Source organism: Trinickia sp. Z7 (assembly GCF_056498045.1).
This window is the reverse complement of sequence record NZ_JAUEQW010000017.1, coordinates 57672-102312: the sequence shown is the minus strand read 5'-3', so window position 1 is coordinate 102312 and position 44641 is coordinate 57672. Positions and strand designations below refer to the sequence as shown.

The 44641-nt window shown below is 64.8% G+C and carries 44 protein-coding genes and 1 pseudogene (1 of these 45 running past the window's edge); 18 read left to right on the top strand and 27 right to left on the bottom strand.

Annotated features, from left to right (window positions below; genetic code table 11):
• The 7 genes and pseudogenes from QQS38_RS22710 to QQS38_RS22680 form a co-directional block, all read right to left on the bottom strand.
• A pseudogene (locus tag QQS38_RS22710) lies at positions 1 to 181 on the bottom strand (sulfate adenylyltransferase subunit CysD); the annotation flags it as partial.
• 70 nt (positions 182 to 251) lie between these two features.
• On the bottom strand, positions 252 to 1028 hold the full coding sequence (locus QQS38_RS22705) for a sulfite exporter TauE/SafE family protein (protein ID WP_479647599.1): 777 nt from the start codon (positions 1026 to 1028) through the stop codon (positions 252 to 254).
• Positions 1029 to 1147: 119 nt separating this feature from the next.
• The gene (locus QQS38_RS22700; protein ID WP_479647598.1) at positions 1148 to 2275 is read right to left on the bottom strand and encodes a sulfotransferase family protein; all 1128 of its coding nucleotides are present in this window, start codon (positions 2273 to 2275) and stop codon (positions 1148 to 1150) included.
• A gap of 18 nt (positions 2276 to 2293) precedes the next feature.
• The gene (locus QQS38_RS22695; protein ID WP_479647597.1) at positions 2294 to 3319 is read right to left on the bottom strand and encodes a hypothetical protein; all 1026 of its coding nucleotides are present in this window, start codon (positions 3317 to 3319) and stop codon (positions 2294 to 2296) included.
• Positions 3303 to 4010, bottom strand: a complete 708-nt coding sequence (gene cysC, locus QQS38_RS22690) for an adenylyl-sulfate kinase (protein ID WP_479647596.1) — start codon at positions 4008 to 4010, stop codon at positions 3303 to 3305. The genes QQS38_RS22695 and cysC overlap by 17 nt, the downstream gene beginning before the upstream one ends.
• 166 nt (positions 4011 to 4176) lie before the next feature.
• Entirely contained in the window at positions 4177 to 5850 is a 1674-nt protein-coding gene (locus QQS38_RS22685; protein ID WP_479647595.1) for a methyl-accepting chemotaxis protein, read from the bottom strand.
• Between the two features lie 463 nt (positions 5851 to 6313).
• On the bottom strand, positions 6314 to 6481 hold the full coding sequence (locus QQS38_RS22680; protein WP_479647594.1) for a hypothetical protein: 168 nt from the start codon (positions 6479 to 6481) through the stop codon (positions 6314 to 6316).
• 517 nt (positions 6482 to 6998) lie between these two features.
• On the opposite strand from QQS38_RS22680, the gene sap1 reads away from it, so the two are divergent.
• Positions 6999 to 7343, top strand: a complete 345-nt coding sequence (gene sap1, locus QQS38_RS22675) for a surface attachment protein Sap1 (RefSeq protein ID WP_479647593.1) — start codon at positions 6999 to 7001, stop codon at positions 7341 to 7343.
• Here the strand turns inward: sap1 and QQS38_RS22670 are convergent.
• Positions 7333 to 7506 (bottom strand): hypothetical protein, encoded by a 174-nt coding sequence (locus tag QQS38_RS22670; RefSeq protein ID WP_479647592.1) that lies wholly within the window; start codon positions 7504 to 7506, stop codon positions 7333 to 7335. The two genes, sap1 and QQS38_RS22670, sit on opposite strands and share 11 nt — an antisense overlap.
• Before the next feature lie 108 nt (positions 7507 to 7614).
• Between QQS38_RS22670 and QQS38_RS22665 the strand changes: the two genes are divergently transcribed.
• Complete coding sequence (locus tag QQS38_RS22665; protein ID WP_479647591.1) at positions 7615 to 8169, top strand: YaeQ family protein; 555 nt, start codon at positions 7615 to 7617, stop codon at positions 8167 to 8169.
• 134 nt (positions 8170 to 8303) lie between these two features.
• Here the strand turns inward: QQS38_RS22665 and QQS38_RS22660 are convergent, their stop codons facing one another.
• On the bottom strand, positions 8304 to 8729 hold the full coding sequence (locus QQS38_RS22660) for a VOC family protein (protein ID WP_479647590.1): 426 nt from the start codon (positions 8727 to 8729) through the stop codon (positions 8304 to 8306).
• A gap of 438 nt (positions 8730 to 9167) precedes the next feature.
• Here QQS38_RS22660 and ada point away from each other — a divergent pair, with 438 nt between their 5' ends.
• From ada to QQS38_RS22640, 4 genes are all read left to right on the top strand, one after another.
• Positions 9168 to 10265 (top strand): bifunctional DNA-binding transcriptional regulator/O6-methylguanine-DNA methyltransferase Ada, encoded by a 1098-nt coding sequence (gene ada, locus QQS38_RS22655; RefSeq protein WP_479647589.1) that lies wholly within the window; start codon positions 9168 to 9170, stop codon positions 10263 to 10265.
• A complete protein-coding gene (locus QQS38_RS22650) occupies positions 10262 to 11194 on the top strand; it encodes a DNA-3-methyladenine glycosylase family protein (RefSeq protein ID WP_479647588.1) in 933 nt (310 codons plus the stop codon). The genes ada and QQS38_RS22650 overlap by 4 nt, the downstream gene beginning before the upstream one ends.
• 201 nt (positions 11195 to 11395) lie before the next feature.
• On the top strand, positions 11396 to 13012 hold the full coding sequence (gshA, locus tag QQS38_RS22645) for a glutamate--cysteine ligase (protein WP_479647587.1): 1617 nt from the start codon (positions 11396 to 11398) through the stop codon (positions 13010 to 13012).
• A gap of 98 nt (positions 13013 to 13110) precedes the next feature.
• Entirely contained in the window at positions 13111 to 13557 is a 447-nt protein-coding gene (locus QQS38_RS22640; protein ID WP_479647586.1) for a hypothetical protein, read from the top strand.
• 20 nt (positions 13558 to 13577) lie between these two features.
• Here the strand turns inward: QQS38_RS22640 and QQS38_RS22635 are convergent, their stop codons facing one another.
• Positions 13578 to 15140, bottom strand: coding sequence for a DHA2 family efflux MFS transporter permease subunit (locus QQS38_RS22635; RefSeq protein WP_479647585.1), 1563 nt, complete (start codon positions 15138 to 15140; stop codon positions 13578 to 13580).
• A 276-nt stretch (positions 15141 to 15416) separates the two neighbouring features.
• On the opposite strand from QQS38_RS22635, the gene QQS38_RS22630 reads away from it, so the two are divergent.
• Complete coding sequence (locus QQS38_RS22630) at positions 15417 to 16970, top strand: efflux transporter outer membrane subunit (protein ID WP_479647605.1); 1554 nt, start codon at positions 15417 to 15419, stop codon at positions 16968 to 16970.
• Positions 16971 to 16974: 4 nt separating this feature from the next.
• Here QQS38_RS22630 and QQS38_RS22625 read toward each other — a convergent pair whose 3' ends face one another.
• From QQS38_RS22625 to gspG, 8 genes are all read right to left on the bottom strand, one after another.
• Positions 16975 to 17754 (bottom strand): type II secretion system protein N, encoded by a 780-nt coding sequence (locus tag QQS38_RS22625; protein WP_479647584.1) that lies wholly within the window; start codon positions 17752 to 17754, stop codon positions 16975 to 16977.
• 52 nt (positions 17755 to 17806) lie between these two features.
• A complete protein-coding gene (gene gspM, locus QQS38_RS22620) occupies positions 17807 to 18328 on the bottom strand; it encodes a type II secretion system protein GspM (protein WP_479647583.1) in 522 nt (173 codons plus the stop codon).
• A complete protein-coding gene (gspL, locus tag QQS38_RS22615; RefSeq protein WP_479647582.1) occupies positions 18325 to 19743 on the bottom strand; it encodes a type II secretion system protein GspL in 1419 nt (472 codons plus the stop codon). The genes gspM and gspL overlap by 4 nt, the downstream gene beginning before the upstream one ends.
• A gap of 29 nt (positions 19744 to 19772) precedes the next feature.
• Entirely contained in the window at positions 19773 to 20933 is a 1161-nt protein-coding gene (gene gspK / locus QQS38_RS22610) for a type II secretion system minor pseudopilin GspK (protein ID WP_479647581.1), read from the bottom strand.
• Between the two features lie 2 nt (positions 20934 to 20935).
• Positions 20936 to 21619 (bottom strand): PulJ/GspJ family protein, encoded by a 684-nt coding sequence (locus tag QQS38_RS22605; RefSeq protein WP_479647580.1) that lies wholly within the window; start codon positions 21617 to 21619, stop codon positions 20936 to 20938.
• On the bottom strand, positions 21597 to 22010 hold the full coding sequence (gene gspI / locus QQS38_RS22600) for a type II secretion system minor pseudopilin GspI (RefSeq protein ID WP_479647579.1): 414 nt from the start codon (positions 22008 to 22010) through the stop codon (positions 21597 to 21599). The genes QQS38_RS22605 and gspI overlap by 23 nt, the downstream gene beginning before the upstream one ends.
• Position 22011: 1 nt before the next feature.
• Positions 22012 to 22530: a GspH/FimT family pseudopilin gene (locus QQS38_RS22595; RefSeq protein WP_479647578.1), complete on the bottom strand. Its 519-nt coding sequence runs from the start codon at positions 22528 to 22530 to the stop codon at positions 22012 to 22014.
• A gap of 69 nt (positions 22531 to 22599) precedes the next feature.
• The gene (gene gspG / locus QQS38_RS22590; RefSeq protein WP_479647604.1) at positions 22600 to 23064 is read right to left on the bottom strand and encodes a type II secretion system major pseudopilin GspG; all 465 of its coding nucleotides are present in this window, start codon (positions 23062 to 23064) and stop codon (positions 22600 to 22602) included.
• Positions 23065 to 23200: 136 nt separating this feature from the next.
• Between gspG and QQS38_RS22585 the strand changes: the two genes are divergently transcribed.
• Positions 23201 to 23614, top strand: a complete 414-nt coding sequence (locus QQS38_RS22585; RefSeq protein WP_479647577.1) for a hypothetical protein — start codon at positions 23201 to 23203, stop codon at positions 23612 to 23614.
• A gap of 98 nt (positions 23615 to 23712) precedes the next feature.
• Here QQS38_RS22585 and gspF read toward each other — a convergent pair whose 3' ends face one another.
• The 3 genes from gspF to gspD are packed head-to-tail and all read right to left on the bottom strand — an operon-like array spanning position 23713 to position 28805.
• Positions 23713 to 24930 (bottom strand): type II secretion system inner membrane protein GspF, encoded by a 1218-nt coding sequence (gene gspF, locus QQS38_RS22580; protein WP_479647576.1) that lies wholly within the window; start codon positions 24928 to 24930, stop codon positions 23713 to 23715.
• Positions 24931 to 24933: 3 nt separating this feature from the next.
• Positions 24934 to 26430, bottom strand: a complete 1497-nt coding sequence (gspE, locus tag QQS38_RS22575) for a type II secretion system ATPase GspE (protein ID WP_479647575.1) — start codon at positions 26428 to 26430, stop codon at positions 24934 to 24936.
• Positions 26427 to 28805, bottom strand: a complete 2379-nt coding sequence (gene gspD / locus QQS38_RS22570; protein ID WP_479647574.1) for a type II secretion system secretin GspD — start codon at positions 28803 to 28805, stop codon at positions 26427 to 26429. The genes gspE and gspD overlap by 4 nt, the downstream gene beginning before the upstream one ends.
• Before the next feature lie 443 nt (positions 28806 to 29248).
• Here gspD and QQS38_RS22565 point away from each other — a divergent pair, with 443 nt between their 5' ends.
• Both QQS38_RS22565 and QQS38_RS22560 read left to right on the top strand, forming a co-directional pair.
• Positions 29249 to 29692 carry a lytic transglycosylase domain-containing protein gene (locus QQS38_RS22565; protein ID WP_479647573.1) on the top strand — a complete coding sequence of 148 codons (444 nt, stop codon included), beginning with the start codon at positions 29249 to 29251 and terminating at the stop codon, positions 29690 to 29692.
• A 158-nt stretch (positions 29693 to 29850) separates the two neighbouring features.
• Entirely contained in the window at positions 29851 to 31179 is a 1329-nt protein-coding gene (locus QQS38_RS22560) for a GTP-binding protein (protein WP_479647572.1), read from the top strand.
• A 137-nt stretch (positions 31180 to 31316) separates the two neighbouring features.
• Here the strand turns inward: QQS38_RS22560 and QQS38_RS22555 are convergent, their stop codons facing one another.
• Positions 31317 to 31595: an HU family DNA-binding protein gene (locus tag QQS38_RS22555; protein WP_074262967.1), complete on the bottom strand. Its 279-nt coding sequence runs from the start codon at positions 31593 to 31595 to the stop codon at positions 31317 to 31319.
• A gap of 424 nt (positions 31596 to 32019) precedes the next feature.
• On the opposite strand from QQS38_RS22555, the gene mnmC reads away from it, so the two are divergent.
• The 6 genes from mnmC (at position 32020) to QQS38_RS22525 (ending at position 39818) form a co-directional block, all read left to right on the top strand.
• Entirely contained in the window at positions 32020 to 34002 is a 1983-nt protein-coding gene (gene mnmC / locus QQS38_RS22550; protein ID WP_479647571.1) for a bifunctional tRNA (5-methylaminomethyl-2-thiouridine)(34)-methyltransferase MnmC2/FAD-dependent 5-carboxymethylaminomethyl-2-thiouridine(34) oxidoreductase MnmC1, read from the top strand.
• A gap of 852 nt (positions 34003 to 34854) precedes the next feature.
• Entirely contained in the window at positions 34855 to 36057 is a 1203-nt protein-coding gene (locus tag QQS38_RS22545) for a cation:proton antiporter (protein WP_479647570.1), read from the top strand.
• Between the two features lie 28 nt (positions 36058 to 36085).
• Positions 36086 to 37204 carry a YbdK family carboxylate-amine ligase gene (locus QQS38_RS22540; RefSeq protein ID WP_479647569.1) on the top strand — a complete coding sequence of 373 codons (1119 nt, stop codon included), beginning with the start codon at positions 36086 to 36088 and terminating at the stop codon, positions 37202 to 37204.
• 533 nt (positions 37205 to 37737) lie between these two features.
• On the top strand, positions 37738 to 38385 hold the full coding sequence (locus QQS38_RS22535) for a MarR family winged helix-turn-helix transcriptional regulator (RefSeq protein WP_479647568.1): 648 nt from the start codon (positions 37738 to 37740) through the stop codon (positions 38383 to 38385).
• Between the two features lie 166 nt (positions 38386 to 38551).
• The gene (locus QQS38_RS22530; RefSeq protein ID WP_479647567.1) at positions 38552 to 39271 is read left to right on the top strand and encodes a glutamine amidotransferase; all 720 of its coding nucleotides are present in this window, start codon (positions 38552 to 38554) and stop codon (positions 39269 to 39271) included.
• Positions 39272 to 39335: 64 nt separating this feature from the next.
• Positions 39336 to 39818: an SET domain-containing protein gene (locus QQS38_RS22525; protein ID WP_479647566.1), complete on the top strand. Its 483-nt coding sequence runs from the start codon at positions 39336 to 39338 to the stop codon at positions 39816 to 39818.
• On the opposite strand, the gene QQS38_RS22520 is transcribed toward QQS38_RS22525, so the two are convergent.
• Positions 39811 to 41295 (bottom strand): sensor histidine kinase, encoded by a 1485-nt coding sequence (locus QQS38_RS22520; protein ID WP_479647565.1) that lies wholly within the window; start codon positions 41293 to 41295, stop codon positions 39811 to 39813. The two genes, QQS38_RS22525 and QQS38_RS22520, sit on opposite strands and share 8 nt — an antisense overlap.
• A 114-nt stretch (positions 41296 to 41409) precedes the next feature.
• Complete coding sequence (locus tag QQS38_RS22515) at positions 41410 to 42096, bottom strand: response regulator transcription factor (RefSeq protein WP_479647564.1); 687 nt, start codon at positions 42094 to 42096, stop codon at positions 41410 to 41412.
• 130 nt (positions 42097 to 42226) lie between these two features.
• Between QQS38_RS22515 and QQS38_RS22510 the strand changes: the two genes are divergently transcribed.
• Positions 42227 to 42448, top strand: a complete 222-nt coding sequence (locus QQS38_RS22510; protein ID WP_479647563.1) for a DUF3717 domain-containing protein — start codon at positions 42227 to 42229, stop codon at positions 42446 to 42448.
• A 27-nt stretch (positions 42449 to 42475) separates the two neighbouring features.
• Here the strand turns inward: QQS38_RS22510 and QQS38_RS22505 are convergent, their stop codons facing one another.
• The gene (locus tag QQS38_RS22505) at positions 42476 to 42799 is read right to left on the bottom strand and encodes a 4a-hydroxytetrahydrobiopterin dehydratase (RefSeq protein WP_479647562.1); all 324 of its coding nucleotides are present in this window, start codon (positions 42797 to 42799) and stop codon (positions 42476 to 42478) included.
• A 203-nt stretch (positions 42800 to 43002) separates the two neighbouring features.
• Between QQS38_RS22505 and QQS38_RS22500 the strand changes: the two genes are divergently transcribed.
• A complete protein-coding gene (locus QQS38_RS22500) occupies positions 43003 to 43494 on the top strand; it encodes an Lrp/AsnC family transcriptional regulator (protein WP_479647561.1) in 492 nt (163 codons plus the stop codon).
• A gap of 55 nt (positions 43495 to 43549) precedes the next feature.
• Here the strand turns inward: QQS38_RS22500 and QQS38_RS22495 are convergent, their stop codons facing one another.
• Positions 43550 to 44080 (bottom strand): class IV adenylate cyclase, encoded by a 531-nt coding sequence (locus tag QQS38_RS22495; RefSeq protein ID WP_479647560.1) that lies wholly within the window; start codon positions 44078 to 44080, stop codon positions 43550 to 43552.
• A 250-nt stretch (positions 44081 to 44330) separates the two neighbouring features.
• On the bottom strand, positions 44331 to 44641 hold the final stretch of the coding sequence (locus QQS38_RS22490; protein WP_479647559.1) for a LysR family transcriptional regulator. Its footprint extends 586 nt past the window's final position; the window shows 311 of its 897 coding nt (coding positions 587–897); the start codon falls outside the window, past its right edge — the gene reads right to left on this strand; the stop codon is at positions 44331 to 44333.

The following is a 44641-nucleotide window of genomic DNA, read 5'->3' as shown; positions in this document are numbered from 1 at the left end:
CCAGATGCAGCACCACCACCGAATCCTTGCCGCCCGAGAACAGCAACGCCGGCTTGCTGCATTCGGCCACGAGCTCGCGCAGGATGTGGATCGATTCCGCCTCGAGCCAGTCGAGGTGGTCCATGCGCCGATGAGCGAGCAAGCGGGCGTTCGCATCGGCAGGATCGAGAAGAAGGCACATGATGTTCCCTTCGGTTTTCGTTGATGGCTGGAAAAGGAGCGCGGCGTTCGCGGCCGCTAAATCGGCACGCCTAACTCAAGCTCCGGTATGCGATGTACGCCGCGGTGAGCAGCAGCAATGCCGCCGAAAAGCGCCGCAGCGCGTGACGTTTGACGGAAATCGTTTTGGCGGCGCGCCTGCCCGCGCAGCCGCCCACCACCCCGCCCGCGACCAAGGCAAGGGCGAGCGGCGCGTTGACCTTACCGGCCAGCGCATAGTTGGCCGCCGTCATGGAGCCGAATGCGACTACCGACACGAGCGAGGAAGCCACCGCTTCGAGCATCGGCACGCGCGCGATGAAGTGCAGCGCCGGCACCGAGAGAAAGCCGCCGCTGATGCCGAAAAAGCCTGCCACGCCGCCGACGGCCACCCCCGCTCCCGCGGTGGCGAAGCCCCGGCCCGGCGTCACGCATGCCGGGGCAACGTGGCCGCTCGAGCGCACCGGCGAAAACATCAGCAGCGAGACGAGGGCGACGATCGCGGCGAGCAGCAGCATCAACGCGCCGCCGTCGACATGCAGCGACCAGCGCGAACCGCCGAACGCCCCGGCCATGCCGGCGGCGGCGAACACCGCCCCCGTGCGCCACCGCACGAGCCCGGCCCGCGCATATGAAACGAGGTTGACGAGCGCCGTCGCGGCAACGGCGGCGGCGGTCGTGCCGATGGCGACGTGCGCATCGCCGACCTTCACGAAGTAGAGCAACAGCGGCACCGAAAGCGAGCCGGCGCCGCCGCCGACAAACCCAAGCGTGAAGCCGATCGACAAGCCCGACAGGCAGGCGAGCGCGATTTGCGTCTGCAAAGTCATCGCGACCGACATGGTTGAAGTTCTCTCAGGTTGCAGGGCCGACCGATCGGCGCCGCGCGTACATTGCGCACGGCGTCCGATGCGGTGGCTTTGGGTGTAATGGAAGGGCCGACGCCAGGTCAGTCCGTGACCTCGAACTGCTCGGTCAATTCATCGAGCTTGGCGGGCGCCGCGGCGCCGCGGAGCGCGCGCTCGGCCGCACATCGCTCCATCCGCGCACGCACCGACGCCAAATACTCGGCGCGATGCCGCCGCAAAGCGAAGTCGCGAAAGTTGGTGCGCTCGAGTTCGCGCCAGGCCTCGTCTCGGCCGATGTCCGACGCAGCGCGGGCCTCGTCCAACGCTTTTGCGTCGAGCGGCGTGCCGGCATCGGTCAGGCGCTCGTAGCCGTAACGTTGCATGTATTCGTGCGTCAGCGTTTCGATCGTAGCGATTTCGTCCATCGACAAAACCTTCTTGTATTTGTCGACGTTGGCCGCGATCGGCGCGAAGCAATTGGACGACCACAGCGCGGACATGCGCGAGATCTGGCGCGCCTCCGCCGAGTGGGCGACATCGAGCATCTGCGGCAGGAATTCGATGTCGAAGAACGCGCAAATGCGCTTGAGCACGGCTTCTTCGTCGGCCAGGAAATCCTCGTAGCGGATCGTCAGCGTGCGCTGCGGGTACTGCGTTTGCACGCGATCGGCGGCGCGGTGAGCTTCGAGCCACGTCCGTGCATTGAGCCGCGTGTCGAAATCGTGAATGATCGCTTTGTTCATCGAGGCGATTTGCGCGCGCGGATCGCGTACGACGTTCAGAAACAGCATGTCGGGAAACAATCGCATCAGTTCGTCGGCGTAATGCACGCTATCGAGCGACTTGTCCATGACCACCCGCGCGCCGCGCTGCTCGCCCGCGCGCAGCAGCAATTCCCAGACGATCCGGTGCACGCTGCGCGGCGCGCTGCGGATCGCTTCGAACACATCCACCGGGTCGAACACGAGCCCGGGCCACTTCACCATGCTCGCCGCCTGCAAGCCGATCACATCGCTCACGAGACGAAAATACGCGCGATCGTCGTCGAGATCGCCGTATAGCGGAACGATCGGCATGAAGTCGACGATATGCAGCGGGTAGGGGGAATAGAAAGCGGGATTGAAGTTCAATCGGAGCCGCAGCGCATGACTGCCGCAACGGCGCAGCGGGATCATCAACACCGGCTGCGGCCGGCCGCCGCTTGCGGGGGAAAGGGTCTCTCGGTTCATATTGGTCTTCCTCGGTTTTTATTTGAAATCGACGGGACACAGGAAGGTCGCCGCGAAATAGTTCGAAAACGCGTCGACGAAAACGTCGATCGCGGTGCTCGGCAAGGCGTTGATCCCGGCGGCAGCGCGCCGGCCCCCGCCGCTTTCGAAGCGCTCGCACAGCGCGTGCGCCGGCAGCAAGTCGGGCTTGGCCGAGCGCACGCTGACGCAGCACGAGCCGTCGGCGCGCTCGTTTAGGACTGCGAACGATTGGTCGCGCGCCTGCGCGGCCAGCAAGTTGGCGAAGGTGCCAGAAATGCGCCGAGCCCACGGGGCGTTGGGCAAGACGTACACCGCGCACCCATCGCCGCTCCAATAAGGCGTCAGCGCATCCGCGTGGGAAAGGTCCTGCCAGTATCCATGCTCGAGCTGCGCAAAGCATCCGGCGCTCGCCACGAACTCGAGCGGGTCGTCAAATTGATGCAACGCGCGATAAAGCGCCTGCGGCGGCATATGCAAGTCGTCGAGCGATTCGCCATATGCGTTGTAGTTGAGCAAACGACCGAGCGTGGCGAGCGCCGCGATCTCGTGTTCGGCCAGACCTTGGGCGGCCGCAAGCCTGCGAGCCGTCGCATCGAGGTTGTCGCCGAACGCGGCGGCGATCGCCCACGGCCGATAGCGGCCGCCGAGCATGCGATCGACGATCACGCTCGTGCAGACATGTGCCGACTCGTCCCACGAGAAGGTCAAACCCGCATGCGCGAATGCGCGCTTGGCTCCGTGATGATCGTAATACGCCACGCGCGCCCCCGCTTCGAGCAAGCGCGTCAAAGCATCGAAATTCGCGTCGAGCGAAATGTCGAGCACGGTCACGTCCAAGCCCGCTTCGCACGGCACGTGCCGCAAGAGCGCGACGTCGCGCTTGACGCCCGTGATACAGATCGCATCGCGAGGCTGGGCGAGTCGCAGCTGATGCAGTGCGCACAGACCATCGGCGTCGCCGTTGAAGACGTCGTACGCCAGCACCGGCGCTGCGCTCGATACGGGTTCAGCGCTTCGGGCCATCATCGCGCTCCCGATCCCGCTGCAGCAGGTAGTCCAGCAACAGGGCCGCGGCGCCGCCTTCGGGCAACTTCGCCGTATCGAGCGCGCAGGCCGGCGCGAGCGGCGGCTCGTAAGGCGCGTTCACGCCCGTGAAATCCGCGAGTTCGCCGCGACGCGCCTTGCGATAGAGCCCTTTCGGATCGCGCGATTCGCACACTTGAAGCGGCGTGCTCACGTGCACTTCGACGAAGCGGGCCGCGCCCACGATCTCGCGCGCGGCAGCGCGATCTTGGCGCAGCGGCGAAACGAAGGACGTGACGACGATGAGGCCGACGTCGTTCATGAGGCGGGACACCTCGGCCGCACGCCGCACGTTCTCGCGGCGATCCGCTTCGGAAAAGCCGAGGTCCCGGTTCAAGCCGCAACGCATGTTGTCGCCGTCCAGCACCGCGCAAGGGCGCCCTTCGCGCCGAAGCAAGCGCTCGAGGTCGAAGGCGATGGTCGACTTGCCGGCCCCGCTCAGTCCCGTCAGCCAGAAGGTCAGGGGGGAATGGCCGAATTGCAGCTCGCGTGCATGCTCGGCTACGCCGCCCGCATGCCAGAAAATGTTGGCGCCTGGGCGGCGCTCGCTCGCTTGCCCCGCGTTTGCCGATTCCGTGTCGCAGGCAGGCAGATGAGACCGCGCGGCACGGGCCAGTCCGTTACCGTTCATGGAAGCATCCTTATTCTCGTTTCCATCGCAATGTCGGCGTCACGCGCAAGCGATCGACGCTCGCGCGGCCGTAGGCATATGTCGGATTCTCGATAGCTGTCCATCGATTCGACTTCGGCTGGGCGGCTGAAACGCTCGCGCCGACGATCGGATGGAAGCGCCGCGCTCAGGCCGGCTCGTAAGCCAGCATCGCGCGGCTCGAGGGCGGGGCGAGCCGCGGCGACGCGTGCTGCGCACCCGCGCGGGTCGACACGCCCGAGGGCGCGCCGTGGCGCAGCTTGAACACACTAACGGCGGTCACGAGCGTCTCGGCCTGCTCGCGCATCGATTCGGCCGCGGCAGCCGCTTCCTCGACGAGCGCTGCGTTTTGCTGCGTCACCTGATCCATCTGCGTGAGTGCGAGATTGATTTGCTCGATGCCGGTCGCTTGCTCTTCGCTGGCGCTCATGATTTCGCCCATGATCAGCGTCACGCGCTTGACGCTATCGAGCACGTCCTTCATCGTCGTGCCCGCCTCGTCGACGAGCCGGTTGCCCAGCTCGACCTGCTCGACCGAGCCGCCGATCAATGCCTTGATCTCTTTTGCCGCGGTGGCCGAGCGCTGTGCGAGCGAACGCACTTCGGAGGCGACGACGGCGAAGCCGCGTCCTTGCTCGCCGGCGCGGGCCGCTTCGACGGCGGCGTTCAGCGCGAGAATGTTGGTTTGGAATGCAATGCCGTCGATCACACCGATGATCTCGACGATCTTTTGCGAGGCTTGATTGATCGAGCCCATGGTCTGCACGACTTGCGAAACGACGTTGCCAGCCCGCTCGGAGACCGTCGAGGCCGACGCCGCGAGTTCGTTTGCCTGGCGCGCGTGCTCCGAGTTGCGTTTGACCGTGGCCGTCAACTCTTCCATGGAAGCGGCGGTCTGCTCGAGCGAGGCGGCTTGCTCTTCGGTGCGCGAGGATAGGTCGAGATTGCCGCTCGCGATTTGCCCGGCCGCCGAGGCAATCGCCCCCGTGCTGACGTGGACTTGGCTCACGATGCCAACGAGGCTTTCGCGCATCGTCTTCATCGAATGCATGAGGCTCGCGTCGTCACCGCTCTTGACGATGACGTCCGTGGTCAAATCGCCCGACGCGACGCGGTCGGCGGCGTCGGCAGCATCGGCGGGCTCGCCGCCGAGCTGCTTGAGGATGCCGCGGGTGATCGCCAACGAAGCGATGACACTCACGATGAGCGCGCACAGCGCGAGCGCCATGATGCCGAGCCGGCTCGCCGCATACGATTCCTTCGCACTGGCGGTCAGTTCGTCGTTCTGTTTATGCTCGAGCGTACGCAACTTGCGTACATAGCCCCACCATTTCGCTTGGATCGGCCGCAACTCGAACCGCAGCAGGTGATAAGCGGCGTCGCGCTGGCCCTGCATCGCCAGCTCGCGGGCCTTGCGCATCATCGGCAAGGCCAGGTCGCCCTGCTCGCGCATTCCCGCCAGCAACGTTTTCTCCTCCTCGCTCGTACCCGGCAGCGCGAACATCGTCGTGAGCTTGGCGCTGCTTTCAGCGTAGGCCGCAGTTTCTTCGTCGAAGCGCTTCGTTTCGATTTCGATTTGGTCTTGCTGGTCCGCCTGCAGCAAGAGCAGGTTGCGCAAGGCCAGCGCGCGATTGGAGATGGTTTCGTCAAGCCGGTTCGCCAAGTTCGCTTCCACCGAGTTCACGTCGGTGATATCGACCATCGCCCCTTCCAGCGAGGCCATGCGCATCAGCGCGAATACGGTGACCAAAGCAAGCAAGGCCGAAACCAGCGCAAAGCCGATTGCAAGGCGGCTCGCCACTTTCATGTGGGATAAGTTCATTTCGCTACCTTTGATAAGGGACGTCTCTCACCGTCCATTAACTCCATCGGGGAAACCCGACGGTCACAGGGGGCGTGAACGGCACATGCGGGATAGACCTTAAGTGTTTTATCGGATGAAAACGTTTTTAATGACGAGATAGTTTGTTCGCGCCGGTCGCGGCAAACTTTTTAATATGACAAATGAAAATGGGGAACCGAGCACCGTAACCGGACGTTGAAAAGAGAGATTTGACCGGCGTCAATGTCCCCGTTTTTCGGGGAAATCGGGTAAAGCCATGTCATCGGTTCCCGTGGTGGGAACGATCGATTTCGGGGTTTTTTGGGGCCCGGGAATGCAGCGCAGCGCGCGACCTCGCGCAGACAGCGTTGTGCCGCGTGGCCCAATTGCGTCGTCCCGCATGCACCGTTCACACGGCGCAGGTGCGACACGTCGAGCGCAACGCCCTTAGCCGTGCGGCCCATCAATGCCGATGCAGCAAACTGCGTAGCGGATGACGCCAATCGAGGCGACGGGGTGAGGCGTCGCGCGTCTGCCGCAGGTGGTCCTGCCACAGTTCATCGGAAAAAAGAAACGCCACGATCAACAGCGGCAGCACGAGAAACGCGCCCAAAATTACTCGCTCGATCACGATGAGCCTCCGGTGCCGAAAGCGTGAAATCCATTCTATGCGCATGACGCGCGCCTCGTGCAGGGCTCGCGAGATGGACGTGGCCTAGCGCGCATCGTCGTACCTGTGCTCGTCGCGCGTCACAGGCCCGGCATCGTTTTTGTCCCTTAACTAATCCCTTATTCCGCATTTCTCGCATGCCGGTTTGCAGATCTTTATGTGCAGCGCCGCAAAAGTCCTTTTAGTTTTATTAAGCGGCTTAATTGTTTAGGGCGCGACAGCGACGCTTCATGCAGCGCCTTATTCGGTGCGCTTCTCGAGACGACGCATCGGCCCGCATTGCCTGTGCACCGAGCTCCCGGGCAAGCCATGGCGCATGAAAAGGGGCTGCGGCACCGGTGCGACAATCCGTCGCTTTTGCAAACGCACACGAAATGTGCTTGTGCTTTGGCACGGATCATCTACGCTGAAATGCGCGGGTTTTGGATTGCCTTTAAATACATAGCTAACCACAGTGAAAACCCGCATGGAGGCGTATATGAAGAAACAAGCCGGCATGCTTTTTATGCTCATTGGATTGGCCGCAGCGGCCACCGTCGCTCAAGCGCAGGACAACGTCCTGAAGCCTCAGCAGACCTTCCAATTCAGGCAAGGCGCCTACGGATGCTTATCGAAGGATAAGCTCGATTCGGCTTACCAGCACGCCCAGGCGGGCGAACAGCAGAAAATGCAGGAGTTTTTCTCCGGTTTCCAATGCTTATCGGCGCCTGAGAATGCGGACTTTCGCATCGTGCGCGTGGTCGGGCGGGACGTGGAATTCGTCAACGCCGGCAATCAGGATACGGAAGGACTCTGGACTCACGCGGAATTCATCAAGCAATAGCGTAGCGCTGCCGATTCAGCGGGGCTGAACCCAGCGCGGCGCGCGGCACGAATGTGCCGCAACGCGCCTGCGCGTTCGGCTTGCCCGCGCTCACGGCGAGCGCGCCCAGCGCTTGCATGTCGATTCTGGATTTCGGCCCGGCCACAACCGGGCCGTTCGTCATTGCGGCACTCGTTTTCGCTATCATGCCCGCCTGGGGTCGGTGCGCGCTCGAACGCGCCCCGCGCCCGATCCGCGACCGATTCGCGCAAACGAGTTCTTCCGACGCTGCATGGCCCTCAAATCGACGATCTACAAAGCCGAGCTTCAAATTGCCGACATGGATCGGCATTACTACGGCGACCACGCCTTGACCATCGCTCGTCACCCGTCCGAAACCGACGAGCGGATGATGGTTCGGCTCGCCGCCTTCGCCTTCTTTGCGAGCGAGCGGCTCGAATTGGCCAAGGGCTTGTCCGACACCGACGAACCCGATCTATGGGAAAAAGACCTGACGGGTGCGATTCAAACCTGGATCGAAGTGGGGCAGCCCGACGAGCGTCGACTGGCAAAGGCCAGCGGACGTGCACAGCAGGTCTATGTCATTGCCTATGGCGGGCGCACCTCGCAGCTCTGGTGGGACGGATTGCGCGGCAAGGTCGAACGGCTGCGCAACGTCGAGGTCTGGTCGCTCGCGGAAGGCGCGGGCGAGGCGCTTGCACGGTTAGCCGAAAGAACCATGCGGCTGCAGTTGACGGTGCAAGATGGCGCAGCCTGGTTGACGACCGCCGACGCCGACCCCGTCGAGCTGCAGTGGACCGTGCTCAAGGCGCGCAGCGCGGCCTAGGGCCTGTTCGCGCTCGTTCCCGGCTTGCGCTCGCCTTCGCCCGGTCGGCGGCGGCGCCGGCTGAAGCCGCCCCGGCTCGCGCGCGACGAAAGAGCGCGCCGCATCGCCTTTCGTTTGGCTTCGTAGCCGACCGGTCAGAGCGAAGTCGCGCGCACCGCTTCCGGCGGCCCTTTGAGTTCCACCATGTTGCCCTCGGGATCGAACAGATAGAGCGACGGCCCGAAACCGTCAGCGCCGTAGCGGCGCCCCTGCGAGCCCAGCCGAGCCCCGTGGGCGGTCAAATGGGCGGCGAGCCGCTGCGCGTCGAAATGTTCGACCCGCAGGCACAGATGGTCCATATTTCGCCCTTGACCAGGTATGCCGCTGTCGCTGCGATCGATCGTCGAGCCGGGCGCAAGCAAATCGATCATCGAGCGTCCCGCGCGCAGCTGGGTCAGTCCGATTTCGGGCTGCTCTTTTTCGATCGTGCAGCCGAGCGCCTCGCAGTAGAAGCGCGCCATCGCAGCGGGGTCGGCGGCTCGAATCACGACGTGGTCGATTTCGCGAATGATCGGTTTCATCGACGTTTCCCTCACAATGGAGGCAGGGGAGCGGAGCGGCCAGCGGCAGGCCGCGGATTCGACCAGTGTACGGCAAGCGAGGGATCCAACGCAGGCGGGCGAGCCGAGGCGCGAAAGGCGCACCCTGGCCGGAGCCGCTCTGGGCGGGGCTCCTGCGGCGCAAAGGCAAAAAAAAACCCGCTCACAGGGAGCGGGTGAATCCATATCAGGAGGAGACATGGAGGAGACAGTTCCTACTATACACACGTCGATGGTGCGATGCAATATCTTTTTTAGCTAGGAAAATGACGAAAGATTCTATGGGGGATTTCACTGGCTTCCGCCAGAAATAGGGGCCCGAAGAAATCCACCCGAACGACACCGCAAGATTCGGCGCGCGCAGCTTGGCACTGACGCATAGAGTGGGCATCGTCTACTTCGCCAACCTCGGGAAACATCATGGATACCGCCTACCAAACGGATCACGAGCGCTGGGATGCGGTCGTCGCGCGCGACGCGCAAGCCGACGGCGCTTTCTTCTACGCCGTCGCCACGACGGGCGTGTTCTGCCGGCCCTCGTGCGCCTCGCGCCTGCCCCGGCGCGAAAACGTCGCGTTCTTCGGCACGGCCGACGAGGCCCAGGCGGCCGGCTTTCGCCCCTGCAAGCGGTGCCGTCCCGACGGCTTGCCGCGCGACATGGCGATCGTCGAGCGCGCCTGTGCTGCGCTCGATGCCGATCCGCAAGCGCGCATGACGCTCGCACAGCTCTCCGCGGCCGTCCACCTCAGCCCGTTTCATCTGCAGCGGCTGTTCAAACGCATCGTCGGCGTCTCGCCGCGCGAATATCAGGCCGCCCGCCGCGGCGCCGCGCTGCGCGAAGCGCTGCAACGCGGGCAGGGCGTTACGCGCGCCGCGCTCGATGCGGGCTTCAATTCGCCGTCGCGGCTCTACGACAGCATCCCCGGCGAATTGGGGATGGCGCCGTCCGCCTACCGGAAAAAGGGCGCGGGCCTCACCGTCCACTACGCCAGTGCAGCCACGGCGCTAGGCCACGTGCTGGTCGCGGCGACGGACAAGGGGATTTGCCGCATCGCATTCGGCGATGACCCGGTCCAGCTAAGCCAGGCGTTGCGGCACGCGTTCGCCAACGCCAAGCTCGTCGAAGATCGCACGCGCATCGCACCCTTCATCGAACAGATCGATGCGTATCTGCGCGGACAGCGCGAAACGTTCGACCTGCCGCTCGATGTCAGTACGACGGCCTTTCGCCAGCGCGTCTGGGATGCGCTGCGGCGCATCCCCTACGGCCAGACGCGCAGCTACACCGAGGTCGCGGCCGAGCTGGGCGTGCCCAATGCGGTGCGCGCCGTCGCGAGCGCATGCGCATCGAACGAACTCGCCCTCGCCATCCCGTGCCATCGCGTCCTGCAAAAGGGCGGGGCGCTGGCCGGCTATCGTTGGGGGCTCGCGCGCAAAGCCGCCCTGCTGGAAGCCGAAGCGGCGCACTCCGGCGTGGCGCCTGGCTCCGCCTCGCGCGATTTGGACGACGCAGCTTGAGCACCGCGCCCGCCGTCAGCTTCGAGCTTGCGTTCAAAGCACCTTATGACTGGGCGCGCGTCCTACGCTTTTTCGCGGGGCGCGCAACGCCGGGCGTCGAAGCCGTGGAGGAGGGCGCCTATCGCCGCACGATCGCTTGGGACGGCGCGAGCGGCACCCTCGTCGTCGCACGCCATCCGCGCAAGCGTCGCCTCGTTGCGACCGTGGAAGGACCGGCCAGCCGCCACGCGCAAGCGCTTGCGCCGCATGTTGCGACCATGTTCGACGTCGATGCGGATCCCGCCGCCATCGGCGCCCATCTGGGCCGCGACCCGTGGCTTGCGCCGCTCGTCGCGGCCGCGCCGGGGCTGCGCCTGCCCGGCGCATGGTCCGCGTTCGAGCTCGTCGTGCGCGCGATCGTCGGCCAGCAGGTCAGCGTCAAAGCCGCAACGACGCTGATCGGCCGCATCGTCGCACGCGCGGGCGAGCGCATCGAGGACCATCCGCATCCGAGCACCGCGTGGCGCTTCCCGACTCCTGCCGCGCTCGCCGATGCCGATCTCGCGCAAATCGGCATGCCCGGCAAGCGCGTGGCGGCGCTGCAGGGTCTTGCACGGGCCGTGGCGAGCGGCGACGCGCCCATCGATGCGATTCACGCGCAACGCGTATCCGCTGCCACGCTGGCCGATGCGCGCGCGACGCTGCTCGCACTGCCCGGCATCGGCCCTTGGACCGTCGAATACATCGCGATGCGCGCCTGGCGCGACGTCGACGCATTTCCCGCCACCGATCTCGTGCTGATGCAGGCGATCGCGGCGCGCGATCCCGCGCTCTCGCGCGCCCCGCTTCAACGCGCGCGCACCGAAGCTTGGCGCCCTTGGCGCGCTTACGCCGCAATGCATCTTTGGAACGAAATCGCCGATCGCGCAGGGGCGAACCGGGGCGGTTAGCCAAGGCGGTTCGTCGCGTGCCGAGCCGTTGCGGGCCGCGCCGATCCGGCAACGCGCCAACCGCCCTCTCCGCGGTCCGAGGCCTTGCTGGGCTTGGCTTCAAGCGAGGTTCGCGGCACGGTGTTAAAGTGCCCGCTACTCAAAAATGATTGCATCGCGGCGCCGCGCGAGAGTAGATGCGCGCCCGCCCGATCGGCTTCGATGTCAGATATCCAAACGCCACTTCAGTCCGATGCATTCGCCCAGCGCCTATCGGTGTTGACGTCGCCGGCCGCGCGGGACGTGCTCGCCCGCAGCCTGCGCGGAATCGAAAAGGAAAGCTTGCGCGTCATGCGCGACGGTGCGCTCGCGATGACCGCGCATCCCCGCGCGCTGGGCTCGGCGCTGACTCACCCTTCGCTGACCACGGACTACTCCGAAGCGCTGCTCGAGCTCATCACGCCGGCCGAGGCCAATCCCGAACACGTGATTGCGCGGCTCGACGAACTGCACCGCTATGTCTACGCGCAGCTTCACGACGAGCTGCTCTGGAACGACTCGATGCCGGGCCGGCTGCCCGCCGACGACGAAATCCCGATCGCGCAATACGGCGTCTCGAACATCGGCCGGCTCAAGCACGTCTATCGCCACGGTCTCGCGCTGCGCTACGGCCGCACGATGCAATGCATCGCCGGCATCCACTACAACTACTCGCTGAGCGAAGAGGCTTGGCGGCTGCTGCACGCGCAGCGCCCGAGCGCCGCCAGCGCCGTCGACTATCAATCCGCGTGCTACCTCGCACTGATCCGCAATTTCCGGCGGACGAGCTGGCTGCTGATGTACCTGTTCGGCGCCTCGCCCGCGCTCGATCGAGCGTTCTTGCGAGGCCGGCCGCACTCGCTCGAAACCTTCGACGAAACGACGCTCTATCGCCCCTATGCCACGAGCCTGCGCATGAGCGATCTCGGGTACTCGAACACGACCGCCCAAGCCGCGTTGCAACCGAACTACGATTCGCTCTCGGGGTATTTGGAAGCGCTCGCGCGCGCCGTGAGCGAACCGTATCCGCCCTACGAGGCGCTCGGGACCCACCGCGACGGCCACTGGGTGCAGATCAACACGAACGTCCTGCAAATCGAGAACGAGTTCTATTCGACGATTCGCCCCAAGCGCGTGACCGAGCCGGGCGAGCGTCCGTTGCATGCGCTGGCCTCGCGGGGCATCCAGTACGTGGAAGCGCGCTGCCTCGATATCGATCCGTTCGAGCCGTGCGGCATCAGCGTGGAGACGGCTCGCTTTCTCGATGCTTATCTGCTCGTCTGCGCGCTCGATGAAAGCCCCGCGTTGCCGCCGCCCGCCCAGGCCGAAGCGAATGCCAATTTCGGCAGCGTCACGCTGGAAGGGCGCAAGCCCGGCCTCGCGCTCATGCGCGATGGGCGCGCCGTGTCGCTGCGCGATTGGGCCGGCGAGCTGATGGATCGAATCGAAACGGCCGCGCTCGCGCTCGATGCGGCGCGCGGCGGCAACGACTATGCCGCTGCCGTCGCCGCGCAGCGCGTGAAGTTGGCGGATCCGGACGCGACGCCATCGGCACGCGTGCTGCGCACGATGCGCGAGCGCAAACAAAGCTTCCTCGCGTTCGGACTTGCGCAAAGCGAAGCGCACGCCGAGTATTTTCGGGCGCGGCCGCTTGAGCGCGAAGCCGTGGCCGCATTCGACCGGCTGGCCGAGCGCTCGCTCGCCGAGCAAGCCGAGCTCGAGCGGCGCGACGCGGGCGCGTCGTTCGACGATTTCGTCCACGACTATCGCAGCTACACCCTGGAGCGCTTCAGCGTCTGACCTTCGCACGACGAACGACGCTCGCCGAACGTCGGGCGAACGAGTGCACGCGATCGGCGTCGAACCTGCAACGCCATGACGCAGACAGAGGGGGTGGGATGAGGATCATAGGATCGGCAATCGCTTGCATGCTCGTCGCCGGGTGCGCGGCAACGAACCAGGTCAAGCCGGAAACGATGCAGATCGCAACCGCACCGCTCGTGTGCCGAGTCGATCAATGCCCGCTCTGGTGGCAGCGGGCGCGGCAATGGATCGCACGGAACGCGCAATATCCTTTGCAAACCGACAGCTCGGACGTGATCCAAACCGCCGGTCCGGCCGGGGGCAGCGGCGCACCGGCTTACCAAGTCACGCTCTCGCGCAACGCGGACGGCACCTCGACGATCGGCTTTGCCGCCCACTGCGATCGCCCGCTCGCGGGCTGCAAGCCCGACCCTTGGCAGGCGGCCGCGAGCTTCAAGCAATTCGTGAGATCGGGAGCGGATCTCGCGCAGCACCCGCTACCGGCAGCGCCGCAAAATCCGAATCCGCAAAATTCGCAGTAACGCGCGACGCCGGCGCCGCGTCAGTGCGCCATCGCCGGGCCGCCGCCGCGCTTGGGCTTGGTGATCCACACGAGCATGGCCAACAGCACGAACGCAGCGCATGAAATGCGGAAGAAGTCGTTCGTCGCCATCATGTAGCCCTGCTGGGTGACGAGCTCGTTCAATTGCGCGCTGACACTGTCGCCCGTCAGGCCGAGCGTGCCGAGCGCGCTTTGATAGGCGGTCGTGCTCGCCGAATAGCGGCTGACCGATTCGGCCAGCACCGCGTGATGGTAGATCGCATCGTTTTCCCAGTAGGTGGTGCTGATCGCGGTGCCGATCGCGCCCGCAAGGGTGCGTAAAAAATTGGAGAGCCCCGAGGCGCTGGCGAGGCGCTCGTCGGGGATGCTCGATAGCGTGATGGTCGTCATCGGCACGAAGAAGCACGCCACGCCGATGCCCTGCACGATCCGCGGCAAGATGACGTGATTGAACGGCACATCGAGCGTAAACGTTCCATTCCACACGGACACGATGGCAAATACGGTGAAGGCGAAGCTCGCGACCATGCGCAGATCGAGCCGATGCAGGTTGCGCCCGATGATGGGCGACAGAACGAGCGCCAACAGACCGACGGGCGCCGTCGCCAATCCGGCCAGGCCCGCCGTGTAGCCCATCACCGTCTGCAACCAGAGCGGAAAGATGACGACCGATCCGAAGAAAGTCATGTAGCCCAGAAAAATGATCAGCGCGCCCAAGGCGAAATTGCGGTCCTTGAACAGCGTCAGATCGACGACGGGCGTCTTCTCCGTGATCTCCCAAGCCAGCAGGAAGGCCAACGCCACCACGGCGATCAACGCGAGGGTGACGATGAAGGTGGAGTTGAACCAATCCCGGTCCTTGCCCAAATCGAGCATCATCTGCAGGCACGAGACGCCGATCACGAGCAAGCCGAGTCCGACGGCATCGATCCGTTGCTTGGTCGTCTGCGTTTCGCGCCCGCGCAACAGGAAATAAGCGGACGAAGCCGAAATGAGGCCGATCGGCAAGTTGATGTAGAAGATCCACGGCCATGCGTAGTTGTCCGTAATCCAGCCGCCCATCACCGGACCGAAGATAGGCGCAACGATGACCGTCATCGCCCACAGCCCGAGCGCCAACCCGCGCTTTTGCGCCGGGTAGCTGCGCATGAGGATGGTTTGCGAGAGCGGCACCATTGGCCCGGAGACGAGCCCTTGCAACAGCCGGAAAGCGATCAGGGTAGGAAAGTTTCCGGCGAGGCCGCACAGCGCCGAAGCGATCGTGAAAGCGAGCACCGACATCGTGAACAACCGCACCTCGCCCACGCGCCGCGCGAGCCATCCCGTAAGCGGCACCGCGATCGCCGCCGCGACCGAGTACGACGAGATCACCCAGGTGCCGTCGCTCGTGGCCACGCCAAGGCTGCCCGAGATGGTCGGGACCGCAACGTTCGCGATCGATGTGTCGAGCACCTCCATGAACGTGCCGAAGGCCAAACCTATCGTCAGCAGCGCCAATGTGCCGCCCTGCAAGGGCGCGGGACCCGCCTTCGGTTCAACCGCCGCGGAAGCTGCGTTCGCCATGCGCATTCTCCTCATCGTCGAACGGGCGCGGCCGTGCGCCCGCCCACTCGATGTTTTTCATTCGGCGCCAATATGGCCAAAACTGATTGCCATGTCAATATTTTTCTATGCAATGATGGTTGAGGCCTGTATCTACGCGTATCGATCGGCGCGTGAGCCGGGGCGGTAACTTGCCGTAACCCAGGGTCCGTCTGCCGTGCGTTACCATCGGGCGCATCACACGGAACCCTTGCTCTTTGCATGCCGCTTCGTCGCCCTTGCTTCTTTCCCGCTCGAATGCCGCCGGTCCGTTTCGCGGCCGCGCTCGCCATCGCGGCGGCCGCCGCCGCGCTCGCCGGCTGCGCCGTAGGCCCCGATTACCGGCGGCCGAGCACGGACGCGCCTGCCGCCTACAAAGAAACGCCGGCTGGATGGAAGGTGGCCGAGCCCGCCGATCGGGCCGATCGTGGACCGTGGTGGTCCCTCTATGGCGACGCCCGGCTCACCGCGTTGATCGAGCAACTGAACGCGAGCAATCAAACGATCGCGCAGTTTGCGGCCGCCTACCGGCAAGCGCGCGCGCTAGTGGGCGAAGCGCGCGCGGCGTATTTTCCGTCGCTCGGCCTATCGGCCAGTGCGTCGCGCTCGGGCCAGCGGCTCTCCGGCACCAACGGCGGGGGAACGACCACTTCGGTTTCTCGCGTGAGCAATAGCTTCGACACCACGCTCGACGCGTCGTGGGAGCCGGACCTCTGGGGCAAAGTGAGCCGCACGGTCGGGGCGCAACGAGCCGGGCAGGAAGGAGCCGCCGCGGATCTCGCGAACGCGCGCCTATCCGCTCAAGCGACGCTCGCACAAACCTACTTCCGATTGCGCGCCCTCGATGCGACGCAAAAGCTGCTCGACGATACCGTGGCAGCCTACGCGCAATCGCTCAAACTCACGCAGAACCAGTACGCGCAAGGGGTCGCCGCACGCTCGGACGTGATCCAGGCGCAAACACAATTGCAGTCCGCGCAAGCGGCGGCGATCGATAACGGCGTCGCACGGGCGCAGGACGAGCATGCCATCGCCGTGCTGGTGGGTCAAAGCGCATCGGCTTTCTCGCTGCCTGCCATCCCGCTCGATGCCGAACCGCCCGCCGTGCCGGTCGATGTGCCATCGGCTTTGCTCGAGCGGCGGCCCGACATCGCGGCGGCCGAGCGGCGCGCGGCGCAGGCCAACGAGCAAATCGGGGTTGCGAAGTCGGCCTACTTCCCATCGCTGACCCTCTCCGCTCAGGGCGGTTTCCAAAGCTCGGTGCTCTCGCAGCTTTTCACGCTGCCCTCGCGCTTCTGGACGGTCGGCCCGCAACTGGCCGCGACCTTGTTCGATGGCGGGCTGCGACGCGCACAGACAGAGGCCGCGCGCGCCGCCTATGACCAGCAAGTGGCCGTCTATCGGCAGACCGTGCTCGGCGCGTTCCAGGAAGTCGAGGATGCGTTGGCGTCGCAACGGATTCTCGCGCAGGAGATCGTCGTCCAACGAGAGGCGGTCGATTCGGCCAGGCAGGCGCTTGCGATCGTCACGAACGAATACAAGGCCGGCACCGTCGGCTACGTCAACGTGCTGACCGCGCAGACCACGGCATTCCTAGCCGAGCAAAAGCTGGCGAGCCTCGCCGGGCAGCGGATGGTGTCCTCCGTTGGGCTGGTGAAGGCGCTGGGAGGCGGATGGGAGCTTGCGCAGATCGAGCGCGAGACCGGCGCCGCAGCCGCCCCGGGCGCGGCCGCCGCATCGACTGCTGCGGGCTCGAACGCGCCCGCGCCGAGCGCGCACGCCGCGGCCGTAACACCCGCGGCGCACGATTGACCGTCTAGCGCGCGTAATCGAGAGCGATCGTACCGTCGCCATTGGGGCGGCCGAGCACGTTCAGCAGCCCAGCCAGATTGTCGCGCGCTTGCGGCTCGGCGCTCGCCTGTCCGTGAAACGAAGTGGAATTGGCGGAGACAGTGCCGTGCCCGCTCAGCATCAGCGGGCCGTTCAACGTCGATAAATCGATCGTCGAATCATCGCCTTGCGATTGAAATGCCACACGGTACGAGCCCAGCGGTTTGACCGGCGACACGCGCGAGGTCATGTCCGTCAGCATAATCACGAGTTGGCCGTATGCGCGCGTGCCGAGCACCCGCCACGGCGTCCAGGCGACGCGCACCGAGCCGTGCAGATCGAGCGTGTTGAACGGCGCGCCCAGACCGGCGAGGAGCGCGGCCGGAACCGCCATCTCCCCAGCGGAAACCGTCGCGGAACGCGGCCCGGCCGCCAGTTCGATCGCTTCTGGCATGGCGGGGACGTGCTGCATGCGCATGTCCAAATGGCCCGTCAACAACGGCCAAAAGGCTGTTTGCCACTGCACCCGCCCCGGCAGCAGCGTGCCCGCGCCGGCGTCTCTACCGGCCGCCAGCACGAGCGTGGCAGAGCCGCGCCAAACGGAGCCCGAGGGCTCGATCAAATTCACGTGCCCCTGCGACGCCTTCGCGAATTGCGGCGTGATCCAGGCCGCCGGCATCATGACGAGAAGCGTTACACCGCATGAGACGAGTGCGATGACGAGCCACGGCAAAGCGGCGAGCAAGCGCCGCCATCCGAGACTCATACGCCACCTCGCGCAGGCAAGCAGTGCGCCAAGCAGCCATGCAGCGACGCCTTCATCGCGGCGACCTCGCAGGCGCCGTCGCCGGCTGCAGCGTCGCCGCGAGATCGACCTGGCCATCGGCCTTGAGCGCCGTCGCGTGCAGTTCGATCACGCGCACCTTGAACTGTTTGCGCGCGTCGTTGAGCCACATCGTCCACGCCGGGAACGATGCGTTCTTCGCTTCGATTTGCACGGCCTCGCCCGCTAGGCGCACCTGCGTCGTCGCGATGCCCGCTTGCGTCAGCGAGGATGCGAGCGCATCGCGCAGCGCGCCACCCGTCGGCGCCACGCCCTGCGCGGCCGGCGCGAGCGCGCGCGCCTCGTCGGCCTGCGCCGTCATCTGCGCAATCTGCCGCTGCATCGCGGGTAGGGCCTCGCGCAAATGCGCGCGCCCCTCTTGCGCCGGCGCCCACAGCACCGAATAGGCGATGACGATACCGACCGCCACGCCGCCCCATGTCAGCAGCAGTTTTTCGCGCGCGGTGCGCGGTTCCCAAAAGCCGGCCCAAACTTCGCTCAGTGCGCCGAGGTTCATTGGCCGCTCCCGTTTCGAATGACCCATTTGCCCGTGTTGGTGTCGATTTCCCCCGTGAGCGCATTTTGCGCCAGCCGCTGCGTGAACGCGGGGTCGGGCTTCACGTCGGGCTTGAACATCACCTCGAGACGCCGATCGTGATAGTCGAGCGCCGCGATCCCGTTCACGGGGACGGCGCCGAGCGAACGATCGAGCCGCGCCGCCAGCGAGAGAAAATCGTCGGGGGAAAGCTCGCCTGCCGCCACGCGCAGGTGCTCGAGCTGCGTCGTCATTTGCGTGGCCGGATCGAGCACGACCGTCGTCTTCGGGAACGCATTCAACAGGAGCTCCGTCATCTGCGCGGTGAGCGCGTCGCGTTCGCGCGCGAGCATCATCCACTGCACGTTTGCGCCGATCACGGCAACAACGAGCGCAGCGGCCGCGAGTGCGATCGGCAAACGCAGCCGGCGCAGCGTTGCACGATCGAGCCGCCACGGCCGCGACTCGAACTCGAATTGGCATAAATCGAAATCGCAAGCGAGCGCGTTGCGGGCCAGCGTGTCGAACGCCAGCGGCGCAACGCCTACGTGCACTCCGTGCGCCGGCACCGCCTCGCCCGCGAGCGTCGGTTCGCCGCCCGGCAGTTCGGTCAGTTCGTACACCGTGACATCCGCGCCGCCTGCGAGCGCCGCAAGCGTCGTGCCGAGGGCCGAGAGCGGCACGGCCAATCCTTCGCCGTGCGCACCGCGCGCGAGCGCCACCTCCACGCGCGGCTCGGTGTCGTCGACGAGCGTGGGTTCGGCGCTCGCCGCCAACGCGGCATCGGCCAGAATCGCCGGCGCAGTCTGCGCAACGGTGCCGAGGATGGCCGCGACGAGGGGCTCGCGTTGCGATGGCGCGTTGCCGTCGCGTTGCGGCGCTTGCCTGCTCACATCGCCGCCGGCAACCGCACCGTCTTCCACCAGCACCGCGTCGGGCTCGGGCGCGCGAACAACCGGCGCCGGCAAGCAGCGGGTCACGGGCACTGCGCGCAGGCTCCGATGCCCCGCCGCATTGAAGGCCTCGACGATGAAGCGGAACCAGCCGCGATCGATCACGGCCAGAGTGCGCCGGGTCCCGGCGAGCGGGCGCGGGTCGAGCGCGATATGGCAGGTCTGCGCGTCCTGAATCAGGTAGTCCTCGACGACATTGGGCAGAGCCTGCTTCAAGCGCTGCCCCTTCACCGGAGGCAGCGTCGCCGCGAGCATCAACAAGTCGCGGGCGGCAACGATCAACACCGTCGTGGACGCGCGCGGCAGAAATGCGAGCCGCGCGAGCCCCGCGCGTTCCTTGCGCCCGTTCTTGTCGAGGAGCACGAACGGCATCTCGGGGAGCTGCCACTCTTGTGACGGCACCGCGGGATCTCGCGGCGGCAGTAAGACGATCAACGTGCTCAAGGCCCGTTCTCTCCTGGTTCGAGACTGCGTCAAAGCTGATCGCGCACCCGCACGACGCGCGTGGCGTGCGTCAGCGGATCGCGATAAATGAGGGTCGTGCGATCGACTTCCGCACGTTCGTGTTGCACCCGCCCATGAACGAGAAAATAGCTCGTCGTCACGTCGATGGGAATCTGGCTGATATCGGTGCCGGGGAGCAGGGCGCCGGCGCCCTGCAAGGCAAGCTGCACCTGGGCCGTATTGAGAAAGTACACGCTTTCGCGCCGCGACACTAACGACTGGGCGCTCGACAGCGACATGCCCGGCACCATCGCCGCGACGACTTCTGCCGGCGCGGTATTCATATTGACGGGCGTTTGCGTCGGCAGCACGGTCACGAACGGACGCAGGCGGGCCACGATTTCCGGTGTGAAGCCGGGCACGTTCAACAGCGAATCGACGCCTGTGAACTGCAACGGCGCCGCATCGGCGTTCCCGTTGTCTTCGTCTTGAAGACCCGGTTTGTCGGTGAAGTTCTCCCCCCCGGCGGTGTCGCCCGCTTGCGGCTGCGCCGCCGGTTGCGAGCCTGCGCCTGCCGAACCGAGGCGGTTGCCGACCGGGGTTTGAAAACGCGTGGCCGACTGCATCAGCGAGGCGCGCACTTGCATCGCGGCCGTCTTCGCAAGGCCGCCGTTCAGACCGAGCAGTGCGAGCAGTCGTGCGAACGCGGCAGTTTCCTGCTGATTGATTTGCAATGCGCCGGGCGCCGGGATCGAGACGAGGTTGCGCAGATTGAATTTGGCTTGCGCATCCTCGATCGATCCCGACAGGTAAGTCTGCGCTCCCTCGGCAGCCTGTGCGTCACCCGACTTGCCGAGGAAATCGGACAGCCGCGTTTTCGCGATCGGCACCGCCCACACGCCGCCGAGGTAAGTCACCGTGGGCGCGGTGTCGGCCTCCGAGCGCAGTATCAAGCGTGTCCAATCGACCGCGCCGCGTGCCACCCATTGCGCTTGCGCGAGCAGACGCTGATTCTGAATGCGGCGAATCTGCACTTGCTGACGCCAGAGCACGCCCGCGACGAGAATCGCCGAAAGCGTCACGACGAGCAGCGCGCTGATGATGGCCGCGCCTCGCTGGCGCCGCGGCGGCGCACCGTGCACGCCGCCAGCGCGCCGCGAATGCAAGAACCGGGAAAGGCGATCGAGCATCGTCATTCTCCCACGAGGAACATGCGTCGCACCGGCACGTGCAGCGACGGCGCGCCGATCGCGACCTCGAGACCCGTCACCGCGCGCGGCAGCGGGGCATTGCCGAACTGCGGCACTTTCACATTGTTGTCGTTGCGCGCGATTTCGGCTGTCACGTCGCCCATTTGCGTCGTCCAGCCGACGCGTGGCACATAGAGCCGGGCCGTAATCTTGCCCACGCCGGAAATGAGCGGCACGGCGCTCCAATCACCGCTGCCGCTCGATGCCGCGAGGGTTCGGCGCAACTGGCCGACCGTCGCCACGGGGGGCGACGCGAAACGCGTGACACGCCCGTTCGCCACTTGATAGCGCACGACTTGAAGGCGCGGCGCCTCGCCGGCCAGGCCGAACGCGCGCACGATTTGCAGCCCGTCGCCGGAGACCGAGACGGCGGGCTGGCCAACCTCATCGTCGGTCGCGGCTTGGCGCGCGTCCACCCGCAATTGATCGAACAATTGAACGAACACGCGCTCGTCTTCCATCGCGCTCGAAATCGCCTGCCGGCCGCGCATGATTTGATCGAGGCCGCGCCAAGACAGCACCGCGATGACGGCGAGAATCGCGATCGCGACCATGAGCTCGATCAGCGTGAAGCCGCGCTCGCGCCGCGCGAGGCGCTTCGCGTCAGAGCGCACGGTTCGACTCATTGGCGACCACCGTCACGAGTTGCGCGAGGCTGCCTGACTGCCCGGGTGTCATCACCGACACCTCGACGCGCCGAAAAATCGGGTTGGGCGTGGCGCTCACACGCTCGGTGCAAGTGAGCGGCAAATTGCCTTGGGAGCAGTCGAACGTCTGCGTGCCGACCTCGGGCCATGTGCGCGACAAATGCAGTTCGGTCAGCGCATTATCGGCGCTCCACCCAGCGAGCAGGCGCCGGTGCAGATCGGCTTCGTCGTTCGCCAGCATACCGACCGCACGCAGCGATGCAGCGAGCGCGACCGCAATGATCGCGAGCGCGACGAGCACTTCGATCATCGTGAACCCGCGCGCGGGCGCGGCCGTTCGTGCGGCGGTTCGTGCAGTGGTCAAGCGCATTTCAACGCACCTCATAACGGCCGTTGCCGGTCCCGACGATGGTCGCGCGGCCCACCGCCGAATACAGCGTGACCGTGACCGCTTGCCCGATGCTCTCGACGCCGAAGACGACCCGCTCCGGATGAAGATCGGAGCCCGGATAGTCGATCGTCACATCGGTCACGCCGCCCTCCCAGCCGCGCTGGCGCAATAGATCGTCGCGCAACAGCGGACGCCAGCCATCGTCGGTACGCACGTCGAATCGATAGCCGCCGGTGACCGGCTGCCAGGCGATCGGGCGTGCGCGCACCTGCGCTTCGTCGGAGGCCGATTCGAACAACAAAGCAAGACGCTGCGCCTGTTCGTTCAAGTCGGTGCGCGGGTTGCGTGTGAGCGACACCGATGCGAGCGATACCAGCAGCCCGGCGATGACTAGAACGACCATCATCTCGAGCAGCGTAAAGCCGCGGGCGCGTCGTGCGAACCCCTGTGCGCCGACGGGTCCCACGTGCCCACGGCGCGCGCGCGTGCCGCCGTTCATCCGCATGATGGTCGGCGGCGATGCGTCGGGGCGGGGCGCGCCATGGCACCGGTCACGGTATCGCGGCGCTTACTGCCACGAGCCGACGTCGGCATCGTTGCCCTCGCCGCCGGGCTTGCCGTCCGCGCCGTAGCTGAATACATCGATCTCCCCATGAACGCCCGGGTTCAGATATTGATAGGCGTTGCCCCAGGGATCGTTCGGCAGACGTTCGAGATAGCCGCCGTCTTTCCAATTGTTCGGAATCGGATCGGTGCTCGGCTTTTCGATCAACGCGCGCAGCCCCTGTTCCTGCGTCGGATAGCGGCCGTTATCGAGACGATAGAGCTTGAGCGCCTGCATCATCGTGCCGATGTCCTGCTTGGCGGCCACGCGCCGGGCCTCGTCGGGCCGGCTCATGATCTTGGGCACGATCAGCGCGGCGAGAATGCCGAGAATGGCGATCACGACCATGATCTCGATCAGCGTAAAGCCGCGCTGGCGGCGTGCGCGCAGCGTTGCGGCTTGGGTGCGACGTTGGTTCCACATTTGCATCATTGCCTACCTCGTTCGTTAAATTGTCGACGAAGCGCATCGAACGCGCTTCGCCTCGCGCCGCCGATTGTAATGGGGCGCTTCGTCAGGGTTCGACAACCGTGCAAACCCTCGAATAGCTCGTACAATGGCGCGCATGAACACTCTCCAAATCCGCCTGCTGTCGTTCGCGCTGTTTGCGGCTTTCTGCGCGACGCTCACCTATTGGATCGTCGTGCTCACCGCGCACCCCGCGCCGCCGCCGCAAGCGGCCGCCGTCGCGCCGAGCGTGTCGCCCGAAGACGCCGCCGCACTGTTCGGCGGCAAGCTCACGCACGAGGCGAACCGCAACATCAAGCTCGTCGGCATCCTTTCGCTGCGCGAAGGCGCCGCGGCGATCGTGGGCGTGGGCGACGAACCGGCCCGGGCCATCGCGCTCGGCAGCAAGATCGCCGAAGGCACCACGCTCGCGGAAGTGCGCGCCCGCTCCATCGTCATCGATCACAACGGCGTCCATTCCGAAATTCCATTGGCGCCGAATGCGGGCGGTCCCACCATTTACGTGCGCTAAGCTGCTTTCGGCCGCGGCGCGTACGCTACGCATTCACCTCATTTGCGCACGGCGTGCGCCATACGCCGGAGCAACCGCGCACCCGGCGTCTGCTCGCGCTACTGCACCATGTTGTTCAGTTCGATGATCGGCAGCATCACCGCGAGCACGATCACGAGCACGATTCCCCCCATCGCCAAGATCAGCAGCGGCTCGAGCAAGCTCGTGAGGAACATCGTGCGTCGTTCGAGTTCGCGCGCTTCGCCTTCCGACGCGCGGTCGAGCATCGTCGTCACATCGCCCGTGGCCTCGCCGGAGCGAATCAAATGCACGAGCACGGGCGGAAACGTTTTCGTATTGCCGAGCGCGCGAGACAGCGACGTCCCCTCGCGCACGCGTACGATCGCGTCCTCGACATTGCCGTGCATCGCCCGGTTGTTCAGCGTCTCTCCGGCCGCCTGCAGCGCGCGTAGGATCGGCACGCCGGCTGCCGTCAAGATGGCGAGCGTGCTCGCAAAGCGAACCGTGTTGTAGCCGCGCACGAGCTTACCCGCCAGCGGCGCCGTCAACAGCCACCGGTCGAAAGCAAGCCGCGGCCCCGCCTGCGACAGAATCGCACGCGCCCCATAGAACACCAATGCCACGCCGAGCAGAATCGCCCACCACCAATGGCGAACGAATCCCGACAGGGCCATCATCATCACCGTCAGAATCGGCAACTGCTGCTTCGTGCTCGCGAACACGTTGACGACCTGCGGCACGACGTAGCTAAGCAAGAACGTGACGATACCCAAGGCGATCAGCGTGACGATGGCAGGGTAGGTGAACGCCAGGACGATCTTTTGCGTGAGCGCATTGCGTTGCTCGATGTAATCGGCCAGGCGCGAGAGCACGAGGCCGAGCTTGCCCGTATGCTCGCCGGCTGCAACGAGCGCCCGATAGATGTCGGGAAAATCGCGCGGATGTTGCGCCAGCGCGTTGGCTAATGAGTGGCCACCCAACACCTCGGCGCGAATCGCGGCGACGAGTTCGCGAATGTAGTCGCGCTCGGCTTGATCGGTCAAAACGGAAAGCGCCTCGTCGAGCGGCAATCCGGCCGTGAGCAGACTCGCGAGCTGGCGCGTGAGAATCGCCTGTTCCCGCGCCGATAGCTTCCGGCCAAGCGCCAGGCGCCTGCTGCGCTCGCCGCGGGCGACGCTGCCCGCGGGTTCGACCACGAGCGGCGTAAGCCCTTGCGTGCGCAACTGGGCTCGCGCCGAGCGCGCACTGTCCGCATCGAGCACCCCCTTCTGCGCGCGCCCCGCCGTGTCGATCGCTTCGAAGCGAAAGGCCGGCATCGGTTACACCCCGCCCGTCACGCGTATCACCTCTTCGAGGGAGGTGAGGCCCGAGGTCAGCCATCGCTCGGCATCCTCGCGCAGCGTGCGCATGCCCTGCGCGCGGCCCGCCGTGAGAATCTCGGCCTCCGCCGCGTTGTGGTGGACCATCGCGCGGATCGCATCGTCCAGGACGAGCAGCTCGTACACGCCCCGCCGCCCCGAGTAGCCCGATTTCGCGCATTTATCGCACCCGACGGGATGCCACTGCGAGCGGCCGTCTTCGACGCGCTCTTCCTTGCACACGGGGCACAGCCGCCGCACGAGCCGCTGTGCGAGCACGCCGAGCAGCGAAGAGGCGAGCAGGTAGGGTTCGACGCCCATGTCGGTGAGGCGCGTGACCGCCGAAGCCGCATCGTTCGTGTGCAGCGTCGCGAGCACCAAGTGGCCGGTGAGCGAGGCTTGCACGGCAATCTGCGCGGTTTCCAAGTCGCGGATCTCGCCGATCATGATGATGTCCGGGTCCTGCCGCAGGATCGAGCGCAAAGCGCGCGCGAACGTCATGCCGATCCGCTCGTTGACCTGCGTCTGGCCGATGCCGGGCAGGTCGTATTCGATTGGATCTTCGACCGTCATGATGTTGGTCGTCGCCGTTTCCAAACGCGCGAGCGACGCGTAGAGCGTGGTCGTTTTACCCGAACCCGTCGGTCCGGTCACGAGCACGATGCCATGCGGCCGCGAAATCAGTCGGTCGAACCGCACGAGCGTATCGGGCCCCATGCCGAGCGCTTCGAGATTCAAGTGCTGCGCGTCTTTTTCGAGCAGACGCAACACCGCGCGTTCGCCGTGGCCGGTCGGCAGCGTCGACACCCGGACGTCGACGGCGCGGCCGCCGACGCGCAGCGTGATGCGGCCGTCCTGAGGCAGGCGCTTTTCGGCGATGTCGAGCTGCGCCATGATCTTGATGCGCGAGATCAGCGCACCGTGCAACGCTTTTTTCGGCCGCACGACGTCGCGCAACGTGCCGTCGACACGAAAGCGCACCACCGACGCATTCTCGAACGGCTCGATGTGAATGTCGGACGCGTGCTCGCGCGCCGCTTGCGTGAGCAGCGCGTTGATCATGCGAATGATCGGCGCGTCGTCTTCCGATTCGAGCAAATCCTCGACTTCGGGAATGTCTTGCATGAGCCGCGATAGATCGACTTCGCCTTCCACTTCGCCGACGACTTGAGCTGCGCTGCCGTCGTTGCGCTCGTAGGCCTGATTGATCGCTTGCGTGAGTTCTTCAGCGGGCAAGCGCACCGCCGTTAGCGCGCCGAAATTGCGTGCAATCTCGGCCAAGGCGGCATCGCTCGTGCGATCGCTGATCCAAACTTCAAGGCCTTCCGCGCGCTGGTGCGCGACGAGGATCTGCCCGCTGCGCGCAAAACCGTACGGCACGAGCCGGGCAGCGAACGGCGAGGGCGCTTGGCGCTCGCCCGGCGCACGGTCGTTGGAAGAAGGGAGCACGCCGCTCACTGCGACGCTCCAGGCGTGGCCGGCTGCTGCTGCGGCACCGGCTGCTGCGGCGTGGTTTGCTGCGGCGCCGGCTGAAGCGGCTCGGCCTGCGGCTGCACGGCGGGAGCCTGCGCCGGTTGCTGCGTAGCAGGCGAGGGCGGCTGCCCCCCCGGCTGGTGCGTCATCTGCCTGAGGTCGAACAAGTTCGCTGCCGGCGCCGCACCCTGGCTCGGGCCGGGCGGGATAGGCGGAACCACCGGGAAGTCCTTGTCACGCATCACGTTGTTGTCCGAGCGATAGCCGTTCGTGACGCCCTGCACGTAGTCGTACCGATTCTGGGTGATCTGCTGCGCCGTGTCGCTGTCGCCGATGATGACGGGGCGCAGGAAGACCATCAAATTCGTTTTTTGGCGCTGCTTCGTTTCAGAGCGGAACAACTGGCCGAGCCACGGGATGTCGCCGAGCAGCGGCACTTTGCTGTTCGATACCTGGTAGTTGTCCTGCATCAAGCCGCCGAGCACGATGATCTCGCCGTTGTCCGCGAGGACCGTCGAATGGATCGAGCGCAAATTGAACGTCGGGCCCGCTGGGTTCGTGGACGTATTCGTCGTCCCGCTGACGACCGATGAGTCTTCCGTATAGAGCTGAAGCTTGAGGATCCCGCCGGCCGTGATCTGCGGCTTCACGTGCAACGTGAGGCCGACGTCGCGGCGATCGTAGGTGTTGAACGCGTTGGCCGTGGTGCCGCTCGTCAAGTTCGAGTACGAGCCGGTCGCGATTGGAACGTTCTGGCCGACGACGATCTTCGCCTCCTCGTTGTCGAGCGTGATCAGGTTCGGCGTCGACAGCACGTTCGCGTCGCTCGCGCCCGCGAAATATTGCAGCAGCCCGCCGAGGCCCTGCACGCCGAACATGTTGTGCAGCCACCCGACGTTCAGGCCTTGCGTGAGGGTATTGGGCAGCGTCCCCACCCCCGCGGCGCCGCCCGCCGCCAAGCCGGCGGCTACGTTGAGAATGTTCGAACTGCCCGCGCTTCCCGCGCTGCTCGATAGATTGGTGCCGGCCAGCACGTTGCCGCTCGCAACTTGCCACTGGATCCCGAGATTGCCGGCTCGGGTGGAATTCAATTCGACGATGAGCGCTTCGATATAGACCTGCGCCCGGCGTTGATCGAGCTGGTCGATCACCGCGCGCAGATTGCGGTAGACCGGATCGGCGGCCGTGATGATCAGCGAGTTCGTCGCCGCATCCGCCTGAATCATGCCGCCGGGCTGGTTTTCGTCGCCGCTCTGGCCTTGCTTCTCGGTGCTGAAGTCGTTGTTGCCGCTACCGCCGCCGGCCCCGCTCAGCCCGCCGCTGCTCGATCCCGACATCGAACTGCCGCCGCTGAGCGAGCTGCCGCTGTACGAGGAGGGTAACGGGGGGGTGCCGGAGGTGCCCGTCGAACCGAGGCCGCCGCCCGAAGCGCCTTGGCTGAACGAGCTCGCGTTGCTCGACTCGGCGCTGTTGCCCGAGCCGCCGGCCTTGCCGAGCATCCCGCGCAACGTTTTCGCGAGCACCACGGCATTGGCGTTGCGCACGTGCACCACGTGCATGTTGCCCGGCTGCGAGCTCGGCGCATCGAGCTGCTCGATGAGCTTTTTGGCCGATGTGAGCCGCGCCTTGTTCGACGCGCGCAGCATGAGCGAGTTCGTGCGCGGATCGGCCTGGACGGAGACCTTCAGCGTGGCGTCGGTGCTGCCGATCGTACCGGGATCGAGCAGCTTGGTCAGTTGCGGCTCGATGTCGAGGGCGTTCGCATTCTTGAGCGGCACGACCACGATCTGCTGCCCCGCTGCGTTGTCCACGCCCGCGATGATGGCTGCGAGCCGCCGCACGTTGTCGGCGTAATCGGTCACGACGAGCGTGTTGTTGGCCGGGTAGGCCGCGATCGTATTGTTCGGCGAGATGAGCGGCCGCAGCACGGGCAGCAGGTTGTTGGCCGATTCGTTGTGCAGCTCGAACACCTGCGTGATGATTTGATCGCCGTGCGCTTTCGGAACATTGCCGAGGTAAGTGGGCGCACCTTGCAATTTCGCGTCGGCCTCGGGCACCACCTTCAGCACGCCGTTATCTTGGACGATGGCGAACCCTTGCATGCGCAGCGCCGCTTCGAGGGTCTTGAGGGCCTGCTGCTCGGGCACCGGATTTTCCGATACGAGGTTCAGTTGGCCCTTGACGCGCGGATCGACGATGATCGTCTTGTTCGTCGCCGCGCCGATCGCTTTGGCCACCTGATCGATGTCCGCATTCACGAAGTTCAACGTCACTTCGGCATACGCGGCCTGTGCGGCCATGAGCCCGGCGATCAAAAGCGCGGTAGCGATGCGGCGCGGTGCCATACGATTTCTTGTCATGGAATAAAGGTTCAATGCGAAAGTGCCTGCCCTCGGCGGTCATGCTTCGCGAGCATCGCTCGGCCCTCGTCTGTAATGGTGTCCGATGCTCGCCCGCCGTTCGAGAAAACGAACATTAGCAGTTTTTTGTGTCTGAATAATCATCGGCTGCCGAGAGTGAGCTCGCTTTTACGTCAGAAGTTTCTCGGTTGACCGCCGTGCGACCCGTGGCGTCACGCTACACCGCGATCGTCGACCCGCGTTTGTGCGCCAAGGGCTCGGCTCTGTCGGCCGGCCTACTATGCATGCGAGCGGCACCCGGTATCATACGGTCCATCAATTTCGACCGAATCCGACGGCAAGTGCGGGTTTTCCCCAGCCGGCCTGCGCGAAGCTTGCGATGACCGGGCCGGGCCAAGCGAGCGCACCGAACGACAATCCACTTCGTCGAAGGCTTTCCAACCATGAAACGGACAGTTCAGATTCTGGCGGTATCGCTCGCGTGGCTCGCGTGCGCGAACGCACGCGCGGACTGCTTCGACGAAGCCGCGCGCTACCAGAAGGTCAATCCGCTGATTCTGCGCGCCATTGCTTGGCAAGAGTCGCACAACCGGCCCGACGCCATGCATAAGAACACGAATGGATCGACCGACTACGGGCTCATGCAGATCAATTCGATCCATCTGCCCACGCTCGCCCAGTACGGCATTTCGTCGGGCACGCTCATGGAGCCTTGCAAAAGCGTCTACATCGCCGCCTGGCACCTGCGGCAGAAGATGAACAAATACGGCAATACGTGGGCGGCCGTCGGCGCCTATCACTCCGAGACACCGTCCTTGCGCGACCGTTACGCGCACCAAATCGTCGGCATTCTGGAGCAGTGGAAGCTCTTGCAAGCGCAGCGTTGAGCGCCCTGGGCATCGCTTGCGCCGAGCCTAGCCGATCGTCGTTGCGGTGAGCCGCCCCCACCTCGAACGAGGTGGGGCGCCGGCGTTTGGTGCAAAATGCTCCCTACGCCTTTCACGCGGCGGCGTTTTGCGCCCTCGCTCCACCGATGTCGACTCCAATGAACCATTCGCCTGTGCCCGTTACCGTGCTGTCGGGCTTTCTCGGCGCGGGCAAGACCACGCTGCTCAACCACATTCTCGCTAACCGTGCGGGCCTGCGCGTCGCGGTGATCGTCAACGATCTCGCGGCGGTCAATATCGATGCCGCGCTCGTGAAGGACGCGGCTTCCCTCTCGCGTGTCGAGGAACGGCTGGTCGAACTCTCGAACGGGTGCATCTGCTGCACGCTGCGCGAGGATTTGCTGGCCGAAGTCGACCGGCTCGCCAAAGAGAGCCGCTTCGACGCCATCTTGATCGAGTCCACCGGGATCGCAGAGCCGATGCCGATCGCCGAAACCTTCGCCTTCAGCGACGACGAAGGCCATACGCTAGCCGACGTCGCACGGCTCGACACGATGGTCACCGTGGTCGACGCATTTAATTTCTTGCGCGATTACGCATCGGCGCAAGGGCTTGCGGAACGGGGCCTCGCGGCGAGCGACGAGGACGACCGCACCATCGTCGAATTGCTGATCGAGCAAATCGAATTTTGCGATGTGCTCGTCGTCAATAAAGCGGACCTCGTCGATGCCGATGCGCTCGAACGGCTCTCCCGCATCTTGGCGCGGCTGAACCCGCGTGCGGTGCAGATCGTCAGCCGGTTCGGCGCGGTCCCGCTGCGGGAAGTGCTCGACACCGGGCGCTTCGATTTCGAGGCCGCCTCGAGCGCGCCCGGTTGGCTGACCTCGCTCGAGCAGGCGAGCGAGCATGATCACGACCATGACCACGACCACGCGCAGCATCACGAGCATGGACATGGCGATACGGGCCATTCGCACGTGAGCGAAGCCGACCAATACGGCATCGGCAGTTTCGTCTACCGCGCGCGCCGGCCATTCAACGCCGAGCGCCTGTGGCGCCTGCTTCACGAGGAATGGCAAGGGGTGCTGCGCAGCAAGGGTTTTTTCTGGCTCGCCACGCGCAACGATGTGGCGGGTTCTCTGTCTCAGGCCGGAGGCGTTTGCCGTCACGGGCCAGCGGGCATGTGGTGGGCGGCGCAGCCGCGGGCCGAATGGCCGCAGGACGATGAGCTCGCGGCCGAAATTGCGGCCGATTGGCATGGTGAGCCCGAAGACGCCTCGATCGGCGATCGCCGCCAAGAGCTCGTGCTCATCGGCGTTGCGCTCGATGCGCAGCGTTGGCGCGAAAAGTTCGATGCTTGTCTATTGACGGACGATGAATACGCGCTCGGGCCGCAAGGCTGGCAGCGTATGACCGATCCTTTCCCCGCTTGGGACCTCGATGCCGACGATCACGACGGCGACGACGAAGGGCAAATCGTCCACTGATCACCGAAGCAAACGGGCGCAGGCTTGCCCGCTCGGCAAGCCGCGAGCAAGCCCGGCGCCTTTCGCCTTTTGCGCTCCCTCGACGAAAAAAAACCCGCCTGTGGCGGGTGTCGACAAGACGTCAACCCGATATCGGCTTAACGCTTGTTCACAGCATCCTTGAATGCTTTGCCGGCCGTGAATTTGACGGTCTTGGCTGCCGGAATCTTGATGGTCTCGCCCGTCTTGGGGTTGCGGCCCGTACGTGCCGCGCGCTTGCCGGAGCCGAAGCTACCGAAGCCGATGAGCTGCACTGCGTCGCCCTTGGACACTGCCTTCTTGATCACTTCGAGCAGCGTGTCGAGCGTTTCGCCGGTTTGAGCCTTGCTGGCGCCCGTCTGACCTGCGACGGCGTCGATCAGTTCCTGTTTGTTCATTAACGTTCCTCTTTATCAGATTGAAGTGACACGGACAGCGCAAAACGCGCCGAATTATACGTACGCAAGCTGTGCCGTCGAGTAGCTGTGGCGAAGCGTGCGCCGCTCGGTCGCGCTAAACCCCCTGGCCGTACGGCCGCGCGGCGCTTGCTATGATAGCTCAGCGCAAACCCAATAACGGCAAGGCTTCCAAAGAATTTAGCGCTGGCAAGCCTTGTCGGCGCTGGGTTTGAGCATTGTCGTACTCGCGAACCCCTGCTGCCAAGGGGCTCGCGAGATTCCCGGGCACTGTCGTTGGATTTTGCCAACGCCCCAAGAGCCGCCTCCAGCTTGGGTTTGCGGCCGTTTGGCGCACTTGCGGCGCAACGATTAGGGTTGGCCCTTACACCCCTACGCCTTGTTTTCCCACACTTTCCGCTCGCCGATGAGTTTCAAACTGATTCCCGCCACCCCGGCCTTTCGCGACGACGGCACGCCGTTTTCGCCGGCCTACGACGACATCTATCACAGCGCCGCAGGCGCTCTCGCCCAGGCCCGGCACGTGTTTCTACGCGGCAACGGCTTGCCGCAACGCTGGCACGGGCGGCGTCTGTTCACCATCGTCGAAACCGGCTTCGGCATGGGCGGCAACTTCTTGGCGACATGGGCGGCTTGGCGCGAGGATCCGAACCGCTGTGAAAGATTGGCCTTCGTTTCGATCGAAAAACATCCGTTTAGAGCAAACGATCTACGCGCATTGCACGCGCGGATGGTTGCGGACGCAACGCTCGCGCCGCTCGCCGCGCAATTGGCCGATGCCTGGCCCGTGCTCACGCCCGGGTTGCACCGTCTCGAATTCGAATCGTCGCGCGTCACGTTGACCCTCGCGTTCGGCGATGCGCTCTCCTTGTTGCCCAAGCTCTGGCTGCGCGCGGACGCTTTCTATCTCGACGGTTTTTCCCCCGAGAAGAACCCCGATCTATGGTCGCCGCCGGTTTTCAAGGCGTTGGCGCGGCTCGCGGGCGACGACGCAACGCTCGCCACCTACACCTGCGCGGGGCACGTGCGGCGCGCTCTGGCCGATGCGGGATTCGACTGCGCGCGGGCCGAAGGTTTTGCGAGCAAACGCGCCATGCTGACCGGCCGTTTCGCACCGCGATGGCGGTTGCGGCGCCACGAACCGCCGCAACCGTTCGCGGCGGACGGCAAGCATGCGATCGTCGTGGGGGCGGGGCTAGCGGGCTGCGCGCTCGTCGAACGACTCGCTGCGCGCGGCTGGCGCGTCACACTCGTCGAGCGGCGCGCGCGTGCCGGATACGAGGCCTCCGGCAATCCCGCAGGCGTGTTCCATCCGCTGCTTTCGCGCGACGACAGCGTGGCGTCGCAAATCACGCGCACCGGATTTCTCTATGCGCTCGCACGATGGCGCGCCCTCGAACGAGCCGGCCACGGCTTTGCGCGCAGCCGCGGCGGACTGCTGCAGATCGCGGACGACGATCTACAAGCTGGCGCACTCAGCGCTGCCATCGCCGAGCGAGGCTATCCGCCCGAGTTCGTGCAAGCCGTTTCGCTTGCGCAAGCATGCGACGCGGCGGGCGCGCCGGTTGCGCGCGGCGGCTGGTTCTATCCCGAAGGCGGCTCGCTCGACCCGGCCGCGTTGTGCTCGGCGCTGTGCGGGCAAGCGGGCGGGGCGCTCGATTGGCGGGCGGGAGTTCGCGCGAACCGTATCGCACGCGAAGGCAACGCTTGGGCCGTCTTCGACGAGCAGGAAGCTTGCATCGCGCGAGCGAGCGTCGTCATCTTCGCGAATGCGCACGACGCCACACGCCTATCCGGGCTGCGTTACGCGCCCACGCGCATCGTGCGAGGCCAATTGACGTGCCTGCCCCTAGCCGCCGCGCCAGCACTGCGACTGCCCATCATCGGCGAAGGCTACGCGGTGCCGCTCGCGCAAGCTTTATTGGCAGGCGCAACCTACGATGTCGACGACGCCGGCGACGATCTGCGCGCCGAAAGCCACGCTGAAAACCTCACGCGTCTCGCACGTCTGCTGCCCGGTCTGGACCCCGCGATCGTGCCGGGCGAGCTCGCGCTCGATAAGCTTTCCGGGCGCGTGGCGTTTCGGTGCGTGGCCCACGATCGGCTCCCCATGATCGGGCCGCTCGCCGACGAAGCCGCCAGCGCGCGGCAAGCGGGTGCGCTGAGCGGCGCGTGGCCCCGGGATCTGCCGCGTGCCGGCGGTCTTTACGGGTCGTACGCTTTCGGTTCCCGGGGACTCGTGTGGGCATCGCTCGGGGCCGAACTCATCGCTTCGCAACTCGAGGGCGAACCCTGGCCGCTGGAGCGCGACCTGGCTGAAGCCTTGGATCCCGCCCGCTACCTGCTGCGCGCGTTGCGCCAGGGCATCGTAGTCGCGGACGACGCATGAGCTCCCGGTAGACGACCCTCGCACGCCGCTCGCATTATCCACCGCTGGCTGTGGATAACCCGGTGATCGAGGCGTGGGAATCGTGTGTAATCGGTGTGGACGTATACGGGACAAATCGGCTGCCGGCCACGGCGCCTCAAAAGTTATGCTTCGAAACACGTCGCGCCCGCACACGATCCGCGTGCGGTTATGCGGCCGCTAACCATTTGATCGAGCGAGGAAAAGCGTCGTTGTGCACAGATTCGGAGCGGCCTTGTTAACTACTACTACGTATACATACGTAAACAAGTAAACCCGAACTAGCGCCGCACGCATCGGCGCAGATATAGTCCAACGCCCGCATGCGTTGGGGAAACCCGATTTCGACCGAGGCCTGCCGGCCCCTTTGCGCGGAGCCCGGCCGCACTTTCGGCCATTTTTTCTTCGTAATACGAAATTCGACGTAGTTTGTACCGAGATCACCGCAATTCGATGAGGGATCGTGCGACTTGGAGGCAAGCTATGGCACAATCCGTGTTCCTCTTGCACCCGTTGCATGGCTGCGCGCCGGGAATACGCGGCGCACACGGGGGCAACGTTCGTGCTTCTCGCTGGCTGCAGCAGGCTGCGGGCGTCGCTCCACCTAATTTCACCGCGCCGGGCACGAGCCACGCTCTACCCCAGCGCTTCTCGCGCCGCGCGTCGAAGCGGGCGCATCGGGTCGTCGTCCCCGGCAGCGGCCAGGTCGTCGACGCCCCACTCAATTCGTCCGCGTCGCGACAGATCGTCGTAGCGCGAGCTATCAAGCCACGAGAAAGAGCCGTCATGGGCAAATCGCCCCGACCGGCCTGTCCGTAAAGGAGCAGCTATCAGATGAAATCGGCGTTTTCCTTTCTTCCGCACTGGCCGTTCGTGCCCGAAGCCGTCTTCTGGGCCGGCCTTGCGTTGCTCGTCGCCGGCCTCTTGGGCGAGCTTTGCTACCGCGCCTGGCGTCTGCCGCGCGTCACCGGCTATGCGGTGATCGGTCTGATCGCCGGATCGGCCGGTTTCCAGGCGATCGACGCGGGCACAGGCAGCACCTCGCGGCTGCTGCTCGACGTCGCCCTCGGGTTGCTGCTGTTCGAATTGGGCGGGCGGCTCGATCTGCGATGGATTCGGCGCAACCCATGGCTCGTCGCTTCGAGTCTCGCCGAGGCGACACTCACGTTCGTGCTCGTCCTGATAGCGTTGTCGCTGGCTCACGTGAGCGCGGCGGTGTCGACCGTGATCGCGGCGATCGCGATGTCGACTTCGCCTGCGATGGTGATTCAGCTCAAAACCGAGTTGCGCGCGGAAGGCCAGGTCACCCAGCGTCTGCTCACGCTCACGGCGCTCAACAGCATGTACGCCGTCGTGATAGAAAAAATCGCCTCGGGGTGGCTGCATCAAGAGGTTTATGGGAACGTCTTCGCGACGATCGTCCAACCGCTGTACTTGCTCGTCGGGTCGCTCGTGCTGGCTTATGTGCTCGCGCGCGCCTGCATGCTCTTTTATCGTTCGATGCAAGTTCAGGACGAGCATTCGTTCGTGGCGCTCTTCGGTCTCGTGTTGCTCGCGATCGCGATCGCGCATTTGTTCAACCTTTCGACCATCCTGAGCCTGCTCGCGGCGGGCATCATCGTCAAAAACCTCGAGGCCAAGCCGCAATTGTGGCCCGAGCATTTCGGCACGGCCGGTTGGCTGCTCACCGTGATCTTGTTCGTGCTCACCATGACGGCCTTCGAATGGCGCGACATCGCGCTCGGCGGCGTGGCGGCGCTGGGGCTCATCGTGGCTCGCTTCGTCGCCAAGCTCGTCGGCGTGCTCGCGTTCGCCAAACCGAGCGGCATCGGTTTGAAGCAGGGGGTGGCGCTCGGCATATCGTTGTCGCCGATGTCGGCGCTCGCCTACTTGTTGGTCGACGACACCTATGCGCTCTATCCCAACTTCGATCCGACGCTGCGCGCGGTCGTGATGTGTTCGATCGTCGTATTGCAGATCGTCGGGCCGTTGCTCGTCTACCGCGCTCTGGCGCTCGCCGGCGAGCGGCGCACCTAACAACGGATATCGGATTCGGAAAGACACCATGGCACTTGAACCGTTCATCAATTCCAAACCCTTCACGTTCGGCGTCGAACTCGAGATCCAAGTCGTCAACACGCACGACTACGATCTGACCAAAGCCGCTTCCGACTTGATGCGGCTCGTCAAAGACCAAAAAGTCCCCGGCAATATCACGCCCGAGATCACCGAAAGCATGATCGAGCTGTCGACGGGGATCTGCAATTCGCACGAGGAAGCGCTCTCGCAACTGCGCACTTTGCGCGACACGCTCGTGGCGGCGGCCGATCATCTGAACGTGGGCCTCGCCGGAGGGGGCACGCACGCATTCCAACAGTGGAGCGAGCGCCAAATTTTCGACGCGCCGCGCTTTCAGTATCTGTCCGAGCTCTATGGCTATCTGGCCAAGCAGTTCACGGTGTTCGGCCAGCACGTGCATATCGGCTGCCCCGATCCCGACAGCGCGCTGTTCCTATTGCACGCCATGTCGCGATTCATTCCGCATTTCATTGCGCTTTCGGCTTCCTCGCCTTACGTGCAAGGCGTCGACACGGGGTTCCACTCGGCGCGGCTCAATTCGGTGTTCGCATTCCCGTTATCGGGGCGCGCGCCGTTCGTGCTGACCTGGTCCGGCTTCGAGGAATATTTTTCGAAGATGGTCGCCACCGGCGTGGTCAACAGCATGAAAGATTTCTACTGGGATATTCGCCCCAAGCCGGGCTACGGCACCATCGAGGTGCGGGTCATGGACACCCCCTTGTCGGTGGACCGCGCCGCGGCCATTGCTTGCTACATCCAGACGCTCGCGCGGCATTTGCTCGTCGACCGGCCGTTCCAGCCGAAAGAGGACGATTATCTCGTCTACACGTTCAATCGGTTCGAAGCTTGCCGTTTCGGACTCGCGGGCACCTGTATCAACCCGCAAACCGGCGAGCGCCGCACCATATTCGAGGACATCCTGGAGACGCTGCGCGTGATCGAGCCGCATGGCGCTGCGCTGCAATCCTCGATGGCATTGCGCGAAATCGCCAACATCGCGCAGGGGCAAGTCAACGATGCGACTTGGCTGCGCGAGATCGTCGCAAAAGAAAAATCGTTGCACGAAGCGGTTCGCCAACAATGCTTGCGGTGGCGGGGGGTTTAGGGTTTTTACGTTTACAACGTATACATTCGTAGTAATAGTTAACAACGGCAGGCCCAATCTGTGGAAAACCGGGAAATAGGCCGACGTATCAAGAGTCTAGAGCAACGATAACCGCGTGGCTCGCGCGTGCGGAACTCGCATGAGCTTTGGGTAACTCGGAAGGCGTTCGAATGACATCCGACGTTATCCAGAAATGACGCACATTCGTCACGCGCGGTTATACACGACTTATCCACAGATACGCCTGGATAACTTAGCTGTACTATTCTCTTTCGTCGCTTAAAATGGCGCGTCTGTCGCGTCGAAGGTCATATCGCTTGGCGCTCGATCGGCGCTCGAACCAGCGGCGGGGCGTTCGCTCGTCGCAATGCCGGCCCAGCGCCGGCGGGCGGTGTACGCTTGAAATAGTAGAATCGGCACGCTCTACAGAAGGCGGGTCATCCCACGGGGCTGCCGGGGCGCAAGGCAAGGCGCGAGCAGGCAACCACATCAGCAGCGGCATGCTGTCAATTGCGAAATAGCGAACAAAGACTATGGGCGAAGGTGTACACGGAGAGCAAGCGACCGGGCGCGTGACCCACAGCTTGCTGCGCTTGGGCACGGCAATGCGCAGCCAAGCGTGGGAATGGGCTGAAAGCGCTGGGCTCACGCCGACGCAAGGCGAGATCCTCGTGTTGCTCATGCAGCGGAAAAATCCGCTGCGCTTGGGCGAGATCGCTCGAGAGACGGCGCTCACCGCTGCCACGACGAGCGACGCCGTCAGCACGCTCGAAGCGAAAGGGCTCATCGAAAAGCGTCGCGCGACGGAGGACGGCCGCGCTTTGGCCGTCAAACTCACCGCGCGCGGCCGCACGGCCGCCAAGCGAGCGCAGCAATGGCCCGAGTTCCTCATGGGCGCGATCAGCACGCTGCGCGACGACGAACAAGCCGTCTTCTATCGCACGATGATCAAGATGATTCGTCAGTTGCAGGTGCAAGGCACCATGCCCGAACATCGCATGTGCGTCACCTGCAAGCATTTCGAAGCGAGCAAGAACCCGAAGAAGGCCGCGCATCGCTGCAACGCTCTCGAGATTGCAATCAGCGACGTCGATCTGCGGCTCGATTGCGCAGTGCATGAGCAAGCCGATTCGCTGACGCAGAAGAAGACCTGGAAGATCTTCGCGCAAAGCGCGACATAGCCCACTTCACCTACATTGCGGTCCCAGCGGCGGTTGGGCTGCGCTTGGTTTGTCGTCGGCCGTATTTGCGAGGCGTCGATGCGCTGGCTACGCCGCATCGCGCCTCATACGGCGCCAAGCGCTGCGCTCGAGCCGCGCGGGGCCTTCTTTTTGCCGTGAGGATTCGATGAATCGCGAAGTGCTCGCCGTCCGCCATGTCCATTTCGAGGATCTCGGTAGCCTGGAGCAAGTGCTCGGCGAACGCGCCTGGTTCGTGCGCTATCTCGACGTCGGCCTCGCTCGCGTCGAGGCGCCCAACCCCGAGGCCCCGGCCCTCACCGTCGTTCTGGGTGGCCCCATCAGCGCCTTCGACGATGCCTCCTATCCGACGCTCAAGCCACTGCTCGCATTGCTCGAAAAAAGGATTGCCGCCGGTCTACCGACGCTGGGCATTTGTCTCGGCGCACAACTGATTGCCCGTGTCCTGGGCGCGCGCGTTCATGCGTTGGGGCGCAAGGAAATCGGCTGGTCCGATCTCACGTTGACCGAGGCGGGGCGCAATTCGCCGATGCGCCATTTCGACGGCGCGCACACCTCGATGCTGCACTGGCATGGCGATACTTTCGATTTGCCGGTCGATGCGGTGCGGCTCGCTTCGACGAAGGTTTGCGAGAATCAGGCGTTCTCTTGGGGGGCGAACGTACTTGGCTTGCAGTGTCATCCTGAAATTCGAGGCGACCGCTTCGAGCGCTGGTTGATCGGACATGCGAACGAGATCGAGTCGACGCCCGGAATCGACGCCAAGCAGTTGCGGGCCGACACCGAGCGCCTGGGCCCAGCGTTGGAGCGAGCGGCGCGTGCGGCGTTCGGCGAATGGCTCGACGCGCTCGCACCGGCGCGGAGTTAAGATTGCGAAATTTTCGAACGCAATGCCGCACCGGCGGCACACAGGCTTTTCTGAGGATTGATCGATGAGTTCACGCAAGTTGGTCGTGCGCCAGTCCGGCGTGCATGGCAAAGGCGTCTTTGCTGCCGTGCCGCTGAAGGCGGGTGAGCGTCTGCTGGAATACAAGGGTGAGCGCATCTCGTGGAAGGAAGCATTGCGGCGGCACCCGCACAATCCGGCCGAGCCCAATCACACGTTCTATTTCGCGCTCGAGGACGGGCGCGTCATCGATGGCAAAGTCGGCGGCAACAGCGCGCGCTGGATCAACCACTCGTGCGCGCCCAATTGCGAAGCCGAAGAAGTGGACGGCCGCGTTTTCATTCACGCGGTGCGCGATATCCCGGCCGAGGAGGAATTGTTCTACGATTACGGCCTCGTCATCGATGCGCGCCAGACCAAGAAGCTCAAGAAGGAATATGCGTGCCACTGCGGCGCGCGCAAATGCCGGGGAACGATGCTCGCACCCAAGGACGGCCCCAAGAAAAAGAAGGGCGGCCGCGCTAGCTGAGCGGCGCATGGGCGCCGGCGCTTGCCGTTTGGCCGGCGTCCGCGCTTGCCGCCAGCGGGACGCGCAATACGAATCGCGCTCCGCCACCCACGGCGTCCTCGTAGCGCACGCCGCCGCCGTGCAAGCTCATGATGTCGTGGACGATGGCAAGGCCAAGGCCCGCGCCCGCATCCACACTGGTATCGGCCGCATCATGCCGGTCGCCGCGAAAAAAGCGCTTGAACAAATCGGCTTGCAACGCCACCGGCACGCCCGAGCCATTGTCTTCCACGGCGATTTCCGCATACCGGACGCCCTGGTCGTCGCTCGCTTCGGTCACGCTCACGGTCACGTTGGCGCCCGTAACGCGTGCCGACGGTAGGTACTTGAGCGCGTTGTCCAGCAGATTGGCGATGACTTCGCGCAGCAACACCGCATTGCCGCGCACGAGCAGCGGTTTGTCGTTGGAAGGATCGTCCAAGCGCTGAAAGCCTAGATCGACATGCGCGGCCAACGCGCGCGGCACCCATTCCGCGCCCGTTTCGAACGCGAGCACCGCGATATCGAGTTCGGTGAAACGCGCTGTTTGCGCACCCGGCTCGGCGCGCGCGAGCGACAGCAATTGGTTCGAAAGGCGCACCGCGCGATCGGCAGCCGCGCGCACTTCGCGCACGGCGACGAGCGTCTGGCTCGGATCGCGTGCGCCGGCCGCTTGCTCCGCGTGCAGCTTGACCGCGGTCAGCGGCGTGCGCAATTGATGTGCGGCATCGGCAATGAACTTTCGTTGCGCTTCCAGGGCGCTCTTCAATCTCACGAGCAGCGCATTCATCGCGCTCGTCAACGGCTGGATTTCGACCGGGACGTAGGTTTCGTCGACAGGCTCGAGCGACATGTGCGTCTGCTTGTTCAACGAATCGGCGAGCACGGTCAATGGATTGAGCTGTTGATTGACCACTCGCCAGACGATGCCCCACCCGGCGAGCAGCAAAAGCAGCAGCGGCATCATGATGGCGACGAGAAACTCGGCCGCGATGCGATAGCGATGCCGCAGAGGCTGGGCCACTTCGACGATGATCGGGTTGCCGACGTTCTGCATTACGCGCACCTGCGCCACGCGCACGTGTTTGCCCGCGTACTGCGCTTCGAATACAAAGGCCGCGCGCTGCTCGCTCACGCGCGTGCCGAACAGCGGCAGCGCCGGCTCGCCGGCAATCTCATGCTCGCCGTCGCTGATCCGGTAGACGAGATCGTCGCTGGGGTCGGAGAACATCGCCTGCGCGAGCGGCGGGACGGTGGAGCGGGCGTTGGGTCCGGCCAGTTGAACTTGCTTCGAGATAGCCGTCGCCAGTTCGGCCAGCGAGCGGTCGATGACATGCTGCGTGTATTGCCAGGCGAGCCAGTAGGCGATGAGGCCGCTCATCAATGCCAGCATGGACAGCGGCGCGGCAAGCCGTCGCAAAAGCGAACGGCGCAGGCTGGTCGCAGCGGCGGGCGGCATGTCGATCGATCGTAGGGTATTGGGCGAGGAACTCGCGCCCCGCGCCTGGGGCGCGGGCAGCGAGGCAGCACGCGGCCGCTGTTGACGGGCGCCGGTCGCGCGCGAGCGCGCTCGTTACGACGCGGGACGGATTTCTTGCAGCAGATAACCGAATCCGCGCACGGTCACGATCTCGACGCGGCAATTTTCCAATTTTTTGCGCACGCGGTGTACGTAGACTTCAATGGCCGTATCGCCGAGGTCGCCGCCGAAGTGCGTCAGATGATCCTGCAATTGCGCTTTGCTGACGACCCGGCCGTGGCGCAGCAACAGCATTTCGAGCACGGCGAATTCGCGCGGGGAAAGTTCGAGCGGTTTGTCGTCGTTGAAGATGCGGCGATCGACTCCCGACAGGCGCACCCCGCCCAGCGAGACTTCGGGCCGCGGCGTCTCGCTGTGCGGCCCGCTGCGCCGCATGACGGCGCGGATCCGGGCCTCGAGCTCGGCGGGCTCGAACGGCTTGAGCATGTAGTCGTCGGCGCCGGCGTTCAAGCCCTGCACGCGATCGTTGAGCTCGTCGCGCGCGGTCAGCACGATCACGGGCGTGTGGCGGTTCGCTTGCCTAAAGCGCGAGAGCAGCGTCATGCCGTCGACCCCGGGCAAGCCCAGATCGAGGATCACGAGTTCGTGCCGGTTTTGCGTGAGCGCCTGTTCAGCGAAGATGCCGTCGTGAACCATATCGACGGTGAACCCGGCTTGTTCGAGGCTGCTTTGGATACCGCGCGCGATTGGGCGGTCGTCTTCGATCAGGAGGAGTCGCATGGAATTCGCTCAAGTACAATGAGTTACGCATTTCTAGCACGCCGACCGGCGATGCCTTCTTGGCCACACAGCGAGCTTGCCGCTGCAAGAAAAAAGCTCAGCCAGGCGCCCCGGGCCAACATCACGAACCATGTCCGAAATCACGATCAACGAACTAGAAGCCGCGATCAACTTTTGGCGCACCCGCTCGCCTGCGAGCGGCGACGAGCTCAGCTTGTGCAAGGAGGCTAGCGCGCTCTCCAAGCCGTATGCGCTGATGATTGTACAGCGTCGGGCCAGCCTGCCGGCAGACGGGTTGGACCCGGCCGCTCGCGATGCCTGGGAGGCGTACCGGCGCGCCGTCCAAGGGTGATGCCCCGCACGCACGCCGCGACGGGCGTCAGCCGCTTTGGATGGCGCGCGCGGCGCCATCGATGAAGCGGGCCAATTCGACGTCGCGCTCGGTTACGCCGTTCGCTTCGTGCGTGCTCAGCGTGATGTCGACGGTTTGATAGACGTTGAACCATTCCGGATGATGGTTCATCTCCTGCGCCTTGAGCGCGACGCGCGTCATGAAACCGAATGCCTCGTTGAAATCGGCAAACTTGAATTGCCGGTGGATCGCGTCGCGGCCGGCGACGGCCTGCCAGCCTGTCAGAGCGGCTAGCGCCGTCGAGCGTTCCTCGGAAGTCAATTTATGGATCATTGCGTCACCTCCTTGCATGCATGAGCGCTGGGCTTACCCGCAACGCCGAGCTGCGCTGCATCGCGTGGCCGATGCGGATCGGGCCATTCTTTCACAATCGCGCCAATGACGCTCAAGACGGCCCGATGAGGGCATGTACGCGTAACCGCATTAAAAATGCATATGCACGGCGGTGGTGCGATAATCGCGCGTAAATACGTGCAACGACGCGAGAAAAAATCATGATCGAGCTCGATCACTTCGATTTGGCCTTATTGGAAGTCCTGCAGCGCTTCGGCCGAGCCACCCATCAGCAGCTCGGCGAGCGCGTCCCGCTTTCTCCGTCGCAAATCGGCCGCCGCGTGCAGCGGCTCGAAGCGCTCGGCGTGATCGACGGTTATCGCGTCGTGTTGCGTCCCGAAAAGCTCGGCCTCGGCGTCACGGCGTTCACCAGCTTGCGGCTCAAGCACCATGGCGATTCGATCGTCGAACAGTTCCAACAGCAAATCGACACGTTGCCCGAAGTGTTGGAATGTCACGCGGTCGTGGGCGACGCCGACTATCTTCTGCGCATCGTCGCGCCCGATCTGGGCGCGTTCTCGTCCTTCGTCATGAAGAAGCTGATGCGCGTGCCGGGGGTGGACAGCGTGCGCTCGAATATCGTGTTGACGACATTCAAGCGCAACGGTGCGCTGCCGCTGGCGCATCTGTCGCCGGGCGCGGCGACCGCTTGAGCCGATCGCCGGTGGGCTCGTTCAGCCCTCGGCCCTCGGTTCTAGGCCCTTGCCGTCAGGCGGCTCGGGCGCCCAATTCGTTGAGCAGGTCGACATAGGCGAGCGCCACGAGGTCGGCCTGCGGCACGCCCAGTTTTGCGAACACCGCATGCGCTTCGGCGGCGCCGCCCGCCTCGTCGTCTTCCGGCTGGAGCACGACTTCGAGTTCGACGAAATCGCCCAGCCCGTCGACGCGATCCAAGTGAATGCGCGTGCGCCCGACGAGGTAGACGTGGCGCTCCTTCGTGACGATGCCGCGCGTCGTGAGCGCGGTAGCCAGCAAGGCATGCATCGCCTCGGGATTCGTGACCGGGCTGCGCGTGTAATACGACGCTTTCGGCCCATCCTTGTCGTCGCGTTGATAGAAGATCAGCTCGGAGGGCGTGCCGTCGTCGAACTGGCGCAACTTCAGACGGCCTCGCGGCACGTCGTAAAAGAAATCTTGCTGGCGAAAGATGAGCGGGGCGTCGCTGGCGAGCGAGGCGGCGCGCTCGCGCAGTTCGTCGAATGCGCGGGCGCGCGCTTTGAGTTCGATGTTGCGTGCCATGTCGGGCTCCTGTGCAAACGTAGGGTGGGACGGGCGGGCGCCGACCGATCGGATCGATCGACGAACGGATCGATGCGGCCAAGGCGGAGGGCGCACCGGCAATCGCGTGAGGACAACGAGAAGCGCGAAACGAAAACGAGAAATGTGAAGCGAAGAAGGAGACGCGCACCGGTTGGGGGGGGGGCGGGGCACGAAGCGCTAATCTATCAAAAAGCGCCGGGATGCGTCGCGCAAATCGCGCCGCTCGCGCTCACACGGCCCACTGCGCTTCGACGAGCTTGAACGCCGCGGCGATCGCGGGTTCCTCCATGCGCGCCGCCAATGCCACGAAGGTAAGCTCGGTGGACACCGTCACGTCTTCGACGATCGTCAGCGCGTGCGTGTGCGCTTCGGCGATCGCGATCGCATCGCGGGCGAGCGATAGGCCCACGCCCGATTTCACGAGGTCGAGCATCGACGTTTCCTGATCGACTTCGGCCACCTTCACCGGCTCGACGCCCGCCTGCGCAAACACGCGCGTGAGCAGCCTGTTATGGGCCGAAGCCGGGGGCGTCCAGATCC

Bases quoted from the DNA above. Each gene is read 5' to 3' on its own strand.
- gspI (WP_479647579.1), bottom strand. From the start codon at position 22,010: ATGCGCTTGACCACTGCACGAACCGCCGCACGAACGGCCGCGCCCGCG.
- QQS38_RS22565 (WP_479647573.1), top strand. From the start codon at position 29,249: ATGAAACGGACAGTTCAGATTCTGGCGGTATCGCTCGCGTGGCTCGCG.
- QQS38_RS22560 (WP_479647572.1), top strand. From the start codon at position 29,851: ATGAACCATTCGCCTGTGCCCGTTACCGTGCTGTCGGGCTTTCTCGGC.
- QQS38_RS22505 (WP_479647562.1), bottom strand. From the start codon at position 42,799: ATGCAAGGAGGTGACGCAATGATCCATAAATTGACTTCCGAGGAACGC.
- QQS38_RS22540 (WP_479647569.1), top strand. From the start codon at position 36,086: ATGGCACTTGAACCGTTCATCAATTCCAAACCCTTCACGTTCGGCGTC.
- QQS38_RS22520 (WP_479647565.1), bottom strand. From the start codon at position 41,295: ATGCCGCCCGCCGCTGCGACCAGCCTGCGCCGTTCGCTTTTGCGACGG.
- QQS38_RS22700 (WP_479647598.1), bottom strand. From the start codon at position 2,275: ATGAACCGAGAGACCCTTTCCCCCGCAAGCGGCGGCCGGCCGCAGCCG.
- QQS38_RS22545 (WP_479647570.1), top strand. From the start codon at position 34,855: ATGAAATCGGCGTTTTCCTTTCTTCCGCACTGGCCGTTCGTGCCCGAA.
- gspM (WP_479647583.1), bottom strand. From the start codon at position 18,328: ATGAACCTCGGCGCACTGAGCGAAGTTTGGGCCGGCTTTTGGGAACCG.
- QQS38_RS22605 (WP_479647580.1), bottom strand. From the start codon at position 21,619: ATGAGTCGAACCGTGCGCTCTGACGCGAAGCGCCTCGCGCGGCGCGAG.
- gspK (WP_479647581.1), bottom strand. From the start codon at position 20,933: ATGCTCGATCGCCTTTCCCGGTTCTTGCATTCGCGGCGCGCTGGCGGC.
- QQS38_RS22530 (WP_479647567.1), top strand. From the start codon at position 38,552: ATGAATCGCGAAGTGCTCGCCGTCCGCCATGTCCATTTCGAGGATCTC.
- QQS38_RS22640 (WP_479647586.1), top strand. From the start codon at position 13,111: ATGAGGATCATAGGATCGGCAATCGCTTGCATGCTCGTCGCCGGGTGC.
- QQS38_RS22630 (WP_479647605.1), top strand. From the start codon at position 15,417: ATGCCGCCGGTCCGTTTCGCGGCCGCGCTCGCCATCGCGGCGGCCGCC.
- mnmC (WP_479647571.1), top strand. From the start codon at position 32,020: ATGAGTTTCAAACTGATTCCCGCCACCCCGGCCTTTCGCGACGACGGC.
- QQS38_RS22625 (WP_479647584.1), bottom strand. From the start codon at position 17,754: ATGAGTCTCGGATGGCGGCGCTTGCTCGCCGCTTTGCCGTGGCTCGTC.
- cysC (WP_479647596.1), bottom strand. From the start codon at position 4,010: ATGAACGGTAACGGACTGGCCCGTGCCGCGCGGTCTCATCTGCCTGCC.
- ada (WP_479647589.1), top strand. From the start codon at position 9,168: ATGGATACCGCCTACCAAACGGATCACGAGCGCTGGGATGCGGTCGTC.
- QQS38_RS22635 (WP_479647585.1), bottom strand. From the start codon at position 15,140: ATGGCGAACGCAGCTTCCGCGGCGGTTGAACCGAAGGCGGGTCCCGCG.
- gspF (WP_479647576.1), bottom strand. From the start codon at position 24,930: ATGCCGGCCTTTCGCTTCGAAGCGATCGACACGGCGGGGCGCGCGCAG.
- QQS38_RS22495 (WP_479647560.1), bottom strand. From the start codon at position 44,080: ATGGCACGCAACATCGAACTCAAAGCGCGCGCCCGCGCATTCGACGAA.
- QQS38_RS22705 (WP_479647599.1), bottom strand. From the start codon at position 1,028: ATGACTTTGCAGACGCAAATCGCGCTCGCCTGCCTGTCGGGCTTGTCG.
- QQS38_RS22555 (WP_074262967.1), bottom strand. From the start codon at position 31,595: ATGAACAAACAGGAACTGATCGACGCCGTCGCAGGTCAGACGGGCGCC.
- QQS38_RS22535 (WP_479647568.1), top strand. From the start codon at position 37,738: ATGGGCGAAGGTGTACACGGAGAGCAAGCGACCGGGCGCGTGACCCAC.
- gspD (WP_479647574.1), bottom strand. From the start codon at position 28,805: ATGACAAGAAATCGTATGGCACCGCGCCGCATCGCTACCGCGCTTTTG.
- QQS38_RS22500 (WP_479647561.1), top strand. From the start codon at position 43,003: ATGATCGAGCTCGATCACTTCGATTTGGCCTTATTGGAAGTCCTGCAG.
- gspG (WP_479647604.1), bottom strand. From the start codon at position 23,064: ATGCAAATGTGGAACCAACGTCGCACCCAAGCCGCAACGCTGCGCGCA.
- QQS38_RS22660 (WP_479647590.1), bottom strand. From the start codon at position 8,729: ATGAAACCGATCATTCGCGAAATCGACCACGTCGTGATTCGAGCCGCC.
- sap1 (WP_479647593.1), top strand. From the start codon at position 6,999: ATGAAGAAACAAGCCGGCATGCTTTTTATGCTCATTGGATTGGCCGCA.
- QQS38_RS22515 (WP_479647564.1), bottom strand. From the start codon at position 42,096: ATGCGACTCCTCCTGATCGAAGACGACCGCCCAATCGCGCGCGGTATC.
- QQS38_RS22670 (WP_479647592.1), bottom strand. From the start codon at position 7,506: ATGACGAACGGCCCGGTTGTGGCCGGGCCGAAATCCAGAATCGACATG.
- QQS38_RS22510 (WP_479647563.1), top strand. From the start codon at position 42,227: ATGTCCGAAATCACGATCAACGAACTAGAAGCCGCGATCAACTTTTGG.
- QQS38_RS22595 (WP_479647578.1), bottom strand. From the start codon at position 22,530: ATGAACGGCGGCACGCGCGCGCGCCGTGGGCACGTGGGACCCGTCGGC.
- QQS38_RS22525 (WP_479647566.1), top strand. From the start codon at position 39,336: ATGAGTTCACGCAAGTTGGTCGTGCGCCAGTCCGGCGTGCATGGCAAA.
- QQS38_RS22585 (WP_479647577.1), top strand. From the start codon at position 23,201: ATGAACACTCTCCAAATCCGCCTGCTGTCGTTCGCGCTGTTTGCGGCT.
- gshA (WP_479647587.1), top strand. From the start codon at position 11,396: ATGTCAGATATCCAAACGCCACTTCAGTCCGATGCATTCGCCCAGCGC.
- QQS38_RS22695 (WP_479647597.1), bottom strand. From the start codon at position 3,319: ATGGCCCGAAGCGCTGAACCCGTATCGAGCGCAGCGCCGGTGCTGGCG.
- QQS38_RS22685 (WP_479647595.1), bottom strand. From the start codon at position 5,850: ATGAACTTATCCCACATGAAAGTGGCGAGCCGCCTTGCAATCGGCTTT.
- QQS38_RS22665 (WP_479647591.1), top strand. From the start codon at position 7,615: ATGGCCCTCAAATCGACGATCTACAAAGCCGAGCTTCAAATTGCCGAC.